The 57671-nt window shown below is 33.7% G+C and carries 47 protein-coding genes and 2 tRNA genes (2 of these 49 running past the window's edge); 30 read left to right on the top strand and 19 right to left on the bottom strand.

Translation table 11 applies throughout. From position 1 onward, the window contains the following. Both KLA_RS02100 and odhB read left to right on the top strand, forming a co-directional pair. Positions 1–2163, top strand: partial view of a 2-oxoglutarate dehydrogenase E1 component gene (locus KLA_RS02100; protein ID WP_034643236.1) — the 3' portion only. 606 nt of this gene lie to the left of the window's left edge; only the last 2163 of its 2769 coding nucleotides appear in the window; its start codon lies off the left edge, out of view; it ends in the stop codon at positions 2161–2163. 27 nt (positions 2164–2190) lie between these two features. Further along, the gene (odhB, locus tag KLA_RS02095) at positions 2191–3411 is read left to right on the top strand and encodes a 2-oxoglutarate dehydrogenase complex dihydrolipoyllysine-residue succinyltransferase (protein ID WP_034643235.1); all 1221 of its coding nucleotides are present in this window, start codon (positions 2191–2193) and stop codon (positions 3409–3411) included. Between the two features lie 66 nt (positions 3412–3477). On the opposite strand, the gene KLA_RS02090 is transcribed toward odhB, so the two are convergent. Both KLA_RS02090 and KLA_RS02085 read right to left on the bottom strand, forming a co-directional pair. Continuing rightward, positions 3478–4821, bottom strand: coding sequence for a cytochrome-c peroxidase (locus KLA_RS02090; protein ID WP_034643233.1), 1344 nt, complete (start codon positions 4819–4821; stop codon positions 3478–3480). Between the two features lie 90 nt (positions 4822–4911). Then, the gene (locus tag KLA_RS02085; RefSeq protein ID WP_013621391.1) at positions 4912–5352 is read right to left on the bottom strand and encodes a retropepsin-like aspartic protease; all 441 of its coding nucleotides are present in this window, start codon (positions 5350–5352) and stop codon (positions 4912–4914) included. Positions 5353–5460: 108 nt separating this feature from the next. Here KLA_RS02085 and KLA_RS02080 point away from each other — a divergent pair, with 108 nt between their 5' ends. The 8 genes from KLA_RS02080 to KLA_RS02045 all read left to right on the top strand — a co-directional run bounded on the left by KLA_RS02080 (position 5461) and on the right by KLA_RS02045 (position 10618). Next, positions 5461–6228 carry a TatD family hydrolase gene (locus KLA_RS02080; protein WP_034643232.1) on the top strand — a complete coding sequence of 256 codons (768 nt, stop codon included), beginning with the start codon at positions 5461–5463 and terminating at the stop codon, positions 6226–6228. A gap of 15 nt (positions 6229–6243) precedes the next feature. Beyond that, the gene (locus KLA_RS02075; protein WP_034643230.1) at positions 6244–7272 is read left to right on the top strand and encodes an asparaginase; all 1029 of its coding nucleotides are present in this window, start codon (positions 6244–6246) and stop codon (positions 7270–7272) included. A gap of 67 nt (positions 7273–7339) precedes the next feature. Continuing rightward, positions 7340–7427 (top strand) — tRNA-Ser (locus KLA_RS02070). Positions 7428–7508: 81 nt separating this feature from the next. Next, on the top strand, positions 7509–8246 hold the full coding sequence (locus KLA_RS02065; protein ID WP_013621394.1) for a MotA/TolQ/ExbB proton channel family protein: 738 nt from the start codon (positions 7509–7511) through the stop codon (positions 8244–8246). Between the two features lie 24 nt (positions 8247–8270). Continuing rightward, complete coding sequence (locus tag KLA_RS02060; RefSeq protein ID WP_034643227.1) at positions 8271–8720, top strand: membrane protein; 450 nt, start codon at positions 8271–8273, stop codon at positions 8718–8720. 12 nt (positions 8721–8732) lie between these two features. Further along, entirely contained in the window at positions 8733–9359 is a 627-nt protein-coding gene (locus KLA_RS02055; RefSeq protein ID WP_013621396.1) for an ExbD/TolR family protein, read from the top strand. A 21-nt stretch (positions 9360–9380) separates the two neighbouring features. Further along, positions 9381–9863, top strand: a complete 483-nt coding sequence (locus tag KLA_RS02050; RefSeq protein ID WP_013621397.1) for an ExbD/TolR family protein — start codon at positions 9381–9383, stop codon at positions 9861–9863. A gap of 86 nt (positions 9864–9949) precedes the next feature. Further along, positions 9950–10618 (top strand): porin family protein, encoded by a 669-nt coding sequence (locus KLA_RS02045; protein ID WP_013621398.1) that lies wholly within the window; start codon positions 9950–9952, stop codon positions 10616–10618. A 599-nt stretch (positions 10619–11217) separates the two neighbouring features. On the opposite strand, the gene rpoN is transcribed toward KLA_RS02045, so the two are convergent. From rpoN to rplM, 10 genes are all read right to left on the bottom strand, one after another. Beyond that, on the bottom strand, positions 11218–12669 hold the full coding sequence (gene rpoN, locus KLA_RS02035; protein WP_034643224.1) for an RNA polymerase factor sigma-54: 1452 nt from the start codon (positions 12667–12669) through the stop codon (positions 11218–11220). A 44-nt stretch (positions 12670–12713) separates the two neighbouring features. Next, positions 12714–14147 carry an asparagine--tRNA ligase gene (asnS, locus tag KLA_RS02030; protein WP_013621401.1) on the bottom strand — a complete coding sequence of 478 codons (1434 nt, stop codon included), beginning with the start codon at positions 14145–14147 and terminating at the stop codon, positions 12714–12716. Positions 14148–14215: 68 nt separating this feature from the next. Continuing rightward, positions 14216–16633 carry an efflux RND transporter permease subunit gene (locus tag KLA_RS02025; protein WP_034643222.1) on the bottom strand — a complete coding sequence of 806 codons (2418 nt, stop codon included), beginning with the start codon at positions 16631–16633 and terminating at the stop codon, positions 14216–14218. Between the two features lie 89 nt (positions 16634–16722). Next, entirely contained in the window at positions 16723–17121 is a 399-nt protein-coding gene (locus tag KLA_RS02020; RefSeq protein ID WP_034643221.1) for a hypothetical protein, read from the bottom strand. Between the two features lie 12 nt (positions 17122–17133). Further along, positions 17134–17691: a ribosome recycling factor gene (gene frr, locus KLA_RS02015; protein ID WP_034643219.1), complete on the bottom strand. Its 558-nt coding sequence runs from the start codon at positions 17689–17691 to the stop codon at positions 17134–17136. A gap of 41 nt (positions 17692–17732) precedes the next feature. Next, positions 17733–18440, bottom strand: coding sequence for a UMP kinase (gene pyrH, locus KLA_RS02010; RefSeq protein WP_013621405.1), 708 nt, complete (start codon positions 18438–18440; stop codon positions 17733–17735). A 171-nt stretch (positions 18441–18611) separates the two neighbouring features. Beyond that, positions 18612–19577 carry a translation elongation factor Ts gene (gene tsf / locus KLA_RS02005; RefSeq protein ID WP_013621406.1) on the bottom strand — a complete coding sequence of 322 codons (966 nt, stop codon included), beginning with the start codon at positions 19575–19577 and terminating at the stop codon, positions 18612–18614. Between the two features lie 99 nt (positions 19578–19676). After that, positions 19677–20699 carry a 30S ribosomal protein S2 gene (rpsB, locus tag KLA_RS02000; protein WP_013621407.1) on the bottom strand — a complete coding sequence of 341 codons (1023 nt, stop codon included), beginning with the start codon at positions 20697–20699 and terminating at the stop codon, positions 19677–19679. Between the two features lie 252 nt (positions 20700–20951). After that, a complete protein-coding gene (gene rpsI, locus KLA_RS01995; protein ID WP_013621408.1) occupies positions 20952–21338 on the bottom strand; it encodes a 30S ribosomal protein S9 in 387 nt (128 codons plus the stop codon). Next, complete coding sequence (gene rplM / locus KLA_RS01990) at positions 21338–21790, bottom strand: 50S ribosomal protein L13 (protein WP_013621409.1); 453 nt, start codon at positions 21788–21790, stop codon at positions 21338–21340. The genes rpsI and rplM overlap by 1 nt, the downstream gene beginning before the upstream one ends. 241 nt (positions 21791–22031) lie before the next feature. Here rplM and KLA_RS01985 point away from each other — a divergent pair, with 241 nt between their 5' ends. Both KLA_RS01985 and KLA_RS01980 read left to right on the top strand, forming a co-directional pair. After that, positions 22032–24656 carry a DUF5916 domain-containing protein gene (locus tag KLA_RS01985; protein WP_034643216.1) on the top strand — a complete coding sequence of 875 codons (2625 nt, stop codon included), beginning with the start codon at positions 22032–22034 and terminating at the stop codon, positions 24654–24656. Positions 24657–24728: 72 nt separating this feature from the next. Then, positions 24729–25214, top strand: coding sequence for a lipocalin family protein (locus KLA_RS01980; protein ID WP_013621411.1), 486 nt, complete (start codon positions 24729–24731; stop codon positions 25212–25214). 72 nt (positions 25215–25286) lie between these two features. Here the strand turns inward: KLA_RS01980 and polA are convergent, their stop codons facing one another. Both polA and KLA_RS01970 read right to left on the bottom strand, forming a co-directional pair. Beyond that, on the bottom strand, positions 25287–28127 hold the full coding sequence (gene polA / locus KLA_RS01975) for a DNA polymerase I (RefSeq protein WP_034643214.1): 2841 nt from the start codon (positions 28125–28127) through the stop codon (positions 25287–25289). A gap of 29 nt (positions 28128–28156) precedes the next feature. Next, entirely contained in the window at positions 28157–29167 is a 1011-nt protein-coding gene (locus KLA_RS01970; RefSeq protein ID WP_013621413.1) for an isoaspartyl peptidase/L-asparaginase family protein, read from the bottom strand. A 41-nt stretch (positions 29168–29208) separates the two neighbouring features. Here KLA_RS01970 and KLA_RS01965 point away from each other — a divergent pair, with 41 nt between their 5' ends. The 3 genes from KLA_RS01965 to KLA_RS01955 all read left to right on the top strand — a co-directional run bounded on the left by KLA_RS01965 (position 29209) and on the right by KLA_RS01955 (position 31601). Continuing rightward, positions 29209–29937, top strand: a complete 729-nt coding sequence (locus KLA_RS01965; protein ID WP_034643210.1) for a copper homeostasis protein CutC — start codon at positions 29209–29211, stop codon at positions 29935–29937. A gap of 49 nt (positions 29938–29986) precedes the next feature. Next, the gene (locus KLA_RS01960) at positions 29987–31213 is read left to right on the top strand and encodes a metallophosphoesterase (protein WP_034643208.1); all 1227 of its coding nucleotides are present in this window, start codon (positions 29987–29989) and stop codon (positions 31211–31213) included. A 91-nt stretch (positions 31214–31304) separates the two neighbouring features. After that, positions 31305–31601: a thioredoxin family protein gene (locus tag KLA_RS01955; protein ID WP_013621416.1), complete on the top strand. Its 297-nt coding sequence runs from the start codon at positions 31305–31307 to the stop codon at positions 31599–31601. Positions 31602–31654: 53 nt separating this feature from the next. Here the strand turns inward: KLA_RS01955 and KLA_RS01950 are convergent, their stop codons facing one another. Next, positions 31655–35008: a DUF2723 domain-containing protein gene (locus KLA_RS01950; protein ID WP_034643205.1), complete on the bottom strand. Its 3354-nt coding sequence runs from the start codon at positions 35006–35008 to the stop codon at positions 31655–31657. A gap of 157 nt (positions 35009–35165) precedes the next feature. Here KLA_RS01950 and KLA_RS01945 point away from each other — a divergent pair. Then, positions 35166–35237 (top strand) — tRNA-Gln (locus KLA_RS01945). A gap of 49 nt (positions 35238–35286) precedes the next feature. Here the strand turns inward: KLA_RS01945 and KLA_RS01940 are convergent. Next, positions 35287–36654, bottom strand: a complete 1368-nt coding sequence (locus KLA_RS01940) for a cation:proton antiporter (protein ID WP_013621418.1) — start codon at positions 36652–36654, stop codon at positions 35287–35289. 201 nt (positions 36655–36855) lie between these two features. On the opposite strand from KLA_RS01940, the gene rimP reads away from it, so the two are divergent. From rimP to infB, 3 genes are read left to right on the top strand one after another with little or no spacing between them, the layout of a single operon-like run. Next, positions 36856–37320 (top strand): ribosome assembly cofactor RimP, encoded by a 465-nt coding sequence (gene rimP / locus KLA_RS01935; protein WP_034643202.1) that lies wholly within the window; start codon positions 36856–36858, stop codon positions 37318–37320. A gap of 13 nt (positions 37321–37333) precedes the next feature. Further along, positions 37334–38566 carry a transcription termination factor NusA gene (nusA, locus tag KLA_RS01930; protein WP_013621420.1) on the top strand — a complete coding sequence of 411 codons (1233 nt, stop codon included), beginning with the start codon at positions 37334–37336 and terminating at the stop codon, positions 38564–38566. Between the two features lie 41 nt (positions 38567–38607). Continuing rightward, the gene (infB, locus tag KLA_RS01925) at positions 38608–41451 is read left to right on the top strand and encodes a translation initiation factor IF-2 (RefSeq protein ID WP_034643198.1); all 2844 of its coding nucleotides are present in this window, start codon (positions 38608–38610) and stop codon (positions 41449–41451) included. 70 nt (positions 41452–41521) lie between these two features. Here infB and KLA_RS01920 read toward each other — a convergent pair whose 3' ends face one another. Both KLA_RS01920 and KLA_RS01915 read right to left on the bottom strand, forming a co-directional pair. After that, positions 41522–41890 (bottom strand): SPOR domain-containing protein, encoded by a 369-nt coding sequence (locus KLA_RS01920; protein ID WP_013621422.1) that lies wholly within the window; start codon positions 41888–41890, stop codon positions 41522–41524. Between the two features lie 134 nt (positions 41891–42024). Beyond that, positions 42025–42396 carry an SPOR domain-containing protein gene (locus KLA_RS01915; RefSeq protein ID WP_013621423.1) on the bottom strand — a complete coding sequence of 124 codons (372 nt, stop codon included), beginning with the start codon at positions 42394–42396 and terminating at the stop codon, positions 42025–42027. Between the two features lie 230 nt (positions 42397–42626). On the opposite strand from KLA_RS01915, the gene KLA_RS01910 reads away from it, so the two are divergent. From KLA_RS01910 to KLA_RS01860, 11 genes are all read left to right on the top strand, one after another. Next, positions 42627–43955, top strand: a complete 1329-nt coding sequence (locus KLA_RS01910) for a cytochrome c3 family protein (RefSeq protein ID WP_034643195.1) — start codon at positions 42627–42629, stop codon at positions 43953–43955. A 35-nt stretch (positions 43956–43990) separates the two neighbouring features. Then, entirely contained in the window at positions 43991–47116 is a 3126-nt protein-coding gene (locus KLA_RS01905; protein ID WP_034643193.1) for a TAT-variant-translocated molybdopterin oxidoreductase, read from the top strand. Positions 47117–47148: 32 nt separating this feature from the next. Continuing rightward, entirely contained in the window at positions 47149–48888 is a 1740-nt protein-coding gene (gene nrfD, locus KLA_RS01900; RefSeq protein WP_013621426.1) for an NrfD/PsrC family molybdoenzyme membrane anchor subunit, read from the top strand. 2 nt (positions 48889–48890) lie between these two features. Next, positions 48891–49412 carry a DUF3341 domain-containing protein gene (locus tag KLA_RS01895; protein WP_013621427.1) on the top strand — a complete coding sequence of 174 codons (522 nt, stop codon included), beginning with the start codon at positions 48891–48893 and terminating at the stop codon, positions 49410–49412. A 14-nt stretch (positions 49413–49426) separates the two neighbouring features. After that, complete coding sequence (locus KLA_RS01890; protein WP_013621428.1) at positions 49427–49987, top strand: c-type cytochrome; 561 nt, start codon at positions 49427–49429, stop codon at positions 49985–49987. 16 nt (positions 49988–50003) lie between these two features. Continuing rightward, complete coding sequence (locus tag KLA_RS01885) at positions 50004–51329, top strand: hypothetical protein (protein WP_034643190.1); 1326 nt, start codon at positions 50004–50006, stop codon at positions 51327–51329. A gap of 36 nt (positions 51330–51365) precedes the next feature. Beyond that, positions 51366–52433 (top strand): cytochrome c oxidase subunit II, encoded by a 1068-nt coding sequence (locus tag KLA_RS01880; RefSeq protein ID WP_013621430.1) that lies wholly within the window; start codon positions 51366–51368, stop codon positions 52431–52433. 46 nt (positions 52434–52479) lie between these two features. Next, positions 52480–54285, top strand: a complete 1806-nt coding sequence (locus tag KLA_RS01875; protein ID WP_013621431.1) for a cbb3-type cytochrome c oxidase subunit I — start codon at positions 52480–52482, stop codon at positions 54283–54285. Positions 54286–54415: 130 nt separating this feature from the next. Next, complete coding sequence (locus tag KLA_RS01870; RefSeq protein WP_034643187.1) at positions 54416–55240, top strand: GIN domain-containing protein; 825 nt, start codon at positions 54416–54418, stop codon at positions 55238–55240. A gap of 62 nt (positions 55241–55302) precedes the next feature. Beyond that, the gene (gene ruvB, locus KLA_RS01865; RefSeq protein ID WP_013621433.1) at positions 55303–56325 is read left to right on the top strand and encodes a Holliday junction branch migration DNA helicase RuvB; all 1023 of its coding nucleotides are present in this window, start codon (positions 55303–55305) and stop codon (positions 56323–56325) included. A gap of 8 nt (positions 56326–56333) precedes the next feature. Further along, positions 56334–57065 carry a hypothetical protein gene (locus tag KLA_RS01860; protein ID WP_034643184.1) on the top strand — a complete coding sequence of 244 codons (732 nt, stop codon included), beginning with the start codon at positions 56334–56336 and terminating at the stop codon, positions 57063–57065. A 5-nt stretch (positions 57066–57070) separates the two neighbouring features. On the opposite strand, the gene thiH is transcribed toward KLA_RS01860, so the two are convergent. Then, positions 57071–57671, bottom strand: the 3' portion of a protein-coding gene (gene thiH, locus KLA_RS01855) for a 2-iminoacetate synthase ThiH (protein ID WP_034643181.1). The gene runs 509 nt beyond the window's last position; only the last 601 of its 1110 coding nucleotides appear in the window; its start codon lies off the right edge, out of view — the gene reads right to left on this strand; the stop codon is at positions 57071–57073.

The raw sequence follows: 57671 nt of genomic DNA, 5'->3' as shown, positions 1-57671 counted from the left end.
GGTCAAAAACGTTTTTCTATAGAGGGTAATGAGTCTTTAATTCCTGCTTTAGATGCCGTTGTAGAGCGTGCAGCAGAAATGGGAGTAGAGCAGTTTGTAATGGGTATGGCTCACCGTGGTAGACTAAACGTGCTTACCAATATTTTTGGTAAAGCAGCTAAGGATATTTTTAGTGAGTTTGATGGTAAAGATTACGAGCAAGAAATTTTTGATGGCGATGTTAAGTATCACTTAGGATGGACATCTGAGCGTAAAGCTAGTAACGGAAATAAAATAAAAATGAATATTGCACCAAATCCATCTCACTTAGAGACTGTTGGTGCGGTAGTAGAAGGTATTGCTAGAGCTAAACAAGATGCTCACTTCCCTGAGGATTTTTCAAAAGTATTACCAATTGTTGTGCACGGAGATGCTGCTATTGCAGGTCAAGGTTTAGTGTATGAGGTTGTACAAATGGCAAACTTAGATGGGTATAAAACAAATGGTACTATACATATTGTAGTAAACAACCAAATTGGTTTTACAACAAACTATTTAGATGCTAGGTCATCTACCTATTGTACAGATGTTGCTAAAGTAACTTTAAGTCCGGTATTACACGTAAATGCAGATGATGCAGAAGCTGTAGTACACGCTTCTTTATTTGCATTGGAGTACAGAATGCGTTTTAATAGAGATGTATTTATAGATTTATTAGGTTATAGAAAATATGGGCATAATGAAGGTGATGAGCCTCGTTTTACACAGCCTAAACTATATAAAGCAATATCTAAACACAATAACTCAAGAGATATTTATGCAGAGCGTTTACTTGCAGAAGGAGTTATAGAAAAAGGATTTGTAAAAGAATTAGAAAATGAATACAAAGCTTCTTTAGAAGAAGAGTTAGAAGATTCTAGAAAAGAAGATAAAACAGTTATTACGCCTTTTATGGCAGATGAGTGGAGTGGTTTTGCATCTGTTAGAGAATGGGAGATGATGGAGGCTGTAGATACTACTTATGATAAAGACAAATTAACAGAAATTGCTAAGGTGATAACAGAATTACCTAGCGATAAAAAGTTTTTGCGTAAAGTTGAAAAGTTAGTTAAGGATCGTAAAAAAATGTTCTTTGAAACTAACAAATTAGACTGGGCAATGGGTGAACTTTTAGCTTACGGTACGTTGTTACAAGAGGGCTTTGGTGTTCGTATGTCTGGGCAAGATGTAGAAAGAGGAACTTTTTCTCACCGTCATGCAGTTATGAAGGTTGAAGAAAGTGAAGAAGAAATAATATTATTAAACCACTTGTCTGAGGAACAAGCCAGATTTCAAATTTACAATTCATTGTTGTCTGAATATGGTGTTGTTGGTTTTGATTATGGTTACGCTATGGCTAGCCCAAAAACACTTACTATTTGGGAAGCTCAATTTGGAGACTTTAGTAATGGAGCTCAAATTATGTTAGATCAGTACATTTCTGCTGCCGAAGATAAATGGAAGCTTCAAAACGGATTGGTGATGTTGTTACCACACGGTTATGAAGGTCAGGGTGCAGAGCATTCTTCTGCACGTATGGAAAGGTACTTGCAATTGTGTGCAAGAGATAATATGTACATTGCAGATGTTTCTACACCTGCACAAATGTTTCATATTCTGCGTAGACAAATGAAAGTTAATTTTAGAAAACCTTTAGTAATATTTACTCCTAAAAGTTTATTAAGACATCCAAAGGCGGTATCTACAATTGATGAGCTTGCTAACGGAACTTTTCAGGAGGTTTTAGATGATACTACAGCAGATGTTAGTAAAGTTAAATCTCTAGTATTCTGTACTGGTAAGTTTTACTATGACTTGCTTGCCGAAAAAGAGGAGCAAAACAGAGAAGATGTTGCTTTGGTAAGAGTAGAACAATTATTTCCGTTGCCAACAGAAAAAATAACAGAAATTATTGGTAGGTATACTAATGCAGATGATATTGTATGGGCACAAGAAGAACCAAGAAATATGGGAGCTTGGAGTCATATCATGATGCATTATAAAGATGCCAATAAATTAAGAGTAGCGTCTAGACGTTTTTATGCCTCACCAGCAGCTGGTAGTGCAGTACGTTCTAAGCGCAGACACCAACAAGTAATAGATTATGTCTTTGATAAAACCAAAGACAATATGACAAAAAGATAAACACAATAACACATCAAATAAAGTAGGATGATTTTAGAAATGAAAGTCCCTTCGCCGGGAGAATCGATAACCGAAGTAGAAATAGCGGAATGGCTAGTGCAAGACGGAGATTATGTAGAGAAAGATCAAGCTATTGCAGAGGTAGATTCAGATAAAGCTACCTTAGAACTTCCAGCAGAAGTAAGCGGAGTAATTACATTAAAAGCAGAAGAAGGTGATGCAGTAGCAGTAGGTGCCGTTGTTTGTTTAATAGATACATCTGCAGCAAAACCAGAAGGAGCTGATGATGCGCCTGCTAAAGAAGAGAAAAAAGAAGAAACTGCACCAAAAGCAGAGGCTCCAAAGCCTGCAGAAACTGCAAAAACATATGCAACAGGGACAGCGTCTCCTGCAGCTAAAAAAATATTAAGTGAAAAAGGGATTGAGGCATCTGCTGTAAAAGGTACAGGTAAGGATGGTAGAGTAACTAAAGATGATGCTGTAAAAGCTGTGCCATCTATGGGGACACCAACTACTGGAGGTAACCGAGGAGAAACTCGTTCTAAATTATCAATGTTGCGTCGTAAAGTGGCAGAGCGTTTGGTTTTAGCTAAAAATGAAACGGCTATGCTTACTACTTTTAACGAGGTAGATATGTCTCCTATTTTTGCATTGCGTAGCCAGTACAAAGATGACTTTAGAGCTAAACACGGTGTTGGTTTAGGTTTTATGTCTTTCTTTACTAAGGCGGTTGTACGTGCATTAGAGATGTACCCATCTGTAAATGCAATGATAGATGGTAAGGAAATGATTTCTTATGATTTTGCAGATATTAGTATTGCTGTATCTGGACCAAAAGGTTTAATGGTTCCTGTAATTAGAAATGCGGAAAACTTAACTTTTAGAGGAGTAGAAGCAGAGGTGAAACGTTTGGCTATTAGAGCTCGTGAAGGAGAAATTACAGTTGATGAAATGACAGGAGGAACATTTACCATTACTAATGGTGGTGTTTTTGGTTCTATGTTATCTACACCAATTATTAATCCTCCGCAAAGTGCTATTTTAGGAATGCACAATATAGTAGAGCGTCCTATAGCTAAAAATGGTGAGGTTGTTATTGCTCCTATTATGTATGTGGCTTTATCTTATGATCATAGAATTATAGATGGTAAAGAATCTGTTGGTTTCTTAGTTGCAGTTAAAGAAGCATTAGAAAATCCAGAAGAATTATTAATGAATAATGATGTTAAGAAGGCGTTAGAAATGTAGTCTTGAATCTAGAGATAAAAAAAGGGCTGAAGTTTAACTTCAGCCCTTTTCTTGTTTAGGAGTGTTTTAGTTGCAACCCATATCAGATTTGGATTTGCTATCTGCGTTAGGAAAACAGTTGCCTGATGGTAAGCTCTCCGGAGTGTACCTTTTTAGGTTATTGTCATACAATCCGTTTTCTATAAAAGCAGTTAAATCATCAATTTCTTCTGTTGTTAAATTTAGCGGAATAAAATCTGATGCTAATTGATTTTTAGGAACATTATTGTTTTCAGGTATGGCGTTGTTTTTGTATTCTATAACTTCTTTTATAGAAGTAAAGCTTCCTCCATGACCAAAATGAGATACATCTTTTAAGTTATATAAAGATGGTATTTTAAACTTGTAATTATCTTCTTCTTTTCCTGTAAAACCGCCTCTACCTTTTTTTGTGGCTTCATCAATATTAATGTGTGAACTGTTTGGGTCCAAGTCGTTCATTCCTAAAGCGTAAAACCCTGTTTTGTTTAAGCCTGGTCCGGTGTGGCATTTATAGCATTCTGCTTTACCAAAAAATAAGTTAGCGCCACTTATTTCTTTAGGGGATAAAGCAGCTTCATTTCCTTTTAAAAACTCTTGAAAAGGAGCTTGGTTTGCAAGCACTGTTCGTTCATAAGCAGCAATTGCTAAACCAGCTGTTATGGTTGTGTATCTATTTTCTTCTGGGGTGTTAGGAAAAGCAGCGTCAAACATACTTTTGTATCCGTTGTTGTTTAGGAAGTTGGTGTCTATTAAAAGCCTGTGAACACCTAGGCCAGCTATGGCTTGTATTTCTACGCCTTCAAAACCTAAGTTATTGCGTTCTTTGGGAGTGCCAACTGTCCAGCTACTTTCGGTTCCTGTATTTTCTGAGGTTCCTCCAAATTGTCCGTTCCATAACATTACTTTTTGGTATGCAGTGTTTAGTATGCTTGGAGATTTTATGGGTTGTACATCTAAGTCTTCTTCTAAATAATCTATAGACATGTGTCTAGATTCTCCTTTTGCACCATAGCCAAAACCACCTTCGCCAATACCTTGTATGTTGCCGCTTTGGAAACCTGCCGCTGCGTGGTGGCAACTTGCACATGAGTAGGTGTTGGCTCCTATTTCTTTTGTTGGGTTTAAGGCTAAGCCTGTTTCGTGAAAAAGTAATTTTCCTAAAGCAACTTTTTCTGGTGTAAGCGGGTTTTTAGGGTCACTAGGAATGTTGTTTAAATTTGTTTCTTCTGGTAGTTGTAGCGTTTCTAGTGAGCCATAAAGAGTTGTAATTTTCTCTTCTAAAATACTTGTTTCTGCTTTTTGGTAGTTGTTGTCGTCATTAGAACAACTGGTTGTAAATAAAATGCCAATTGCTAGTATGCAATATAGATTTATTTTTGATGTAGACATGGTTAGAATGTTTTGCAAACAAAAGTGTGTTTTTGCTAAAACATGACATTAAAAAATCGGTACAATACTAATAAATAAGATATCTGTTATTTACAGCTTAAAATAAACACATTTTTTGTTGTAGTCTATAATGGCTTTTGTCTTTTTTAATATGTCTGCTCCAATAATACCATCTACTGGTAATGCATTATGGTTAATAAGAGCCTGGTTAACGTGTACAAGATCAAACAAAACAATTTTTAATTTTTTGTATTTCCAATCTCCAATTTTTATGGTGTTGTTAGAAGAAATTAATGTTTCCATTTCTGTAGCGCCAGCACCAGCAGCTTTTATTTCTGAATCTTCAGAGGTAAGCTTAAAGTTTTCAATTTTATCTATACCTATACAGGTGTTAGAGGCTCCTGTGTCTAAAATAAATTTTCCGGCTACATTGTTAATCTTAGCTTTAATTTCAAAATGATTAGTAGGAGTTAATGTAAGTTTAATTTTGGTGTAATCTTTTTGAAGTAAGAATTTTTTTAAGCTAGACATATATTCAATTTTAGTGCAAATATATATCAATCTTTATCAGAAAAGATAAAATCAAACTATATCAATTTAAAAACATCAAAATATATAAGATAATTCTATTTTTGCGGTATGATATTTACAGATACACATACACATTTATATAGTGAGGCTTTTGATGAAGACAGGGCTGTTGCAATACAAAATGCAATTGATAAAGGGGTAGAACGATTTTTTATTCCTGCTATAGACTCAACTTACACAAGTTCTATGTTGAGTTTAGAGGAGGCTTACCCAGATAATGTTTTTTTGATGATGGGTTTGCATCCAACACATGTAAAAGATAATTATCATGTAGAGTTGATGCATATTGAAGAAATGCTAGAGCAGCGTAAATTTTATGCTGTGGGAGAGATAGGAATAGATTTATTTTGGGATAAAACCTTTTTAAAAGAACAACAGCAAGCTTTTAAGCATCAAATACAATTGGCAAAAAAATACAAATTACCAATAGTTATACATTGCAGAGATGCTTTTGATGAAGTTTTTGAAATTTTAGAAGAAGAAAAAGGTGATGATTTAAGAGGGATTTTTCATTGCTTTACAGGTACTTTGGAGCAGGCAAAACTTGCAATATCATATAATATGAAATTAGGTATTGGAGGGGTAGTTACTTTTAAGAATGGAAAAATAGATAAGTTTTTAAATGAAATTGATCTTAAACATATTGTTTTAGAAACAGATGCTCCTTATTTGGCGCCAACACCTTTTAGAGGTAAAAGAAATGAAAGTGCATACCTTATTAACGTAGCTGAAAAATTAGCAGACATATATAATAGGGATATAAAAGAAATAGCAGACATAACTACTAAAAACTCTTTAGATGTTTTTGGTGTTTAAAAACAAGTAAGTGATATGGCAAATGCTACAAAAATATTATTGGTGTATACTGGTGGTACAATTGGTATGGTTAAGGATTATAAAACAGGAGCTTTAAAAGCTTTTAATTTTAATAATTTAATGAAAAGTATACCAGAACTAAAGCAGTTGGATTGTTCTGTGGATAGCGTTTCTTTTGATGAGCCAATAGATTCCTCTAATATGAACCCTACACATTGGGTTAAAATTGCTACTATTATTGAAGGCAATTATGCAGATTTTGATGGTTTTGTGGTTTTGCACGGTAGTGATACAATGAGTTATACGGCATCTGCTTTAAGTTATATGTTAGAGCATTTAAGTAAGCCTGTAATTTTAACTGGTTCTCAATTGCCAATTGGAGATTTGCGTACAGACGCAAAAGAGAATTTAATTACATCTATACAAGTAGCTGCATTAAGGGAGAATGATAAAGCAATAATACAAGAGGTATGTTTGTATTTTGAATACAAATTGTATAGAGGTAATAGAACAACAAAAATTAATGCAGAACATTTTGAGGCTTTTGCATCATTAAATTATCCAGAATTAGCGGAATCTGGTGTGCATTTAAAAGTAAATAAGGAATATTTAAGAAAAAAGAAGCATACAAAAGCATTAAAGGTGCATAAAAACCTAGATGATAATGTTGCTGTTTTAAAATTATTTCCTGGTTTAAATAAAAATGTACTAAAAAGTGTGTTAAATATTCCAGATTTAAAGGGGTTGGTTTTGGAGACTTATGGTGCAGGTAATGCTCCAACAGAGAAATGGTTGCTAAACGAAATAAAAAAAGCAATAAAAAACGGATTGTACATTGTTAATGTTACGCAGTGCTCTGGAGGTAGTGTTTTACTTGGTCAGTATGAAACCAGTGAGGAATTACAAAGCTTGCAAATAATTAATGGTAAGGATATTACAACAGAGGCGGCTGTAACTAAGTTAATGTATTTGTTAGGAACAGGAGTGTCTCCAAAGCTATTTAAAACACTTTTTGAAACTCCGTTGCGAGGAGAATTGCAATAAAAATAACATATTATATTTCTTTAACTAATATTTTTTTTGTTATTTGGACGCCGTTAAACTTATGAAGAGAGAGGTGGCCGAGTGGTCGAAGGCGCACGCCTGGAAAGTGTGTATACATCACAAGTGTATCGAGGGTTCGAATCCCTTCCTCTCTGCAGATAAGTTTGCGTTTAATTTTATTATAACATTTTTTTTTTATCTTTAACCCTATTAACTAACTAAATTAAGTTTCGAAAATGAAAAGATTATCATCTATCCTAGCTGTAGCTGGGTTGTTTGTTTTTAGTACAAATACAGTAAATGCAGCTACATTATTACAAGATGCAGCGGAGAAAGAAGCGCCAAAAGGTTTTGTTCAAGTATTAAAAGAACAATTTATTACTGGTGGACCTGCTTTTATGGGTATTGTACTTTTATGTTTAATTCTTGGTCTTGCAGTGGCAATTGAAAGAATTATTTATTTAAACATGGCAAGCACAAACACTACTAAACTAAAACAAAGAGTTGAAGACGCATTAGCATCTGGTGGTGTAGAAGCAGCTAAAGAAGTATGTAGAAATACAAAAGGACCTGTAGCGTCTATTTTCTACCAAGGATTAGATAGAGCTGGTGAGAGTATTGAATCTGCTGAAAAAGCGGTTGTTGCCTACGGAGGTGTACAAATGGGTCAGTTAGAGAAAAACGTTTCTTGGTTGTCTTTATTTATCGCTATTGCTCCTATGCTTGGTTTCATGGGTACAGTAATTGGTATGATTCAGGCCTTCCAAAAGATTGCAGCAGTTGGTAACTTAAGTGCATCTTTAATTGCAGGTGATATTCAGGTTGCATTATTAACAACTGTATTTGGTCTTGTTACTGCCATTATTCTTCAAATTTTTTACAACTACATCATTGCTAAAATTGATAGTATTGTAAATGATATGGAAGATTCGTCAATCTCATTGATTGATATGTTGGTAGATCACAAAAAATAAGTCGGACCTTAATACAAAAGCATTATGCAAAAAATAATAAAAATAGCCTTAATTGTAATAGGCGTTATATCGGCTGTGCTATGGTATTTTTTACCATCAGGGGATTTTACAATTCCTGAGGTAGCAGCAGAGGCAGCAAACAGTAGTGCAATGAACGTAATGTTTATGATTACTTACCTTTTATTAGGTGTAGCAGTTGTAGTAGCATTGGTTTATACACTAAAAAACTTGTTTTCTACACCAGAAAACCTTAAAAAAGCTTTATTTGCTTTAGGTGGATTTGCACTTGTAGTAATTATTTCTTACTTTTTATCAAACGGAGAAGATTTAGATCCTCAGTTTTTAACGGATAATGATACTACAACTAGTACAGTAAAGAACATAGGAACAGGTATTTATACCTTCTTAATTTTAGTAGCAGTAGCTGTTGTTCTTATGGTTATACCAAGTGTAAAAAAACTAATTGGTAAATAAAAAATAATAATTATGGCAAGAAGAGGTGGAGCACCAGAAGTAAATGCCGGTTCTATGGCAGACATTGCTTTCTTACTCCTTATCTTTTTCTTAGTAACTACTACTATAGAAACGGATGCAGGTTTAGATCGTATGTTGCCTCCTAAAGAGCCGCCTACTGATGAGCAAGTTATACTTAAGCAAAAAAATATTTTTACTGTACAAATAGGTAAAGATGGTCAATTGCTAGTAGAAGAAGATCTAATGGATCTTAAAGATTTAAAAGAGGCTGCAATTGCATTTTTAGATAATGGTGGAGCAGTAAAAGGAGATCCTGAGTACTGTAGCTATTGTGAAGGTGCAAGAAGTCCTGAGTCTTCTGATAACCCAATAAAAGCGGTTATATCTTTAAAAAATGATCGTGAAACTAAGTACTCTGTTTATATAACAGTACAGAATGAGTTAGTGGCAGCGTATAATTTTTTACGTAATAGAGCAGCTAAAAAGTTAGGTTATAATATGTCTTTTACAGAAATGGAAGCGGCATACTCTAACCAAGAAACTCCAGATGATGTTAAGGAGCAATTAAAGGTTAAGATTAAGAAAATTCAAGATCTTTATCCTCAAAAATTATCTGAAGCTGAAACTACAACAAACTAATAACATTTAATACAAAGGAATATGTCAAAATTTAAAAAGAAAAAAGACGGAGAATTGCCTCCAGTTTCTACGGCTTCTCTTCCGGATATTGTATTTATGCTTTTGTTTTTCTTTATGACAGTTACAGTAATGAAAGATAGCGAACCTTTGGTAGCAAATGAGTTACCAAACGCAACTGAAATTAAAAAGCTAGAAAAGAAAGACAGAGTAGTTTATATTTTTGTTGGTCAGCCTACAGAAAAATATCAGAGCGCTTTTGGTAAAGAGCCAAAAATACAGTTAAACGATAAGTTTGCTAACGTTTCTGAAGTAGGAGATTACGTTTTAGAAGAAATAGCTAAGAAGCCTCAAGAGGTTCAAAGTTCTATAACAACAGCTTTAAAAATTGATAAGAATGCCAATATGGGTATTGTTATGGATATTAAAGAAGAGTTAAGAAAAGTAAATGCGTTAAAAGTAAACTACACCACTTATGAAGGTGATGCTTTTAAAAATTTACAATAATTTAGATAGTTAAACTATTATATGCGCTTCAAATAGGTAAAACTATTTGAAGCGTTTTTTTATACAGTAACTTTTATACGTACTATATGTTTCGTTTATGTATTTTATTTGGACTTATATGTTTTTCTTTATCTGCTCAAAATACAACCGTAGATAGTCTTTATTTGGAAGATCAGTTTTATATAGGACTTACTTATAATACTTATGGTAATAAGCCTTCTAGCTTTACGCAGCGTAATTTGCCCTATGGTTTACAACTTGGTTTTATAAAAGATTTACCAATTAATAAAAAAAGGAATGTTGGTTTTGGTGTTGGTTTTGGTTACGCAGTAAATAACTACTATTCAAATTTAATTGCAACCAAAGACAGTGAGGGCATAAGTTACACTTTTGCAGATGAAGATTTAGATTATGAACGTAGCAAAATAGTTACGCATATGGTAGAGTTTCCTATAGAGTTTAGATGGCGAAAATCTACACCTACTAAATATAAGTTTCTTAGAATTTATGGAGGTGCTAAATTGGGGTATGTTTTTTCTTCTAAGTCTAAGTTTGTTTCTGATGATTTTAAAGAGGTTTTTAGTAATACTGATATTGTAAACTTTAGATATGGTCTACAATTTAATATAGGTTATAATACCTGGAACATTCATGTGTATTATGGTTTAAATAGTTTGCTAGATGATGCTTTTGTAGACGATGAACAACTACTTATGAAGCCAATACGAGTAGGATTTAATTTCTATATTTTATAGCCAATATTTAATTGTTAGTAGCTGAGAGCTAATTCCAATTAAAAAACCTACTATAATTTCTAAGGTAGTGTTGGTTTTTAAATACAATTTAGAAGTAGACACTAAGCCAGTACAAAAAACGGTGATGGCAATAGCGTAAATAATATTTATCTCAAAATGGACGCTAAGGCTAATTAAAAACATAAGTAGACTTCCCATTCCTGTTGCGTGTAAACTGCTCTTAAAACGTATTAAAAGCAATAGTAAAGAGCAAAAGATAGCGGCAACTAAGCCTAAAAAGTAAAAAAACAGTTCTGAACTATAATTGTTTGGTATTACTTTGTAAACCACTAACAACAGTAAAGCTAAACTTATGTATAGTGGATATTTTCTTTCTTTTATGGTGGGTAGGCTATATGATGTTATTAGTCCTACGCTCCTAAGTATAATATAACATACTATAGGAACAATCACAGTTAGTATTAAAATAGGCAATGTGTTGCCAAAAAAGTGATTTTGAGTGTAATATTGTGGCGTAATTTTAAAATAGCAAATGCAGCCAATTATGGGTATAAATAAAGGGTGAAATATAGAGGATATAATTTTGTGAAACCCTTTCATTAAATCTGCTTTCTTAACCTTGCTACAGGTATATTTAATTGTTCTCTGTACTTTGCAACAGTACGCCTTGCTATTGGGTACCCTTTTTCTTTTAAAATAGCAGCTAGCTTGTCATCAGTTAAAGGTTTTCTCTTTTCTTCTTCACTAATAACGTTTTCTAGTATTTTTTTAATTTCTTTAGTAGATACATCTTCACCTTGCTCATTCTTCATAGATTCAGAAAAATATTCCTTAATCAATTTAGTACCATAAGGTGTGTCTACATATTTGCTATTTGCTACTCTAGATACAGTAGAAACATCCATACCAATAGTGTCTGCAATATCTTTTAAAATCATTGGTCTAAGCTTTCGCTCATCTCCAGTTAAAAAATATTCTTTTTGGTAGTTCATAATAGCGCTCATTGTTACATAAAGCGTTTGTTGCCTTTGTTTAATAGCGTCTATAAACCACTTGGCAGCATCTAGCTTTTGTTTTATAAAAAAAACAGTGTCTTTCTGTGATTTAGATTTTGTTTTAGAATTTTTGTAGCCTTCTAGCATATTATTATACTGTCTAGATACGTGCAATTCAGGAGCATTTCTTCCGTTTAGAGTGAGCTCTAGCTCTCCGTCTGCAATTTTAATTGAAAAATCTGGTACAATATGTTCTATTATTCTAGTATTACCAGCATATGAGCCACCTGGCTTTGGATTTAATTTTTCAATTTCAGAAATAGCTTCTTTTAGTTCATCTTCTGTAATGTTGTGTTTTTGCAGAAGTTTTTTGTAGTGCTTTTTAGTAAACTGATCAAAAGACTTTTCTAGTATTTGAATTGCTAGTTCTATAGCAGGTGTCTGTTCTTTTCTAGAAAGCTGTATAATTAAGCATTCTTCTAAAGATCTTGCAGCCACGCCAGGCGGATCTAACTCTTGTACTAAATTTAGTACTTTAATTATGTCTGCTTCTTCTGCAAATACATTTTGTGTAAAAGCCAAATCATCCATAATGTCTGTAATTGGTCTGCGTATATAACCGCTTTCATCAACACTACCAATTAAAAACTCGGCAATTGCCCAGTCTTTATCATCTAAATAAACGGTATTTAATTGTGTCATTAAATGTTGATGAAAAGAGGTTCCGGCTGCATAAGGAATACTCTTTTCATCATCATCTGCACTATAGTTATTTGCTTGCGTACGGTAATCTGGAATTTCGTCGTCAGAAAGATATTCATCAATATTGATATCTTCAGCTTCAATTTTATCAGTGTCATTATCGTACAAATCGTCATACTCATCCTCAATAGTTTCGGCTTCTTCTTTACCGCTTTCTAATGCAGGATTTTCTTCTAACTCTTGCTTTAGTCGTTGTTCAAAAGCTTGTGTAGGAAGTTGAATTAACTTCATAAGTTGTATCTGTTGTGGAGACAACTTTTGTGATAACTTAAATTGTAGGTGTTGTTTAAGCATTAATGTTAATTCTTTTTATGACTTTTTATATATTGTTATGTATTTTAAAACTCTGCATTTTGTGGTGTTCTAGGGAAAGGTATTACGTCTCTAATGTTACCCATTCCTGTAGCAAAAAGCACCAAACGCTCAAATCCTAATCCAAAACCACTGTGTACTGCGCTTCCGTATTTACGTAAGTCTGTGTACCACCATAGTTCTTTTTCATCTATATCTAATGCTTTCATTTTCTCTAAAAGCACATCTAATCGTTCTTCTCTTTGTGAGCCGCCAACTATTTCTCCAATTCCTGGGAAAAGTATATCCATTGCTCTTACTGTTTTTCCGTCTTCATTTAAACGCATATAAAATGCTTTTATTTTTGCAGGATAATCAAACAATATAACTGGACATTTAAAGTGCTTTTCTACAAGAAAACGTTCGTGTTCGCTTTGTAAATCTGCTCCCCATTCATTAATAATGTATTTAAACTTCTTCTTTTTGTTTGGTTTGCAGTTTCTTAAAATCTCTATAGCTTCAGTGTAACTAACTCTTTTGAAGTTGTTGTCTGTTATAAACTTTAATTTTTCAATTAATGGCATTTCACTACGTTCTGCAGCAGGCTTAGTTTTTTCTTCGTCTAACAAACGTTTTTCTAAAAACTCTAAATCATCTTTACAGTTTTCTAATACGTAAGATAAAACACTTTTTATAAAATCCTCAGCTAAATCCATATTAGCATCTAAATCATAAAAAGCCATTTCTGGTTCAATCATCCAAAACTCTGCTAAGTGTCTAGATGTGTTAGAGTTTTCTGCTCTAAACGTAGGTCCAAATGTATATACTTTACCTAGGCCCATTGCGTAGGTTTCTGCTTCTAATTGGCCAGATACAGTTAGGTTTGTTTCTTTGCCAAAAAAATCTTCACTATAGTCTACAGATCCGTCTTCTTTTAAAGGCGGTTTTTTAGAGTCTAAGGTAGATACTTTAAATATTTCACCAGCTCCTTCTGCATCAGAACCCGTAATAATAGGTGTGTGTACGTGATAAAAACCATTTTGTTGAAAATACTGGTGCACAGCAAAAGATAAAGCTGAGCGCATACGCATTACAGCAGAAAAAGTGTTGGTTCTTACGCGTAAGTGTGCTTTTTCTCTTAAAAACTCTAATGTGTGTTTTTTAGGTTGTATAGGGTAAGTTTCTGGGTCTGCGCCTCCGTGTATTTCTAAAGAAGCTACTTGTATTTCTACAGATTGTCCTTTCCCTTGGCTTTCTACTAGGGTTCCTTTTACTTTTATTGCTGCACCTGTAGATACTTGCTTTAGTAAACTTTCGTCTAATTTTTCAAAATCTACAACACATTGAATGTTTTGTATGGTAGAACCATCATTTAAAGCAATAAATCTGTTGCTTCTAAATGTTTTTACCCAACCACTTACGGTTACTTCTTGTAAAAGATGTTTTCCGGACAATAAATCCTTAATGCTGTTTGTGTTCATTATAAAATATGCTTCTTATTTTAAGTGATAAAGATAACTTTTTTTAAATCGTCTTTAAAATACTCAAATTAGTTTTGATTATTGATTTGATTTTTTTTCTTGATTTTAACCTCTTCTTTAGGTAAAATATCTATTTGTGGTTTTTTAAGCACTTCTTTGTTTGCTATACTGCGTTCTAAAGAAAGTAGTAATGAAGGTAGTAGTATTAAATTAGCTAACATTGCAAATAATAACGTTGCAGATACTAATGCTCCTAATGCTACAGTACCTCCAAAGTTAGAAATTATAAAAACTGAAAAGCCAAAGAATAAAACAATTGAAGTGTAAAACATACTAACTCCTGTTTCCCTTAGTGCAGCATATACAGATTTTTTAATTGCCCATTTATTCACTACAAGCTCTTGTCTGTACTTTGCTAAAAAATGAATGGTATCGTCTACAGAAATTCCAAAGGCAATACTAAATACTAAAATAGTAGAAGGTTTTATTGGTACACCAACAAAGCCCATAACGCCTGCTGTAATTATTAATGGTAGTAAGTTAGGTATTAATGATATTACAATCATTCTAAAAGACCTAAACAAGTAAGCCATAAATAGAGCTATTAGGCCAATAGCTAGTGCTAATGATAAAACCAAATTGTTTACAAGGTATTTAGTTCCTTTTAAAAATAATAAAGCCTTACCAGTTAAAAAGGTGTTGTATCTTTCTTTTGGAAATATCTTGTCTAAATTTTCTTGTAAACGTCCTTCTATATCTTGCATACGCTCAGTATCTACATCTCTCATAAAAGTTGTAATACGAGCAGTTTGTCCAGTAGAATCTACAAAACTCTCTAGTAAGTTTCCGTTACTTTTAGAGTTACGAACCACGTCCATAATAAAATTATTTTCTTGTGTGGTTGGTAATTGGTAATATTTAGGAATTCCGTTGTAAAAGGCCTGTTTAGAGTATTTTACAAGGTTAACTACTGATATTGGGTGAGACAGTTCTGGAATATCTTCAATTACTTCTCCAAACCTATCCATTCTTTTTAATGTAGCAGGTTTTAAAACACCATTTTTTCTTTTAGTATCTATAACAACTTCAACAGGCATTATGCCTTTAAATTCTTTTTCAAAAAAGCGAATGTCCTTAAAAAATTCTGCTTTTTTTGGCATATCTTCAATAGGACTTCCAGAAATATTTATTTGATAAATGCCAATAATGCTAACTGTTAATAGTAAGATAGAAACAATGTAGACGCTAATTCTTTTGTTTCTAACAATGTTTTCCATCCAGCTAACAAAAGTGTCAATCCACTTTGTGTTTAAGTGTTTTAAATGCTTATCTTTAGGCATTGGTAAAAAGCTGTAAACTATTGGTATTATTAAAAGTGATAGTATAAAAATACCAATGATGTTTATAGATGCTACAATACCAAACTCTTTAAGTAATTGACTGTCTGTAATTATAAAAGTTGCAAAGCCAGATGCAGTGGTAATATTTGTCATTAACGTTGCATTACCAATTTTAGATATTACACGTTGTAAGGAAAGTGCTTTGTTACCGTGCTTTTTAACTTCTTGTTGGTATTTGTTTATTAAAAAAATACAGTTTGGAATACCTATTACAATAATAAGTGGAGGTATTAAGGCGGTTAGTACCGTAATTTCATATTGTAATAAGCCTAATATGCCAAAAGCCCACATTACACCAATAATTACAACGCACATAGATATAAATGTGGCTCTAAAGCTTCTAAAAAAGAAAAAGAAAATTAATGAAGTTACGCCAAGGGCTGCAAGTATAAACTTGTTTATTTCATCTATAATATTTTTAGAGTTCATTGTGCGTATATATGGCATTCCAGATATATGCAAATTCATCTCAGTTTCCTTTTCAAACTTTTCTGTAAGATGTTTAAAATCTTTTAAAATAAAATCTTTACGTACAGATGTGTTTACGATGTCCTTATCTAGGTAAACTAAAGTTCTAATTGTACCTGTTTCTTTATTGTATAATAGATTTTCGTAAAACGGCATATTATTAAATAAATGCTGTTTTAAACTATCTATTTCTTTTGTGGTTCTTGGTTTAGACTTTATAAAGTTTTGAAGTAAAAATTTTTGTCCGTCTTCTGTTTTAACCAGTTCTTTAAGGTTGTCTGTAGATAATACAAAATCTACCTCTGGAAACGCATCTAGTTGCTTGCTAAGTTTGTTCCATCTATTAAATTTTTCTGGAGTGTAAAGAGAGTTGTCTTTTGCGGCTATTGCAATTACATTACCTTCTTCTCCAAATAGCTTTAAAAATGATTGGTATTTAATATTAACCGGATGGTGATCTGGTAATAAGTTAGCTTCTGAGTTAGAAAACTTCATGTTTTTCCATTGAAAACCTAGAAAAACGGTAAAAGCTATTATAAGTAGTATAATGAGAATTCTGTTTCTCAGAATTATCCTAGCAGTTTTTGCCCAAAAACCTTGCGTAATCTTTGCAACCATTATATGTAATTAAGGTGCGCAAAGGTAAAGAATGATTGTTAGTGTTCCCAAAAAATGCGGTTTAAATACGTGTTAAACCTAAATAAAACTTAATCTCCTATTTTGATTTTGTGTTGTTTGCAGAAATCTATAAGTGCTGCTAAGGAAGTATGCTGTTCAGAAACCTCTAAGTCTCTATGTTTTTTATTGATAAGCTGAAATCGGTAATGCGTTATGTTTAATATTTTAACTGCTTTAAGACTACTTATTTCATTTAGGTTGTAGGTAGATCTATATGATTTTTGAGTAAGCATATAAATTGCATAACTTATTGATGCAATTAATAGGACTATGGAGAGGTAGAAGAGTAAGTTGCTCTGATTGTTAATAATATTTAAACCAGAGCTTAAAATAATAAGTACAGAGAAGATTTTACCGTTGATTTTTTGACTTTTAATATTATCAATAATCTCAATTTTGCTTAAATCTTCTCTGTAATTTATTTTCATTTTAAAAAAAAATTAAACTTTCATTATTTCTGCTTCTTTGGTAACTAGTAAAGCGTCAATTTTTTTTGTAAACAAGTTAGTTAAATCTTGTACATCTGCTTCTGCATTCTTTTTTAAGTCTTCAGATGCATCATCTAAAGCTCTAATTTCTTTATTTGCTTCTTGTCTTGCGTTTCTAATTCCAATTTTAGCATCATCTGCTTCTCCTTTAGCTTGTTTTGCTAAATCTCTTCTTCTTTCTTCTGTTAATGGTGGTACGTTTATAATAACAAAATCACCATTGTTCATTGGGTTAAAGCCAAGATTAGAGTTCATGATGGCTTTTTCTATTTCTTGAAGCATATTTTTTTCCCATGGTTGAACAGATATTGTTCTGGCATCAGGAGTGTTTACATTAGCTACTTGAGAAAGTGGAGTTGCAGATCCGTAGTAGTCTACCATAACACTAGATAGCATAACTGGGCTAGCTTTACCTGCTCTAATTTTAATAAATGCTTTTTCTAAATGGTCTATTGTGCCATTCATACTCTCTTTAGTACTGTCTAATATAAAATTAATTTCTTCGTTCATTGTGTTACTATTTAATCTTGGTTCAGCATAAACTGTACCACTTATAAATTTACTTCTGTTCCTATATTTTCTCCTGATAGTAGTTTTAATAAATTTCCTTTTGTGTTCATATCAAAAACCACAATAGGTAATTCATTTTCTTGACTTAATGTAAATGCGGTGGTATCCATTACTTTTAAGCCTTTATTAAGTACATCTTGAAAAGATATTTTATCAAACTTAGTTGCATTGGCATCTTTTTCTGGGTCAGATGTGTAAATGCCGTCTACTCTTGTTCCTTTTAATATTACGTCTGCTTCAATTTCAATAGCGCGTAATACAGCTGCAGAATCTGTTGTAAAATATGGATTACCTGTTCCGCCACCAAAAATAACTACTCTTCCTTTTTCAAGGTGTCTCATAGCTTTTCTTCTAATAAATGGTTCTGCTACTTCGTTTATTTTAATTGCAGTTTGTAGTCTTGTTTGTACGCCTGCGTCTTCTAATGCGCTTTGCAAGGCAAGCCCGTTTATTACGGTAGCCAGCATTCCCATATGGTCTCCTTGTACGCGGTCCATACCGTTACTTGCTCCGGCAACACCTCTAAAAATATTTCCTCCACCAATTACTATTGCTACCTGAATACCTTTGTCTATTACTTGTTTTATCTCAGTAGCATATTCTGCAAGTCTTACAGGGTCTATGCCGTATTGTCTAGAGCCCATTAGGGCTTCTCCGCTTAATTTTAAAAGTATTCTTTTGTATTGCATTTTTGGTGATGTTTATGGTTAGCAAAAATAATGAAAAAAATGAACGGTAAAGTATGTCTCATATTTTATTCTATTATTTTGTTGCGTTATAGTTGTTGTAATAAAATAAAAAAGCCGTTTCCTAAAAAAAGGAAACGGCTTTAATTATAACTTTAAAAGTTTTGTCTTTTGTTATCCAAGAGCAACTCTTTTAAAAGATGCTACAGCTACATCGCCGTAAGAAGAAACGTAAGATGCTACGTTAATTTTTTCATCTTTAATAAAGTTTTGGTCTAATAAACATTGCTCTTGATCAAGAGTAGTGTTGTCAGATACAAATCTTTCCATTTTACCTGGTAAAATTTTGTCCCAAATTTGCTCTGGTTTACCTTCTGCTTTAAGTTGTTCTTTTGCACTTTCTTCTGCAGCAGCCATAACTTCTGGAGTTAATTGTGCCATAGAAATGTACTGAGGTACGTTTTTAAGAGTTTTCCCTAAACGCTCTAACTCAATATTGTCTTTTTCAATAACAGCAATTCTTGCTTCAGTTTCAGATGCTATGTAAGCTGGGTCAAAATCTTTGTAAGATAATGTTGTAGCTCCCATAGATGCAATTTGCATTGCAACGTCTTTAGCTAAAGTTTCAATGTTATCTACTTTAGCAGTAAAACCAACTACAGCAGCAATTTTGTTAATGTGTACATAAGAACCAACGTAAGGAGCCTCTACAGTCTCAAAAGCGTTAATTTCTAATTTTTCACCAATAACACCAGTTTGCTCAACTAATTTGTCTGCAACTGTCATACCGTCAAAATCAGCAGCTAAAAACTCATCTTTAGAGTTGTAGTTAAGTGCTAATTCTCCTAATTGGTTAGCAAGTGCTAAAAAGTTTTCGTTTTTACCAACAAAATCAGTTTCACAACCTAATACTATTGCAACACCTTTGTTAGCATCTGCATTTACTTTAGCAACTGCAGCACCTTCGCTAGAGTCACGATCAGCTCTTTTTTCTGCTACTTTCTGACCTTTTTTACGTAATACGTCAATTGCTTTGTCAAAATCACCTTCAGCTTCAACTAAAGCTTTTTTGCAGTCCATCATTCCTGCGCCAGTAGCTTTTCTTAGTTTATTTACTTCTGCAGCTGTAATTTTTGCCATTTTATTTTAAGTTTTAATATTGCTCTAAATAAAGATTAATTTTTTAGAACGATGTTAAATTAATATTTTGTTTTATTTATATAAAAGGTTGTGAATAGATTATTCTATACCACCTTTAGTATTGTCTTGCCATACTTTTAACTCATCCCATTTACCATCAGCAGCCATTTTAGCTTGCTTTGGCCAAGAACCAGGGTTTTTAGATGCAAAACTAGAACCAGCAGCAGTTAATATAGCGCTTAAATCTTCAACAGATTTAGCAGCTAAGTCTGCGTAAGTTTTAATTCCTTCGTTTTGGAAAATCTCAGCAATTTTAGGTCCAATTCCTTCAACTTTAGTTAAATCATCTGTAGCAGTTTTAGCTTCTGCTTTAGGAGCTGCTTTTGCTTTAGGAGTAGAATCTTTTCCTTCTTTTTCAGCTTGTTTGTCAGATTTACGATCAGCTAAACCTTCTATTATAGCTTCAGAAACGTGAGATAATACAGCTTCAATAGATTTAGAAGCATCATCGTTAGATGGTATAATGTAGTCTATTGGTCTAGGGTCAGAGTTTGTATCTACCATTGCAAAAATAGGAATGTTTAATTTTAAAGCTTCCTTAACTGCAATGTGCTCTCTCATTGTATCTACAATAAATAAAGCTCCTGGTAAACGAGTCATATCAGAGATAGAACCTAAGTTTTTCTCTAATTTAGCTCTTAAACGATCTACTTGTAAACGTTCTTTTTTAGATAAAGTTAAAAAAGTACCATCTTTTTTCATTCTATCAATAGAAGCCATTTTTTTAACAGCTTTACGAATAGTAACAAAGTTAGTTAACATACCACCTGGCCATCTTTCAGTGATGTAAGGCATATTTGCTTTTCCTGCTTTGTCTGCAACAATGTCTTTTGCTTGTTTTTTTGTAGCTACAAAAAGTATTTTTCTACCAGATGCTGCTATCTTTTTTAAAGCTTCATTAGCTTCTTCAATTTTTGCAGCTGTTTTGTATAAGTTAATAACGTGTATTCCGTTACGCTCCATATAAATATATGGTGCCATATTCGGGTTCCACTTTCTTGTAAGGTGACCAAAGTGTACACCTGCTTCTAATAAGTCTTTTACTTCAATTTTGTTTGCCATTTTTTTTGTAATAGTTTACGTTCCGTTTTACTTAGCAATGCTAAAGTAGTGCGTATGCAGTCTCTAACATTTAGATGCTAAACTAGTGTTTCCTGTATGGTAGCAGAAAACAACGACAACTTGTTTTAATTTATGCTTTAGAATTTTTTCTAAAGGCTTCTCAATGAACTTGTTTTTGTTGGCATTACCAACGGTATAAAATCAGAAAAAATCTGATGTAAAAAAACCGGAACAATGTTCCGGAATATATTCTTAACGCTTAGAGAATTGAAATTTCTTACGGGCTTTTTTCTGACCGAATTTCTTACGTTCTACCATTCTTGGATCTCTAGTTAAAAGACCTTCTGGCTTTAAAATCAATCTGTTTTCAGCATCTACTTCGCACATTGCTCTAGAAAGAGCTAGTCTAATAGCTTCTGCTTGTCCAGTAATACCTCCTCCGTAAACATTTACTTTTACGTCAAAGTTTTCATCATTGCTGGTTAAAGCAAATGGTTGTTTTACTTTGTACTGTAAAGTAGCAGTAGGGAAATATTCATTTAAATCTTTTTTGTTGATTGTAATGTTACCTTTTCCTTCAGAAACATATACACGTGCAACAGCAGTTTTACGTCTGCCTATTTTATGAATTACCTCCATTATAAATCCTTTAAGTTTATTGCTTTTGGTTTTTGTGCCTCTTGGTTGTGCTCAGGACCTACGTAAACTTTTAAATTACGAAAAAGTTCTGCTCCTAATCTGTTCTTAGGTAGCATTCCTTTTATTGATTTTTCCACTACACGTGCTGGGTTCTTCTCCAACATTTCAATAGCTGTCTGAGACCTTTGTCCACCAGGGTAACCTGTGTGTCTTATATAAGTCTTAGTTTGCCATTTGTTACCGCTAAGAGTAACTTTCTCTGCATTGATAACAATTACGTTATCCCCACAGTCCACATGTGGTGTAAAATTAGGTTTGTTCTTTCCTCTTAAGATTTTTGCAACCTTAGAAGCAAGACGACCCAACGTTTCTCCTTCAGCATCAACCAATAACCACTCCTTAGAAACGGTTGCTTTATTGGCTGAAATTGTCTTGTAGCTTAATGTATCCACACTAATATATTTTTATTATTTACTTAATCCCGATAAACGGGGTGCAAATGTACAATTATTTACTTGAAATACAAATGCTTATTTCCGTTTATTTTTATTGTTTTTTTCAAATGCTATTGTTTTCTTGATTTTCCAAGCTTTATTTTTTTCGATTTTAACAAAATTTTGTCTTTTTTAGCTACAATTATATAATAGGAGTGCTATTTTTACGCCTTATATTAAAAAATAACCAGAATAACCAATGTTAAAGTTTAGTCTAACAAGTGCTTTAGTATTTTTAACTACAGCGCTTTTTTCTCAAGAAAGTGCAAATATACAAGTTCCTAAGAGGGTGTACACTACAAATAGTGTAGAAAATAAAAAATCTCCTGTTATAGATGGTTATTTAACAGATGCTGCTTGGAATAATGTAGAGTGGCAAGGAGATTTTGTAGAGTGGAGGCCAGATGAAAATACTAGTCCAACCCAACCTACCAAGTTTAAAATAGTGTATGATGATAAGTTTTTATATGTTGCTTTTAAATGTTACGACGCTGATTTAGATAAAATTGAAAAACGTTTGTCTAGGCGAGATGGTTTTCAAGGAGATTGGGTAGAAATTAATATTGATAGTTATAATGATAAAAGAACAGCTTTCTCTTTTACATTTACAGTAGCAGGTGTTAAGGGTGATGAGTTTATATCTGAAAACGGTAGTAGTTGGGACAGTAGCTGGAATCCTATTTGGTATGGTAGCTCTAAATTAGATGATGAAGGTTGGACGGCAGAACTTAAAATACCTTTTAGTCAGCTTAAATTTGGCGATGCTAAAGAGCAGGTTTGGGGATTACAAGTTAAACGTAGAATTTTTAGAGCCGAGGAGCGCTCCATTTGGCAACGTATTCCTTTAGAGTCTTCTGGTTATGTTAGTGAGTTTGGTGAGTTACGTGGGTTGTTAAATATTAAGCCTCAAAAACAATTAGAAATTCAACCTTTTGTGGTCAATCAATATGATAGTTATCCAAAAGAAGTTGGCAATCCTTATAGAGATGGGTCTGATTATAAGTTTAATGGTGGTTTAGATGCTAAAATTGGTATAACAAACGATTTAACTTTAGATTTAACAGTTAATCCAGACTTTGGTCAAGTAGAAGCAGACCCAGGAGCAATAGCGTTAGATGGTTTTCAGATATTTTTTAGGGAGCAACGTCCATTTTTTATAGAAAATAAAAACATTTTTGACTATGAATTTGGTAGTGGTCAAGATAATTTATTTTACAGTAGACGTATTGGGCGAAACCCTCACGGAAGACCTTCCTTGGAGGATGGTGAGTATGCAGATGTGCCTAAAAATACAACAATTCTTGGAGCAGCAAAATTCTCTGGTAAAACTAAAAGTGGTTGGTCTTTAGGGCTTTTAGAGAGTGTTACTGGTAAAATGTATGCAGAAATAGATGCTAACGGAGAAAAAAGAGATGAACTTGTAGAGCCGCTTACTAATTATTTAGTTGCTAGAGCTCAAAAAGATTTTAATAATAGGAACTCTTATGTTGGTGCAATTTTTACATCAACAAATAGGCGATTAGAAGATGACTTAGACTTTTTACGTAAATCTGCTGTTTCTGCCGGTGTAGATTTTAAGCATAATTGGAAAAATAGAGAATATTATGTAGAGGGTAACTTTGTTGCAAGTTCTGTTCGTGGTTCTAAAGAGGCTATAACTAATACTCAAAAATCTATTACGCATTTGTTTAACAGGGTAGATGCTGGTCACGTTAGGTTAGATACGTCTAGGACATCTTTGTCTGGTACTGGTGGTAAGTTAGAATTTGGTAAGGCTGGTGGCGGTAATTGGCGTTATGAGGGTGGTGTACTTTGGTATTCTCCAGAGTTAGAATTAAATGATATAGGTTTTTTGCGTCAGGCAGATAAAATTACTCAGTTTGCAGAAGTTCAGCGTTTATTTTTAAAGCCTACAGATTTTTACCGAAATATACGTTTGCAGTTGGGGCAATATTCTACTTTTGACTTTGATGGAAACTATAATATTATGTCATACCAGTTTAATGGTAATATAAGTTATAAAAATAATTGGTGGACAGAAGTAGAGGCAACATATAACCCTGTTTTTTATAGTAATGCTAATTTGCGTGGTGGACCACGTTGGCGTTATGCAAAAGAAGGTGGTTTGGCGTTATTTGCAGGGTCAGATAACAGAAAAAAGTTTTACTCTACTGTAGGTTATGTTGGTAACAGAGGTGCAGAGGATACATTTAGTTACAATAGATATGTGTTTAGGTTCACCTATCAACCAGTAGATGCGTTTAGTTTGTCTATGGATAATGAGTTTTCTACAGAGAAAAGTAAAACTCAATATGTAACCCAGCGTACAGCTAATAATATAACAAGGTATATTTTAGGTGAAATTGATCAAAATACATTTAGTAGTTCTATACGCTTAAACTATAATTTAAATCCTAATTTAAGTCTTCAGTATTATGGACAACCTTTTATTTCTAGAGGTACTTACACTAATTTTAATTATGTAAATAATCCTATTGCAAGTAGTATTGATGATAGAATTACACTGTATGGAGCTAACCAGATAGCATTAGAAAATGGGATGTATATTGTAGATGAAGATGCTAATGGAATTGCAGATTATGAGTTTGGTGATCCAGACTTTTCTTTTGTGCAATTTAGATCTAATTTAGTTTTGCGATGGGAATATATTCCTGGTTCGGAAATTTTCTTGGTTTGGTCACAAGGTTTAACGGGTAACGCCAATCCAGATGATGCACTTGGAAGGAGTTTAAACAGGCAAATTTTAGACCGCAAAAAAGATAATACTATTTTGTTAAAGGCAACATACAGGTTTATATTATAGGTAAAATTAGTGCTATTATACTATAATAAAGTATTTTGCGTTTTTTAAAGTAAAAATAATCAACTAAATAAAATGATAAAAAAAGGCATATTATTAATAGCGTCTATCTGTTTGTTAAATTTTTCTTGCTCTACAGATAGTGAAAAAGAACTATTTTCTGAAAATAGTTTAGTAGGTACTTGGGTGATTTCTGATGTTACAAGGGAAGAATCTTCAGAGGTGAATTTTCCTCAAGAAATAGCAAAGAATCTTATAGATCAAGGTTGTAAAATAATTACATATACTTTTAATGCAGATGATACATTTGTAGGTAAGGATAAATTAAATTATTTTGTAATTGAATCTAATGGCGCAGGTATAGAGGTTGATTGTCCTGAAGAGACAGATACTTTAGTTGGTACTTGGGATTTAAATGATGACCAATTAACAATTACAGATCCTACAGGAGGAGAAACTGTTATTACGGTTGACTTAAACGGTAGTACCTTGATTATTGCAGGTGAAGATATTGATGAAGATAATTATGATGGTTTAGATATTGTTTTTACAAAAAACTAAAACCATTTTACTAATAAATAAAAAAGGACATTAGGTTTTTCTAATGTCCTTTTTTATTTATTGTGTATTTAGTTAATGGGCAACTAGCCAGTTGTCTCCTGTTCCTATTTCTACATCTAAAGGAACTGCAAGTGAGTATGCATTTTCCATTTCTGTTTTAATAAGTGCTCTTACTTCTTCTAGTTCTGTTTTGTGAGCATCAAAAACAAGTTCATCATGTACTTGTAAAAGCATTTTTGTTTTAAAATTGCCTTCAGTAAGTTTTTTGTGAATGTTTATCATTGCAATTTTTATAATATCTGCAGCGCTACCTTGTATTGGGGCGTTAACGGCATTACGTTCTGCTGCGCTACGTACTACGGCATTTCTAGAGTTAATATCTTTTAAATACCTACGTCTTCCTAAAACTGTTTGTACGTAACCGTTGTCTCTTGCAAAATCTACCAACTCACTCATATATTTTTTAAGTTTAGGGTAGGTTTCATAATAAGCATCTATAAGCTCTTTAGATTCTCCTCTGCTTAAATCTGTCTGGTTGCTTAGTCCAAAAGCAGAAACACCGTAAATAATTCCAAAGTTTACTGTCTTTGCGTTGCTACGTTGCTCTCTTGTAACTTGGTCTAAAGGAACGTTAAATACTTTTGAAGCTGTAGAGGCATGAATGTCTTCTCCGTTTTTAAATGCTTCAATCATTGTTGTTTCATCACTTAAAGCTGCAATAATACGCAGTTCTATTTGTGAGTAATCTGCTGCAAGTAGTGTGTAGTTTTCATCTCTAGGAACAAACGCTTTGCGTACTTGTCTTCCGCGTTCTGTGCGTATAGGTATGTTTTGTAAATTAGGGTTGTTACTACTTAGCCTTCCTGTAGCGGCAACTGTTTGCATATAATCTGTGTGTACGCGTCCAGTACTTTCTTCTACTTGGTCTGGTAATGCGTCAATGTATGTGCTTTTAAGCTTAGCAAGTCCTCTGTATTCTAAAATGTTTTTAATTATCTCATGGTCTTGTGCAAGGTATGATAGTACATCTTCTGCTGTGGAATACTGACCTGTTTTTGTTTTTTTAGGCTTGTCTACAAGTTTTAGTTTTCCAAAAAGTATTTCTCCTAATTGTTTTGGTGATGCAATATTAAATTCTTCCCCAGCGGCTTCATAAATGCTAGTTTCTAGATTTTTAATATCTGTATTTAGCTCTTCAGATAGTGAGTTTAAAAAATTAACATCTAGGTTTATACCTTCTAACTCCATATCTGCTAAAACACTTAGTAGTGGAATTTCAATGTCATTAAATAACTCTTCTGTTTTAGCATCTTTTAACTCTGGTTTAAAATGACTAGCTAATTGGTAAGTAATGTCTGCATCTTCAACTGCATACTCTGTTTGTTTTTCTATTGGAACTTGGCGCATAGATAATTGATTTTTACCTTTTTTACCAATTAATTCTGTAATAGAAATAGGGGTGTAGTTTAAGTATGTTTCTGCTAATACATCCATATTGTGTCTCATATCAGGGTTTATTAGATAGTGAGCTAACATAGTGTCAAAATATGCTCCTTTAATAATAAGGTTGTATTTACGTAAAACTTTTATATCATATTTTAAATTCTGACCAATTTTTTCAATTTTTTCATCTTCAAAAAACGGACGTAATTGCTCTATTAGTTCCTGGGCTTGGTCTTGGTCTTCAGGAAAAGGGATGTAAAAACCTTTACTTGCTTCCCATGAAAAAGCAATTCCTACTAATTCTGCTGTTAGCGGATTTAATCCTGTTGTTTCTGTGTCAAAACAAACGGATGTTTGTTTCATTATATTCTGTAAAAACAATTTCATAGCCATTCCTGGAACAACACTTTGGTATATGTGCGGAATGTCTTTACTTGTTTTTCTACTAGAAAGCTCTTGTTGTACTTGTGTTGCAGAAGCACTACCGCCACCGCCAAACAATGAAAACTGGCCTGCTCCTGCAGTACTTGTTTTTGCTGTTTTTTTAGATGATTTTTCAGTATTGGTTTCGGAGTTGGTTGTAGTTTCTGTAGCAAATGTTTTAATAAGGTTATCTGCAAGTCTTCTGAACTCTAATTCTTCAAAAATTTCAGTAACTTTTGGAAGGTCTGGTTGGTCTAGTTCATATTCTTTTTCATTAAAATCTACAGGAACATCTAGCATAATACGAGCTAGCTTTTTAGATAGTAAGCCTAATTCTTTATTGGCTTCTATCTTTTCTTTCATTTTTCCTTTTAGTTCGTGGGTATTGTCTAGTAAGTTTTCCATGCTTCCGTAGGCAGCAAGAAACTTTTTAGCTGTTTTTTCTCCAACACCTGGTAGTCCTGGGATGTTGTCTACAGAGTCTCCCATCATCCCTAAGTAGTCTATAACCTGTTCTGGTCTTTCAATTTCAAACTTTTTTAATACTTCTGGTATTCCCCAAGTTTCATATCCGCCACCAAACATTGGTCTGTACATAAAAATATTTTCAGAAACCAATTGCGCAAAGTCTTTATCTGGTGTAACCATAAACACTTTGTAGTTTTCTTTTTCTGCTTTTTTGGCAAGTGTGCCTATAATATCATCTGCCTCATACCCTTCTTTTACAACAACAGGTATGTGCATTGCTTTTAAGATATTTTCTATATAGGGAATGGCAAGTTTTATGGCTTCTGGTGTGGCATCGCGGTTGGCTTTGTATGCTTCAAACATTTCTACACGGTCTACGCTGCCGCCACGATCAAAACATACAGCTAAATGGTCTGGTCTTTCTCTTTTTATTACGTCTAATAAAGAGTTTGTAAAACCTAATATTGCTGATGTGTCTAGTCCTTTAGAGTTTATTCTTGGGTTTTTTATAAATGCATAATATCCTCTAAAAATAAGTGCATATGCATCTAGTAAAAAAAGTCTTTTTTGATCTGCCATTTTATAATCTTAATTAAGTGTCAAAACTACTAATTGTTGTTTTGTATTTCATCTTTCTTGTAAAAAGAATTTACTTGTTCATTGGTATTGCTGTCTTTTGTTGTTTTACGGTATGTAAAACCAGGGTGTACGCAATAACCACCTGTTTCTCCTTTTTTATTCATTGCTAAAAAGCCAATCTGAAAATCTTCACGGTTTTTATTTTTAGCCATTATTCTTTTTACACCTTCTTCACAGGCTTCTTGAGGAGATTTACCTTGTCTCATTAACTCTACAATTAAAAAGCTACCTACGGTTTTAATAACTTCTTCTCCAACACCGGTAGCAGTTGCACCACCAACCTCATTATCTACAAATAAGCCAGCGCCTATTATTGGAGAATCTCCAATGCGTCCACCAACTTTGTATGCCATGCCGCTAGTGGTGCAAGCTCCAGAAATGTCGCCATTTTTATCCATAGCTAACATGCCAATAGTGTCGTGGTTTTCTATGTTAATTATAGTTTCGTATTTAGAAGTTTTCTTCCATTCCAGCCAATCCTTTTTAGATTTTTCTGTAAGTAAGTTTTCTTTTTTAAATCCTTGTTCATAAGCAAATTGTTCTGCTCCTTTACCAGCTAAAATTATATGAGGTGTTTCTTCCATAACCTTACGTGCTACAGATACCGGGTGTACAATGTTTTGTAAATAAACTACAGAGCCGCAATTGCCATCTTTATCCATAATGCAGGCGTCTAATGTTACATTGCCGTCTCGGTCTGGTCTGCCACCTAAACCTACTGTATTGTTGTTAGCGTCTGCTTCTTCAACCATTACACCTTGCTCAACAGCATCTAAAGAGTTTCCGCCTTTGGCTAAAACTTCCCAGGCTTTATCATTTGCATTTTTAAAATTCCATGTACAAATAGCAATAGGCTTTACCGTTGCTGCTTCAGTATTAGATGTAATTGTTTTTTTCTGGTCACAAGATGCTAATAATGGAGCAGAAATGATACCGGCTGTACTTAAAGATGAATTTTTTAAAAACTTTCTTCGTTTCATAATAGTAGGTTAACTAATTTTAGGCTTTAAATATAATGAATATGATTTTAGAAGTGTGCGCAAATTCATTGGAATCTGCTATAAATGCAGAAAAAGCAGGTGCTACCAGAATAGAGTTGTGTGCAGAACTTGGTGTTGGTGGTGTAACGCCTTCATATGGTCTTATTAAAGCTGTGCTAAATGCGGTGAATATACCTGTGCACGTATTGATTAGGCCTAGAAGTGGAGATTTTACATATTCAGATTCTGAATTTGAAGTAATGAAACAAGATATTGCTTTATGTGTACAGTTGGGTTGTGCGGGTATTGTTACAGGTGTTTTGCTTAAAAATTTTCTATTAGATGAAGAAAGAACTCAAATTTTAATTAATGAGGCAAAGACTTTGCAATTTACTTTTCATAGAGCTTTTGATTGGCTTAAGAATCCAGAAGAAGCATTTTTAACATTGCAAAGTATGGGTGTTAATTATGTGTTGTCATCCGGGCAAAAAGCTTCGGCTTTATTGGGTATTCCTTTGCTCTCTAAATTAAACAAAAAAGGATCAACCTGTGTGATAATGCCAGGGGGCGGATTAAGAGTAGATAATATTATCAATTTTAAAAATGAAGGGTTTAAAGCATTGCATATGTCAGGTACTATTTTTTGTAAAACCTTAGATGAAGATGTGCCTTTACCTATGATTTCTAATTCTTTTTTGGTAGAAAATCAAATTGCAACATCTAGTGTAGAGGTTATAAAACAAGTGGTTGCTTTGTTAAATAACTCTTAAATAGGTATTTCTCTTTAACAAACAAATACCTTTGCAAAAAAAATAGATTATGCTTCGTTGGATTATTTTTGTCCTAATTTATTCGGTTTTGGGGTTTTATGCTTTTCAGGCATTAAAAACAGCAACTAAAGTTAATTGGCTGCATTACCTTTATATTGGGGTGTCACTTTTGGCTGTTATCAATTTTATTTACCAATTTAGTGTGGGTAATGAAGGTAGGGTTATTAGTATTTCTATGAGCTATGCTTTTGGCTTTTTATTAAGTGTAATGGCATTTAATTTAGTGCTTATTATTTTTCTTTTTTCTGAAGATATTATTCGTTTTTTAGCAGGGCTTTATACTAAATTTTTTGGAACATCTAAAGAGTTTGTGTTGCCTAGTCGAAGACGTTTTTTAAGTTTAATAGGTTTAGGCTTGGCTTCTTTGCCGTTTGGAGCTTTGCTTTATGGTATGGCTAAAGGGAAATATAATTTTAAGGTTTTAAAGTATGAATTGGCTTTTGATGATTTGCCAGATGCTTTTAATGGATATCAAATTACACAAATATCAGACGTACATAGTGGTAGTTTTGATGATGAAGAGAAAATAAAATATGCTATTAATTTAATTAATGAGCAAAAGAGTGATGTTTTATTATTTACTGGTGATATGGTGAATAATACAGCAGATGAAATGGAGCCTTGGAAAGATATTTTTTCTAAGCTTGAAGCAAAAGATGGTAAGTACTCTGTATTGGGTAATCATGATTATGGTGATTATGTTAACTGGGATTCTGATGAGCTAAAAGAAGCTAATTTAGATAAGTTAAAAGAGATACAGAAAGAGATTGGTTTTGATTTACTTTTAAATGATAGTAGATTTCTGCAAAAAGGGAGTGATAAAATAGCCTTGGTTGGAGTAGAAAACTGGGGTGTTGGTGGATTTAAAAAAGCAGGAGATTTAAAAAAGGCTACTGCAAATGTAGGTAAAGATGATTTTAAAATATTGATGAGTCATGATCCTTCTCACTGGGAGCATGAGGTTATTAATGATGATTACCATTATCACTTAACGTTAAGTGGACATACGCACGGAATGCAGTTTGGAATTGAAATTCCTGGCTGGATAAAATGGAGTCCCATTAAATGGAGATACCGCTATTGGGCGGGTATATACAAAGAAATGGGGCAGTATATAAATGTTAATCGTGGTTTTGGCTTTTTGGGCTATCCGGGTAGGGTAGGTATATGGCCAGAGATTACGGTAATTACACTTAAAAAGAAAGAGTTGGCTTAGTTTTGCGACTGTATTAGTGGTAAAAAAATGGCTTAAACTGTATAATTTAACAATTTTTCTTACTTTTGATTAACAACCCAAAGATTTATTTATGTCTAAATTTGGAGAACTAATAGATTTACAAGTACCTGTATTGCTAGATTTCTATGCGGAATGGAATGAGCAATCATCACAAATGCACCCTGTTTTAAGGGATGTAGCTGCGGCATTAGGTGATAAAGGTAAAATTATTAAAATTGATGTAGATAAAAATAAAGAGCTTGCGCAGGCATTGCGTGTAAAAGGCTTACCTACATTAATGATCTACAAAAATGGCGAAATGGTTTGGCGCCAAAGCGGAGAGCAAGATGCAAATACACTTATTGCGTTGCTTAAAGAATACCTATAAAAAATAGTAATTATATTTTATTGTGATATAAACTAACACAAGTTATTCTTGTGTTAGTTTATGCTATCTTGTAGTACAGTAGCACTTGTGTCTACTGTACTAGAGTCTGGTAAATCTGGATCTGACATTGGCAGTTCTTCAGGGGTTTCTTCCTGTATTAGTCTTCTGGATCTGTTAAAATGAGAAAACTTGTTTAAGAACTCAGTAGCAATCAATTCTTCTTGCTCGGCTAACTTGGTCTCATTATTAGATTTAAGTATATCTATAAGTCTAAAATAGCTTTCAAGGTCTCCTAAGATATCATTTTCTCTAACGTATTGTTGACTTAGATCTAATGTGTTGTAGTATGCTAAGTTTTCTTGATACTTAGTTTTTAGCTGAGCAAATAAATCTTTTGCTTTTTGTGTTTCGCCAACTTTAAAATATCCATCTACAAAAGGCTCTACAAAGGCGTAGTACCCAAAATAGTCTACAGGCATATTGGTAACAGCAATGTCTATAATGTCTTTTGCTTTTTCTATTTTGTTTTCTTCAATAAGTTGTTCTGCAAGTCTTGCAAGGTTACCTCTAAAGCTAATAGATTGCGATCTTGTTTGAGGGTCGTGGTAAATATCAGAACTTCCAGAATTACCCCATTCCCATTTTTTAACAATGCTATACATTAACTCGCTATCTATGCGCCCCATATCATAAGGGTTTGCATTTTTAGTTTTAATTGGCACCAATTTGTATGCTAAGCCATCTAGTTGTAAGTAATCTTTCATCCAAATGTATTCGCCGTTATCAAAACTACCACCAGAGAAATATATAGGTCTTTTCCAGTCGTTGTTAGCTAGTAAGTCTAGCATTAGTAAACGGTTTTTACTTAATGAACCTGGTAAGTCAATATCTATATAATCTACAATTAAATCTTCGTCTTCAGGTTTTACCAATCCGCTTTCTAAAACATTTTTCTTGTTTACTGGTACGCGTATTTTATTGGTAGGGTAATAAATTAAATCTAAAAGATTATCTGGATACTGACTAAGGTCTGCGCCTTGCCTTTGGTAAAGATATCTAAGTTTATTCTGTGGTTTGTCACTGGCAATCCAGTTCATAAAATCTTTAATATCTAACCTTTTGTCTTTAAATTGCTCTAGTGGGTTTCCGTAGATAACATCTCTAGAGCCAAATCTGTATTTTTCATGTGTTAGCTGAGATGGTATAGGGTCACTTGTGTAGGCTTTCTTTTTCATTTGGTCTATGTACCAATCTGTAGCAAATAAACTAGTGTTAATAATACGTACATCTGTACGGTAACCTTCAATTTCTTGTAGGTACCATAGCGGAAAAGTGTCATTGTCCCCAATAGTAAATAAAATTGCTCCTGCATCTTCTTGCGTAGAGTCTAAGTAAGACCTTGCAGTACTGTTTGCGGTAAACCTGTTAGATCTATCATGATCATCCCAGTTTTGAAAGGCCATAAGTGTTGGTACAGCTAATAGGCAGACAATAGTAATTATTGGAGCAATAATTTTTGCAGAGGTTATTTTTTTTAGTTCGTCATACAAACCAGCAACTCCTATGCCAATCCAAATTGCAAATACGTAAAAAGACCCAACTAAAGAGTAGTCTCTTTCTCTAGGTTGAAATATAGCAGGATTAGTGTAAAATTGAATGGCTAAACCAGTGAATAAAAAGAATACTAATAGGGCCCAAAATTGTTTAGGGTCTTTTTTTATTTGAAAAAGAATACCAATAATTCCTAATATAAGAGGTAGGAAGAAGTATGTGTTTCTTCCTTTGTTGTTTAAAATATCACTTGGCAAATTATCTTGGCTGCCTACTAGGTGGTTATCTATAAAACTTATACCGCTAATCCAGTTACCATGGTTGTTGTATCTTCCTTGTACGTCATCTTGTTTACCAACAAAATTCCACATAAAGTAACGCCAGTACATATATCCAAACTGAAAATCCATCATATATTTAATGTTGTCCCATATGCTTGGTGGTATAACCTCTATGTAGCCTTCGCTATTAGCTTCTCTTAAAAATCCAATATATTGCTCTGTTCCTATTTCACCTGTAGCGTGACCGTCTTTTAGTTGTCTAGAGATGTCTCTTAAGTCTTGATTGCCTAAATATTTAGGTTTTATTTTAAAATCTAATGCGCCATAGTATTTCATATAGTTTTCTGCATTTTCTCTAGACCACATTCTAGGTAAAAAACCTGTGTGATTTTTATCTGCTCCTTGGTCTGCATCTTTGTAGTTGTTTACAATTATGTACTTGCCAAGTTTTAGATCTTTTTCGTATTTTGGTTTACCATCTTTAGGTTCTCCTCCAGAAGAAAAAGCATCAGAATAATATGCGCCATATATAGGACTGTCTACACCAGGGTATTGTTCTCTGTTATAGTATGCTAGTAATGATCTTGCGTCAGATGGATCGTTTTCATTAATAACTACATTTGCATTTGCACGTATTGGAAGCATTAGCCAGGTAGAGAATCCTAGAAATAAAAACATTAAACACAAAACAATAGTGTTTGCAGTTTTAAAGTTATTTTTCCTGGTGTAATTTAAGCCAAAAGCAAATGCGCAAATAAAAATTATACCCATTATAATAGAACCAGAGTTAAATGGTAGGCCTATGTTATTAATAAAGAAAACTTCACTCCAACCAAAAAGCTTTAAAACGTATGTTAGAGAAAATTTGTAGACTAACATTAAAACGGCAATTACTGCAATGTTGGCAATTAAAAAGTTTTTAATTGTAGTCTCTTTGTATTTTTTAAAGTAAAATAATAGTCCTACTGTAGGTATAGCTAAAAAACCCATAAACTGTATACCAAATGTAAGTCCTACAACAAAAGAGATCATAATAATCCATCTGTTTCCTCTAGGTTGGTCTAGTTCATCAACCCACTTAAGGCCCAGCCATAAAAGTAAGGCCATTATAAAGCTGGCCATAGCGTAAACTTCTGTCTCTACAGCGTTAAACCAAAAACTATCAGAAAAAGTAAAAGCTAAAGAGCCAACTAAGCCGCTACCTAATATTGCAATGGCTTTACTGTTTGTTAAAACACTATTAGCTTCTTTAAGTATAAGTTTCTTTGCTAAATTGGTTATAGACCAAAACATAAACAAAATTGTAAAGGCGCTAGATGCTCCTGAAACAAAATTAACCATACTAGCAATTTGTGTTTTGTCTGTTGCAAACATTGCAAAAAATGCGCCTATTATTTGTAGTAATGGAGCTCCAGGAGGGTGTCCTACCTGTAGTTTTGCAGAAGTAGCAATGTATTCCCCAGCATCCCAAAAGCTACTTGTAGGTTCTACAGTTATTAGATAAGTAATAAATGCAATTAAAAAGGCTACCCAGCCAAGGATGGTATCCCATTTTTTAAAATTGTTAGAGAACATACGGTTTTTTTTGTTTATGAATTAAGGCGAATTTAGTAATAAATTGAGATATGAGAGATAAAATTTTATAAAGGTTTAACAAAGTTTAAAAATTTTTTTAAAAAATGTTTTGTGTAAACGAAAGTTTATTATAAATTTGCACCCTCAAAACAAGCATTGGCCCATGGTGTAATTGGCAACACTCCGGTTTTTGGTACCGTCATTCAAGGTTCGAGTCCTTGTGGGCCAACTAATGTTAAGTAAAAACCCGATATCAATTTGATATCGGGTTTTTTGTTTTAGTCATTTATGTGTTCATTGTCTTCTGTGTTGTGTGTGTTGCCTGTGTTATCTTTTTTAGGTAGTTCTGTGTCTGTGTTGTTGGTTGTGGCTTCATAACTGTCGTCAGAGGCATTTTCATCATGTAGTTTATCTATTTCATCTATGTCTTCATCAATCTCATCTAAAATAGTATTCATTTTACGTTTGTCTTTAATCATAGCGGCTGTCATAATTAAACTTGTGCCAATAATTACAAAAAGTAAAATACCAGAATCAAAAGTTTCAATTTGTGCTTCTTGTGGTATTGCGTAGAATAATAAAACGGTAATAAGTCCTCTAGGTGCAATAAAAAGTTGTGGAAAAATATCTCCGCCTACAAAAACGCGTAGAATAATAAACCTGATAATATATATAGATACAATTATTAAAATGCTTGTAATTGCTACGTTTATGCTAAATAAAGAAGATATAACAATGGTGATACCAAAAATAACAAAGAAGAATGTACGCACTACAAAGGCTGTTTCTAGTGTAATAATATGTAGTTCGTGGTAAATTTGCTCGGCTCGCTCTTTGTTTAGGTATTTAGATAAAAACCCGCCAAAAAATAAATTCATATTGGCAATTATTAATCCAAATATTAAAATGATTATTAAAGAAGATAGGTGTAGCTTTTTGCCTAACGCATATAAGAGCAGTAATACTGCAATTAATAAAAACTGTTTTGCTTGTGATTTAATTTGTTGAAAAACTAATATAATTGCGTAACTGGCAATGATAGATATTACTATGGTTAGTCCAATATTGCCTGCAAAACTTGCAGCTCCGTTGCCTGCATCTTCTGTAGGGTTTAGGTTTCCTGTTAAAAAGTAAAACATCATAATTCCCATAATGTCAGAAAAGGTACTTTCGTAAATGTGAAATTCTTTTTTGTTTTCGGGAAGGCCACTTACGCTAGGAATAATGATTGCGCTAGACAAAATAGATAGTGGTGTTGCATAAAGCCAAGCAGATTGCATTGTCATTCCGTCTATAAATTGATTTAAAATTAGTGCGGCAACGTATGCAGATGCAAGAAGACCAACTAAAGCAATTGCCATGGATTTTAAAATAGGGATTAATTTTTCTCGCTTCAGCTTTAGTTCAAGTGCGGCTTCTAAAACAATCATTATTAAACCTACAATGCCAAGTAGTTCTAAGGACGGAAAAAAGTTTATGCTGTCTTCTCCAATAAACTCTAAAACATACTTTAGTATCACGCCTAAAACAATAAGCATTAGAACGGATGGTATGTTTGTTTTTTTAGAAATTCCGTTAAAAAGGAAAGAAATAATAATAATGACCGATGCGGCGATAATAAGATTGTATGAGGATAATATTTCCATTTTTGGATGTTAGTTTGTGTTTAGTTTTTAAAAATATACATAATTACCTAAACTACAGTTAGGATCACTTTAATTTGTGAAAAATAATATGTATCTTTGCATCGCTGAAAGAATATAATGTATTCATGAGGGGACTTAAATAGTCCCCTCTTTTATTAACTATACTTTTTTTGGTTTAATAAAATTTCTGTAAAAAGAGTTATGTTTAAGGAGCAAGTTACATCTTTGTTGGAAGGGGCTTTAAAAGAAAACCCTTCACTATTCTTAATAGATTTTACTATAACACCAGACTTTAAAATTAATATAGTTTTAGATGGTGATAATGGTGTTACACTTAAGGATTGTGTTGCGGTTAGCAGGGCTATAGATCACAACTTAGATAGGGAAGAGCAAGACTTCTCTGTGGAAGTTGCTTCGGCAGGAGCATCTTCTCCATTGGTTTTACCTAGGCAGTATGCAAAAAATATTGGTAGAAAATTAGAGGTAAAAACAATAGAAGGTCGTAATTTTGAAGGGCAATTAACTGCCGCTACGGAAGAAACTATTACACTGGAGTGGAAAGCTAGAGAGCAAAAGCCCATTGGAAAAGGAAAAGTTACCGTTCAGAAAAAAGAAGAAATTTTATTTTCTGATATTAAGGAAGCAAAAGTTGTATTAAAATTTTAATAAATAAATCAATATGGAAAATATTGCGCTAATAGAATCTTTCTCAGAATTTAAAGATGATAAATTCATAGATAGGGTAACGTTAATGGCAATTTTGGAAGAAGTATTTCGTAATGCTTTGAAAAAGAAATTTGGTTCTGATGATAACTTTGATATCATTATAAATCCAGATAAAGGGGATTTAGAAATATGGAGAAACCGTATTGTAGTTGAAGATGGAGAGGTAGAAGAACCTAATGAAGAAATTTCATTAACAGATGCGCGCAAGATTGAACCAGATTTTGAAGTTGGAGAAGATGTATCTGAAGAGGTTAAGCTTATAGATTTAGGAAGGCGTGCAATTTTAGCATTGCGTCAAAACCTAATAGCTAAAATTCATGAGCATGATAATACTACAATTTATAAGCAATTTAAAGATTTAGAAGGTGAAATATACACGGCAGAGGTGCATCATATAAGGCACAGAGCTGTAATTTTAGTGGATGATGAAGGTAATGAAATAGTAATGCCAAAAGACAGGCAAATACCTTCAGATTTCTTTAGAAAAGGAGATAATGTACGTGGTATTATAGAAAGCGTAGAATTAAAAGGTAATAAGCCTTCTATTATAATGTCTAGAACATCTCCTAAATTTTTAGAGCAACTGTTTTTTCAGGAGATACCAGAGGTTTTTGATGGTTTAATTACTATTAAAAAGGCGGTGCGTATCCCAGGAGAAAAAGCAAAAGTTGCAGTAGATTCTTATGACGATCGTATAGATCCTGTAGGTGCCTGTGTTGGTGTTAAGGGTTCTAGAATACATGGTATTGTTAGAGAATTAGGTAATGAGAATATTGATGTTGTTAACTGGACTAGCAATCCACAGTTGTTAGTTACAAGAGCATTAAGTCCTGCAAAAATATCATCTGTAAAATTAGATGATGAAAAAATGACGGCTCAAGTTTATTTAAAGCCAGATGAGGTTTCAAGAGCAATAGGTAGAGGTGGTCATAATATTAGATTGGCAGGTCAATTAACTGGTTATGAGATTGATGTATTCCGTGAAGGGGTAGAAGAGGATGTTGAGTTAACAGAGTTCTCTGATGAAATTGATAACTGGATTATAGAGGAATTTAAGAAGATTGGTTTAGATACGGCAAGAAGCGTATTGGAGCAAGATTCTGAAGATTTAGCAAAGCGTACAGATTTAGAAGTTGAAACTATTTTAGAAGTTGTACGCATACTTAAAGAAGAATTAGAAGATTAAGCTATATATTAGCAAAAATTTAAGAATACGAATACTTGTTTATGGCAGAGAATGCAACAATAAGGCTCAATAAGGTCCTCAGGGAATTAAATATTTCTTTAGATAGGGCTATAGACCACCTTTCGTCCAAAGGACATGAGGTGGAGGCAAGGCCTACTACTAAGATTTCCAATGAGGTATACCAAGTTCTTTTGGATGAATTCCAAACTGACATGAGTAAAAAAGTTGCTTCTAAGGAAGTTGGCGAGGAAAAACGTAAAGAAAAAGAAGCGCTTAGATTGCAATTGGAACAAGAGCAAGAGGAAAAGCGTTTGGCAAGAGAAAAAAGAGCAGCTGCGCAAGAAGTTGTTAGGGCTAAGGCTGAATTGTCTGGACCAAAGACTGTTGGTAAAATAGATCTTGATTCGGCTAAAAATAAGCCAGCTCCTGCAGAAGAAAAAGCAGCTCCTGAGGAAGAAAAACCTGTTCAGGCAGAAAAGCCTGTTGCTAAAGAACAGCCTAAGCCGGTTGAAAAACCAGTGGCTAAGGAGTCTTCGGTTAAAACTGGTAAGGTAGAATTGCCTGGTCCTAAAACTGTTGGTAAAATAGATTTAGATGCGGGTAAAAAGAAACCAGCTCCTAAAAAGCCTGCTCCTGTTAAAAAGGAAGAGCCTAAGCCAAAAGTAGCGGCAGAGAAAAAGCCTGAAGAAACTAAAGAGCCAGAAACAAAAGAAAATACGGTTATAACTACGCAATATCAAAAATTATCTGGACCTAAGCTTACGGGTGCAAAAATTGATTTGTCTAAGTTTAATAAACCTAAAAAGAAAGAGGCTCCTAAAAATACTGGTGCTGGTGCAGATAAGAAAAAACGTCGTAAAAGAATTGTTAGTAATAACAAGCCAGGAGGTAATAACAGACAAGGTGGTCAAGGCGGAAACAGAGGTAAAGGCGGACAAGGCAAAGGTAGATTTAATGCTCCTGTTGTTAAAGTTGAGCCTACTGAAGAAGAAGTGCAAAAGCAGGTTAGAGAAACTTTGGAGAAACTTCAAGGTAAATCTAAAAAAGGTAAAGGAGCTAAATATAGAAGAGATAAAAGAGATCAGCACCGTCAGCAGACTGAAAAAGATCTAGAGAAGCAAGAAGCAGAAAGTAAAATCTTAAAAGTAACAGAGTTTGTTACTGTTGGAGAGGTTGCTACTATGATGGAGGTTTCTAGTACACAAATTATATCTGCCTGTATGTCTCTTGGAATTATGGTTACTATGAATCAGCGTTTAGATGCTGAAACATTGTCTATAGTTGCAGAGGAGTTTGGTTATGAGGTAGAATTTATTGCTGCTGAGATTGAAGAATCTATAGTAGAGGAAGAAGATGCTCCAGAAGATTTAAAAGAAAGAGCCCCTATTGTAACTGTAATGGGTCACGTAGATCATGGTAAAACTTCTTTGTTGGATTATATTCGTAAAGAAAATGTAATTGCCGGTGAAAGTGGTGGTATTACACAGCATATTGGTGCTTACGGTGTTCAGTTGGATAACGGACAAAAAATAGCGTTCTTAGATACTCCGGGTCACGAGGCCTTTACGGCTATGCGTGCACGTGGTGCTCAGGTGACGGATATTGCTATTATTGTTATTGCGGCAGATGATGACATTATGCCACAAACAAAAGAGGCAATTAGTCATGCTCAAGCAGCTGGTGTGCCAATTGTTTTTGCAATAAATAAGATTGATAGGCCAACGGCTAACCCAGATAAAATTAAAGAAGGTTTAGCACAAATGAATTTATTGGTTGAAGATTGGGGAGGTAAAATACAATCTCAAGATATCTCAGCTAAAAAAGGAACAGGTGTTAAAGAGCTTTTAGAAAAAGTATTGTTAGAGGCAGAGTTATTGGAGTTAAAAGCTAACCCTAAAAAACTAGCTTCTGGTACTGTTGTTGAGGCTTTCTTAGATAAAGGTAGAGGTTATGTTTCTACAATTTTGGTACAAGCTGGTACGCTTAAGATAGGAGATTATGTTTTAGCAGGTACTTGTAGTGGTAAAATTAAGGCAATGCAAGATGAACGTGGTAATAATGTTCAAAAGGTAGGTCCTTCAACACCAATATCTATATTAGGTTTAGATGGTGCTCCGCAAGCTGGAGATAAATTTAATGTTTTAGAAGATGAACGTGAGGCTAAGCAAATAGCTTCTAAGCGTTCTCAGTTGCAAAGAGAACAATCTGTTCGTACGCAACGCCATATTACATTAGATGAGATTGGAAGACGTATTGCATTAGGAGACTTTAAGGAGCTTAACATAATACTTAAGGGTGATGTTGATGGCTCTGTTGAGGCGTTAACAGATTCGTTCCAGAAACTATCTACAGAGGAAATACAAGTAAATATTATACATAAAGCGGTTGGTCCTATTACCGAATCTGATGTGTTGTTAGCTTCGGCTTCTGATGCAATTATTATCGGATTTAATGTTAGGCCAATGGGTAATGCAAGAGCAATTGCAGAAAAAGAAGAAATAGATATTAGAATGTATTCTATTATTTATGCTGCAATTAATGATCTTAAGGATGCAATGGAGGGAATGCTTTCTCCAGAGATGAAGGAAGAAATTCTTGGTACTGCAGAAATACGTGAGACCTTTAAAATATCTAAGGTTGGTACAATTGCCGGTTGTATGGTTTTAACAGGTAAATTAGTTAGAAATGCAGGTATACGTTTAATACGTGACGGTGTAGTAATATATACTGGTGAACTTGCTTCTTTAAAACGATTTAAGGATGATGCTAAAGAAGTTGCTAAAGGATATGATTGTGGTCTTCAGGTTAAGAATTACAATGATATTAAAGAAGGTGATATTGTAGAGGCTTTCCAAGAGGTAGCTGTTAAAAAGAAGTTGAAATAATAGCTTTAGTTTAGATATAAAAAAAGCGACTCACTAATGAGTCGCTTTTTTGTTTTTAAATGCTTTTCGTTTATTCTTTTTGATTGGATAATAGAACGGCTTGAGGGTATTTTCTTTTAATTGTTTTTAGTCTTTCTTGGGCTTCGTTAAGGGTTTTAAACTTTCCTAAGGTTATGCTGTATGTGTTGTTATCGTTTTTTAAATATGAGGTAATTCCAGGGAAATCTCTTCTTGCTTTAGATTTTATATTGTTTGCATCTTTAAGGGTTTCGCTTTGGTGTATTTGAATAGAGAATGGAGGGGAAATTAGCTTACTATTTGTAGTTTGTATAGTGGTTGATTCACTTTGTTTTGTTAGTGTTTCTCCTTCTTGAGCAGTGCATATTGTGAAGCATAATGTTAGTGTAAATATGCTTAAGTAGATTTTTTTATTTTTCATTTATTTAGGGTTTTGTTTCTTATAAAATTAAAAATTTATTTTAACACATAAAAACTTTACTTTTTCTTGTGGGTATAAAAAAAGAGCAACTTATGATTAAGTTGCTCTTTAGTGTGCTTGTTGTTCTTTTTATTTTATTTCTCCTTTTGGTCTGCTATTAGGAATGCATTTGGGTATTTTTTTTGAACCTCTATAAGTTTTTGTTGAGCTTCAAATTTTGTGTTGAATTTCCCAATTCTAACTTTGTAGTTTGGTTCGTAAAAACTAATTTCAGAGTACCAATTTTTAAAATTTTGTTCTGCTTCATTTTTTTCACTGTTAGCCTTACTTGGGCTTTGGCTAGAGTGTATTTGTATGGTGTAGTATTTAGATGTTTTGTTGTTTTCGGCGTATAGGTTTAAGAGCTTTTCTAGTCCTTCATCTTGCTTAATTGTTATTTGTCCTTCTTGTGCAAAGCAAAAAGCACTAAAACTTAAGCATAGTAAGGTTGTGTAAAGTGTTTTCATGAGTAGTGTAAGTTAATATTAATAAGCGCTTACAAATGTAAAATATTATAAATCAAACATAAGGCATAATTATTATTTAGAACAATTATAAATTATAAATTATCAATCCCTTAACATTTCCAAATTTAAGTCTATGTCGTATTTTTGCCTTCAATTTAAGAAGCGATATAGGGCGTGTGCCTGTTATATAGTAATTATCGTGCCAGGATTTCGATAGAAATATTTTAAATATGAAAAAGGTTTTATACCGTAATCAACTTTCTAAATTTTTGGGTGTCAATCTGATAGCTGCAATGCTATTTTCAGTGTCCCTATTTTCTCAATCAGAAAATGCTGATCCTGCAAAGGGGAAACAGATCTTTAATCAGAATTGTGCATCGTGTCACTCTTTAGATAGGAAGGGTACTGGTCCTGCTTTAAGGAATGTGGAGTCTCGTTTAGAGGAAGAAGGTTTGGATCGTGAGTGGATTTATGCGTGGGTTAAAAATAGTTCAGGTGTTATTAAGTCTGGAGATTCTTATGCTAATAAGATTTTTGCAGAGTATAATAATACTGCAATGACTGCTTTCCCTACATTGAGTAATGAGGATATTGATAATATATTAGCTTATACTTCTGCAGTAGAAGAGAAGCCTGCTAGTGCGGCGTCTGTTCCTGTTACAGGTGGTGGAGAAGCTGGGTCTAATAGTGGGGTTTCTAATGAGATTATATTAGGTGCTTTGGCTTTAGTCTTTGCTTTATTAGTTGCAATGTTGTTTATGGTAAACAAAACGTTGCGTAACATTGCTAAGGCAAACGGTATTGATGTAGAAAGAGAAAGAGCTGAAAAGCGTATTCCTATTTGGAAGGCGTTTGTTCAAAATCAGTTTTTGGTTTTGGTGTCTGTTGTATTCTTGTTGCTTACTAGTGCTTATTTTGTGTATGGGTATTTTATGCAGGTTGGTATAGATCAGGGTTACGAGCCTGTTCAGCCAATTCATTTTTCTCATAAAGTGCATGCAGGTGATAATAAGGTAGATTGTAAGTATTGTCACTCTTCAGCTAGAGTTTCTAAAACTTCTGGTATTCCGTCACTAAATATTTGTATGAACTGTCATAAGTCAATTTATGAATACAAAGGTAATCCGGAGGGGCCTTCTCAGTCTGATATTGAAAATGGCTACACCAATGAATTTTATACAAAAGAGATAAAAAAACTTTATGCTGCTGTTGGTTGGGATGAAGAAAATCAAAAATATACTGGTGAATCTAAGCCTGTAGAGTGGGTTAGAATACATAACTTGCCAGATTTTGTATATTTTAATCACTCACAGCATGTTAGTGTTGCAGGTGTAGAATGTCAAACATGTCATGGTCCTATTGAGGAAATGGAAGTTGTTAGTCAGCATGCTCCTTTAACTATGGGTTGGTGTATTAATTGTCACAGAGAAACAAATGTGAAAATGGAAGGTAATGCTTATTATGATAAAATTCATGAAGAGCTTTCTAAGAAATATGGTGTAGAAAAGCTTACAGCTGCTATGCAAGGTGGTTTAGAATGTGGTAAGTGTCACTATTAATTGATTGTAAAAGAAGATAATTTCAGATATATCGTATGTCATCAAACAAAAAATATTGGAAAAGCGAAGCGGAGTTAAATCCTAACGATTCCATTGTTGAGGCGCTAAAACAGAACGAATTTGTTCAGGAGATTCCTGTTGAAGATTTCTTAGGTGATAAGGAAGGTTTAGCGAGTAGTTCTACTAATAGGAGGGATTTCTTAAAGTATGTAGGTTTTAGTACTGCTGCTGCAACAATGGCTGCTTGTGAAGGGCCTGTTGTAAAATCAATACCTTATGTTGTTCAGCCAGATCAAATTATTCCTGGTGTTGCTAATTATTATGCAACAACAATAGCAGATGGTTTTGACTTTGCAAGTGTTTTGGTAAAAACTCGTGAGGGTAGGCCAATAAAAATTGAAAATAATACAGATGCTAAGGTAAACGGGTCTGCAAATGCTCGTGTGCAAGCTTCTGTTTTGTCATTATATGATAGTAAAAGATTGCAAGGTCCTTTGGCTAAAGGAGAGGCTGTAGAGTGGTCTGCTTTAGATGCTGCGGTAAAATCAAAACTTACTGCGTTAAAAGGTTCTGGTAAACAAATAGCATTGTTAACGCAAACTTACGCTAGTCCGTCTACTTCTAGGTTGATTGCTGAGTTTAAGGGTGTTTACGGTGAAAATGTAAATCATGTTACTTATGATGCTATTTCTGCTGATGCTGCTTTAAATGCTTTTGAAGAAAAGTATGGTGAAAGAGCGTTGGCTGATTATGACTTTGAAAAAGCTGAGTTAATTGTTTCTTTTGGAGCAGATTTTCTTGGTGATTGGCAAGGTGGTGGATATGACAGTGGATATTCTGCTGGTCGTGTTCCAAAAAATGGTAAAATGTCAAGGCACATCCAGTTTGAGGCAAATATGTCATTAACTGGTGCTAATGCAGATAAAAGAGTTTTGTTAACTCCTACGCAACAAAAAATTGCTTTAGCTAAATTTTATGCTAAAGTGATGAATGTGTCTGTAGGAGGTGAGTTACCTGCTGCTGCAGAAAAGGCTGTTTTGGCTGCTGCAGAAGAGTTTGAAAAGGCTAAAGGTAAGGCTGTTGTTGTTACGGGGCTAGATGATAAAGATGCGCAAGCAGTTGTTTTAGCAATTAATGAGAAGCAAGCAAGTGTTGCTTTTGATGCTAAGGCTCCAAAATATGTAAGACAAGGTAATGCTAAAGCTGTTGCTAAATTAGTAGCAGATATGAAAGCTGGTAAAGTAGGTGCGCTTATTATGGATGGTGTAAACCCTGCTTATACAATGCCAAATGCAGCTGAGTTTACAGATGCGTTGTCTAAGGTAGATTTATCTGTTGCTTTTTCGCAAAGTAATAATGAGACTGTAGCTGTTTCTTCTTATGCTGCTGCTGCTCCTAATTACTTAGAATCTTGGGGTGATGTTCAAATTAAAAAAGGACATTACGCATTAATGCAGCCAACAATTAAAGAAATTTTTGATACGCGTCAGTTCCAATCATCATTATTAGTGTGGATGGGTTCTGATAAAACGTATTATGATTATATTAAGGAAACTTGGAGTTCTTCTATATTAGGAGAAGGGAAGTGGAACCAGGCATTGCATGATGGTGTTTATAAAGCTCCTTCAACTATTATAGATGTTGTAGAGGAAACTGTAGCTTCAATTGTTTCTGAAGAAGAGCCAATAGTATCGTCTCTTGTAGACTTATCTATGGCGGCTTCAAAATTATCTAAAGCATCTTCATCTGGTATGGAGTTAGCTTTGTACTCTAAAGTAGGTATGGGTGATGGTCAGCAGGCTAATAATCCATGGTTGCAAGAGTTTCCAGATCCAATTACAAGAGTTTCTTGGGATAATTACGTTACTGTATCTAAAGCTGATGCTGAAAAGTTAGGTCTTGTTAATGATCATGTTGCTAACGGAGGTTTAGATGGTAGTAAAGTAAATCTTAAAGTAGGAGATGTTGAGTTAAAAGAAGTTCCAGTAATTATTCAGCCTGGTCAGGCTCCTGGTTCTGTAGGACTTTCTTTTGGCTATGGAAGAAAAGCTGGTTTACAAGCAGAAATGCAAACTGGTGTTAATGCGTATGCATTATATCAAGGAGGTGTTTCTAATCAATCTGTATCCGTGTCTAAAGCAGAAGGTATGCATGAGTTTGCTTGTGTACAGCTTCATAAGACATTAATGGGTAGAGGTGATATAATCAAAGAAACTACATTAGAAATTTTTAATACTAAAGATCATGCAGAATGGAATCCTGTTCCTAAAGTATCTTTAGATCATAACGAAGTGGACGCTGTTTCAGTTAGTCTTTGGGATGATTTTGATCGTTCTGTTGGTCATCACTTTAACTTGTCAATAGATTTAAATGCATGTACTGGTTGTGGAGCTTGTGTTATAGCTTGTCACGCAGAAAATAACGTGCCTGTTGTTGGTAAGGATGAAGTGCGTAAGTCTAGAGATATGCACTGGTTGCGTATAGATAGATATTATTCTTCTGAAGATACGTTTGAAGGAGATAATGTTAAGAAAGATGAATTTGATGGTTTAACTGGAGATAAGGGTTCTTTAGGTGGATTTGGTGAGTTGGAAGATCCTTCTGCTAATCCTCAAGTAGCTTTTCAGCCAGTAATGTGTCAGCACTGTAATCACGCTCCATGTGAAACAGTTTGTCCTGTTGCTGCAACGTCTCACAGTAGACAAGGTCAAAACCATATGGCGTATAACAGATGTGTTGGTACAAGATATTGTGCAAATAACTGTCCGTATAAAGTACGTCGTTTTAACTGGTTCTTGTATAATAACAATGACGAGTTTAATTACCATATGAATAACGATTTAGGTAAAATGGTAATTAACCCAGATGTAAATGTTCGTTCTCGTGGAGTAATGGAGAAATGCTCTATGTGTATTCAAATGACTCAAAAGTCTATTTTAGATGCTAAGAGAGACGGACGCACAGTAAAAGATAGTGAATTCCAAACAGCTTGTTCTGCTGCATGTAGTAGTGGTGCAATGGTATTTGGAGATGTAAATGATAAAGAAAGTGAAGTTGCTGAGTTAAAAGAAAGCAACCGTATGTATCATTTATTAGAGCACATTGGTACAAAGCCAAATGTTTTCTATCATGTTAAAGTGAGAAATACACAAGAATCATAATTAATTAACGGAACGTAACTAGAACATAAATTATGGCGTCGCATTACGAAGCACCTATACGAAAACCCCTAGTAATTGGAGATAAAGGATACCACGATGTAACTGTGGATATTGCTGCTCCTGTAGAAGGGAAAGCAAATAAGCAGTGGTGGATTGTTTTCTCTATTGCATTAATAGCATTCCTTTGGGGAGTTGGTTGTATAATTTACACAGTATCTACAGGTATTGGTACTTGGGGATTAAATAAAACAGTAGGCTGGGCCTGGGATATTACCAACTTTGTATGGTGGGTAGGTATTGGGCACGCAGGAACATTAATTTCTGCAGTACTATTGCTTTTTAGACAAAAATGGAGAATGGCAATTAACCGTTCTGCAGAAGCAATGACAATTTTTTCTGTAGTACAAGCAGGTTTATTTCCAATAATACATATGGGTCGTCCTTGGTTGGCGTACTGGGTATTACCTATTCCAAACCAATTTGGTTCATTATGGGTAAACTTTAACTCACCTTTATTATGGGATGTATTTGCAATTTCTACATACTTATCTGTATCATTAGTCTTCTGGTGGACGGGTCTTTTACCAGATTTTGCAATGTTGCGTGATAGAGCAATTAAGCCATTTCAGAAAAAAATATATAGTTTATTAAGTTTTGGGTGGACAGGTAGAGCTAAAGATTGGCAACGTTTTGAAGAGGTTTCTCTTGTTTTAGCTGGTTTGGCAACTCCACTTGTACTTTCTGTACATACAATTGTATCTTTTGATTTTGCTACATCTGTAATTCCGGGTTGGCATACAACAATATTCCCTCCTTACTTTGTGGCGGGTGCAATTTTCTCTGGGTTTGCAATGGTAAACACATTGCTTATAATTATGAGAAAAGTATGTAGTTTAGAAGCTTACATTACAATTCAGCATATAGAATTAATGAACATTGTAATTATGATTACTGGTTCTATAGTTGGTTGTGCATACATTACAGAGCTGTTTATGGCTTGGTATTCTGGAGTAGAGTATGAGCAGTATGCATTTTTAAACAGAGCAACAGGTCCTTACGCTTGGGCATATTGGGCAATGATGTCTTGTAACGTTTTCTCTCCACAGTTTATGTGGTCTAAAAAATTACGTACTAGTATTATGTTCTCTTTTGCTATATCTATTGTAGTAAACATAGGAATGTGGTTTGAGCGTTTTGTGATTATTGTAACATCACTACACAGAGATTATTTACCATCTTCATGGACAATGTTCTCTCCTACATTTGTAGATATAGGTATTTTTATTGGTACAATAGGTTTCTTCTTTGTATTGTTCTTGTTGTATTCTAGAACATTCCCTGTAATAGCTCAGGCAGAAGTTAAATCAATTCTTAAGTCTTCTGGTAGTAAATACAAGAAATTAAGAGATGCTGGTAAACCATTATATACTATGCCAGAAAAAACAATATATACAAATACGGTTGCTGCAACAGCAGTTCCTGCTGAAGAGGTAGTTGTTAATAATGATGAAGAAAAGGTTTCAGACTTATTAAGTTCTATAGGTAAGTTTGATGTGGCAACAGATACGCCAGATGACCTTAAGCAGGTTAAAGGTATTGGTCCACAGATGGAACAGACACTAAATCAGATTGGGATATATAGCTTTGCTCAGGTTAGTAAAATGACTCAGAAAGAGTATGATTTGTTAGATTCTATAACAGGATCTTTCCCAGGAAGAGCACAGAGAGATGATTGGGCTGGACAAGCCAAGAACTTAAATAACAATAAATAATTATGGCATCTAAAGTTATTCACGCATTTTATAATGATGATGATATATTGATGCTCGCTGTTAAGAAAGTAAAAGCAGCTAAGCATCATATAGAAGAGGTATATTGTCCTTTTCCTGTTCACGGATTAGACAAAGCTATGGGGCTTGCTCCTACCAGAATAGCCATAACTGCTTTTATTTATGGGTGTATAGGTATCACAATAGCAACTCTTATGATGAATTACATCATGATAGAGGACTGGCCTCAGGATATAGGTGGTAAACCTAGTTTTAGTTACCTAGAAAATATGCCAGCATTTGTTCCTATTATGTTTGAGCTTACTGTATTCTTTGCAGCACACTTAATGGTTATTACTTTTTATATGAGAAGTAAATTATGGCCTTTTAAACAAGCTGAGAATCCAGACGTAAGAACTACTGATGATCTATTTTTAATGGAAATAGAAATTCATGATAATGAAGAAGAGTTAAAATCTTTATTAGCAGATACAGGAGCAGTAGAAATTAATATTTCAGAAAAATAGTCTTAATAATAGTTATGAAGATATTTAAAAATATAGGTTTGGTTTTAGGAGTTGCTCTTCTTATGGCATCTTGTGCAGATAAGAATAGCCCTAATTACCAGTATATGCCTAATATGTACGAAGCAGTAGGTTATGAAACATACCAACAAGTAGATTTTTTACCTAGTGGTATGGAGGCTGCACTGCCAGTAGAGAACACTATTTCTAGAGGTCATATGCCTTACGAGTTTGCAAATGATATAGAAGGTAAAGAGTTGGCACGTTTACAAGGTAGCCCATTAGATTCTTTAAAAACTGAAGCTAACCTTGCTAAAGGAAAAGAACTATACGCTATTAACTGTGCAATTTGTCACGGAAATAAAGGTGATGGTCAAGGGAACTTGGTGAAGAGAGAAAAAATATTAGGTGTTCCTAGCTATGCAGATGCAGGAAGAAATATTACTGTAGGTAGCACTTACCATACTATTTATTACGGATTAAATTCGATGGGTTCTTACGCTAATCAACTTAATCACGATGAACGTTGGCAAGTTGCAGAATACGTAATGCAATTGAAACAAGACTTAACTAAATAATACATAGATTAAGAATATGTACACTTTTTCAAACAGACTAAAAATAGCTTCTTTTATATTAATGGCTGTTGGTGCTATAGGTATCGCTATAGGTTTTATTACAATGCCTAGTACAGTAGAAGACGCTAAAGAAATTGTAGCAAGTCATAGTGATGGTCATGGCGATCACCAAGCTGCTGCAGAAACACATAACACTAATGCTCATGGAGAAACTGCTCACGCAGAAGGACATGATAGTAAACATGATGAGCATTTATTACATCAATTGCAAAATAAGCCTTGGTCTGCATTGTATGTAGCAGCTTTCTTTTTCTTTATGATAGCATTAGGTGTTTTAGCATTTTATGCAATACAAAGAGCGGCTCAAGCGGGTTGGTCTCCTTTGTTATTTAGAGTTATGGAAGGTATAACATCTTATATAGTTCCAGGAGGTATAATTGTATTTGTTATTCTTGCAGCTTCTGTTGCACACATGAACCATTTATTTGTTTGGATGGATGCAGATGTTGTAGCTGAAGATAAATTATTACAAGGAAAAGCAGGATATTTAAACGGAACTTTCTTTTTAATTAGAGCTGCTATTTTCTTAGGAGGATGGATTGCTTACAGAACTATATCTCGTAAATTATCTTTAGCGCAAGATGAAGCTGATGATAATACCAACTTTGTTAAAAACTTTAGATGGTCTGCAGGTTTCTTAGTATTCTATCTTGTATCAGAATCTATGATGTCTTGGGATTGGATAATGAGCGTAGATCCACACTGGTTTAGTACTTTGTTTGGCTGGTATGTATTTGCTAGTATGTTTGTTTCTGGTATAACAGTTATAGCTATGGTAACAATTTACTTAAAGTCTAAAGGATTGTTAGAAGATGTTAATGATAGCCATATTCATGATTTAGCTAAGTTTATGTTTGGTATCAGTATTTTTTGGACATACTTATGGTTTGCTCAGTTTATGCTTATTTGGTATGCTAATATTCCAGAAGAGGTTACATATTACGTAACAAGAATACAAGATTATAACTTACCGTTCTTTGGAATGATAGCTATGAACTTCTTGTTCCCATTATTATTGTTAATGAATAGTGATTATAAAAGAGTTAACTGGTTTGTTATTATGGCAGGTGTAGTTATACTTGCAGGTCACTACTTAGATATATTTAATATGATTATGCCTGCAACTGTAGGAGATCAATGGTCAATAGGATTATCAGAAATATGTTCTGTATTGTTCTTTGCTGGTTTATTTATCTTTGTTGTATTTAGAGCCTTGTCAACTGCTCCATTGCAACCAAAAAGGAACCCATTTATTGGCGAAAGCAAGCATTTTCATTATTAATAAGGAAGTTTACAACAGCATAAAATAAATCATACAATGATTACAGTTTTAACTATAACGGTTTTAGTCTTAATAGCCATAGCAATTTGGCAAATGACCAAAATTTTTGAATTGTCGCAACTTAGAGCGGCTAAAAATGAAACAGCAACGGATAACGATAACAAAGTTAACGGTTACCTAATGTTTGCTTTCTTAGTATTTATATATGGTATAACAATATTTAGTTTCTACAAGTATACTAAAGTATTGTTGCCAGAGTCTGCTTCTGCTCATGGTGCAGAATATGATAGTTTGATGTTTGTATCAATGCTTATTATTTTCTTTGTACAGACTATTACGCAGTTCCTATTACACTATTTTGCATACAAATACCGTGGGGAAAAAGGAAAGAAAGCGTTGTTTTATGCAGACAATCATAAGTTAGAGTTTATTTGGACAATTATTCCAGTAATTGTTTTGGCAGGTTTAATCCTTTGGGGGTTATATACTTGGACAAACATTATGGATATTAATGACGAAGATGATCCTTTAGTAGTAGAATTATATGCACAACAGTTTAATTGGACTGCTAGGTATGCAGGAGATGATAATGTACTAGGTGAAGCTAATGTTAGAATGATTGACATTGATAATGCAAATATTTTAGGTTTAGATGAGTCTGATCCTAACGGCGCAGATGATATTATTGTTAAAGAATTGCATTTGCCAGTAGGTAGAAAAGTTAATTTTCATATGCGTTCTCAAGATGTATTGCACTCAGCATATATGCCTCATTTTAGAGCACAAATGAACTGTGTTCCAGGTATGATTACACAATTTTCATTTACACCAATTAAGACTACAGCAGAAATGCGTCAAGATCCAGATGTAATTGATAAGGTAAAAAGAGCAAATAAAATTAGAGCTGCTAAAGCTGCGGCCGGAGAGCCAAATAGCGATCCTTGGGAGTATGATTATATTTTACTTTGTAATAAAATTTGTGGTAAATCTCACTACAATATGCAAATGAAAATAATTGTTGAGACTCAGGAAGAGTATGACAAGTGGATAGCTTCTCAAAAAACTTTTGGTGGCGAAGCTGCAACAGGAGTAGCTGTAAAATAATTGATTTAAGAAACTAAGTTAACTAACAAAAATAGAATATCTGATTATGTCAGGAACACACGAACACGACGACGATCACGGACATCATCACAAAGAAACCTTCATTACTAAATACATATTTAGTATGGATCACAAGATGATTGCAAAGCAGTATTTAATTACTGGTTTAATAATGGGTTTCATTGGTATAGCAATGTCATTGTTATTTAGAATGCAATTGGCTTGGCCAGGTGAATCTTTTCCTTTATTTGAAGCTGTATTGGGTAAATGGGCACCAGGTGGTGTTATGGATGCCGATGTATATTTAGCATTGGTAACTATGCACGGTACTATTATGGTATTCTTTGTACTTACAGCTGGTTTAAGTGGTACTTTTAGTAACTTACTTATTCCTCTACAAATTGGAGCTAGAGATATGGCTTCAGGATTGTTAAACATGATATCATACTGGTTATTTTTTACTTCTGCAGTTATTATGGTTTGTTCTCTTTTTGTGGAGTCTGGACCAGCAGCAGCAGGTTGGACAATCTACCCACCACTTTCTGCATTACCAATGGCACAATCTGGTTCTGGTGCAGGTATGACATTGTGGTTGGTTTCTATGGCTATATTTATTGCATCATCATTATTAGGTTCATTAAACTATATTGTAACAGTAATTAACTTAAGAACAAAAGGTATGTCTATGACAAGATTACCTTTAACTACTTGGGCACTATTTGTTACAGCTATTATAGGTGTTGTTTCTTTCCCTGTATTATTTTCAGCAGCATTGTTGTTAATAATGGATAGAAGTTTTGGAACATCATTCTTCTTGTCTGATATATTTATACAAGGCGAGGTGTTACATTACCAAGGTGGATCTCCTGTATTGTATGAGCACTTATTCTGGTTCTTAGGACACCCAGAAGTATATATTGTTATATTACCTGCAATGGGTATTGTATCAGATGTTATGGCAACTAATGCTCGTAAACCAATATTTGGTTATAGAGCTATGATTATGTCTATCATTGCTATTGCTTTCTTATCTACAATTGTATGGGGTCACCATATGTTTATATCAGGTATGAATCCTTTCTTGGGATCTGTGTTTACATTTACAACATTATTAATTGCTATACCTTCTGCAGTAAAAGCTTTTAACTGGATTACTACAATCTGGAAAGGTAACTTACAAATGAATGTTGCAATGTTATTCTCGATTGGTTTTGTATCAACGTTTATTACTGGTGGTTTAACTGGTATTATTTTAGGAGATAGTACATTAGATATTAATGTTCATGATACTTATTTTGTAGTAGCTCACTTCCACTTAGTAATGGGTATATCTGCATTATATGGTTTACTTGCTGGTGTGTACCACTGGTTCCCTAAAATGTTTGGTAGAATGATGAATAAAAACTTAGGTTATGTTCATTTCTGGATAACTGCAATTTGTGCTTATGGTGTTTTCTTTCCAATGCACTTTGTAGGTATGGCTGGTGTACCAAGACGTTATTATGAAAACACTGCATTCCCTATGTTTGATGAGCTTACAGATGTTAATATTTTAATTACTGTTTTTGCTTTAATAGCTGGTGCAACACAATTGGTATTTGTTGGTAATTTCATCTACAGTATTTTCTACGGTAAAAAAGCTGAGCAAAACCCATGGAATGCAACTACGTTAGAGTGGACAACTCCTGTAGAGCACATTCACGGAAACTGGCCTGGTGCAATACCAGAAGTTCACAGATGGGCATATGATTATAGTAAAACTAATGAAAACGGAGATTACGTATTACCTGGGCAAGATTTTGTACCTCAGATAGTACCGCTTCAAGCTGGTGAAGAAGAATTAACTCACTAGATTTTATATAAAATTATAAAGGCCTTTTAAATTTATTTAAAAGGCTTTTTTTTTGCTATCAATTTTATTCTTTATAACTAGTATTTTAGTATATTGTTTACAAACACAAACTAACCATTAAATTCACAATATGTTTAAGCAATTTATTCTAAGTGTGTTCTTGCTTGCTATGGCAACAGGTATTGCACAAAAAAAACCAAAAATTAAGGGCAGTAAAACTGTTATTGAAGTTACCAATGAGTTGACCCCTTTTAATGCTATTAAAGTAGCAGATAATTTACGCCTAGAATTAAAAAAAGCAAGAGAAAACAGTTACACTTTTATAGGTGATGACAATCTATTAGATGTACTTAAGTTTGAAGTTATTGATAGCGTTTTGGAAATTAGTTCTTTCTATAGAATTGTATCTAAAAAAAAGTTAGAGCTTACAGTTAATTATGTTAATTTAAACGGTATTACAATGCTTAATGGTCGTTTAGATATGAAAGATATTGTTACTACAGACTATTTAGATATAAACCTGCAAGGAGGTGCAAAACTAAATTTAAATACCTTGGCTAACAGTGTAGGTATTTCTATGTCTGGTGCAAGTAATGCAGAGTTAAATGTAGACTGCGATGATGTGTCTGTTACTTTAGATCAAAAAAGCAACTTGGGACTTTATATGGTTGCTAAAGCGGCTAAAATTACAATGCATGGTAACGCAGATGCAAAGTTGCAAGGAGCCGTTACAGATTTTAATATAGACCTTTTTGGAAATTCACAATTAAGAGCAGAAGCCTTAAAAGGTACAAATGTGTCTTTAAATTTAGATGAATCTCCAGATGCGAAAATATTTGTATCAGAAAACTTAGAACTTTCCTCTAAAGGTGGTTCTAGAACATATTTGTACGGTACACCTAAAATTACAATAGTTGATTTCCTAAATGCATCACAATTAATAAAAAAGGAATAGACTATTTTAGATTGATGTTTTCTATTATGAAAGCCTATAATTTCTAGTATCTTTGTTAGACTATGAATGAAAACCTAGACCCAACATCAGAAAATTTTTCTTCTGAAGAGTTTGATATAGAAAGAGCATTAAGACCCTTAAGTTTTGATGATTTTGCTGGTCAAGATCAAGTTTTAGAAAACTTAAAAGTTTTTGTTGAAGCAGCAAACCAAAGGGGAGAAGCTTTAGATCACACCCTTTTTCATGGGCCTCCTGGTCTTGGAAAAACTACATTGGCGCATATTTTGGCTAATGAGTTAGGTGTTGGTATAAAGGTTACATCTGGTCCTGTTTTAGATAAGCCGGGAGATTTGGCAGGATTGCTTACCAATTTAGAGGAAAGAGATGTTCTTTTTATTGATGAAATACATAGACTTAGTCCTATTGTAGAAGAATATTTATATTCTGCTATGGAAGACTATAAAATTGATATAATGATAGAGTCAGGGCCAAATGCGCGCTCTGTACAGATAAATCTTAATCCTTTTACCCTAATTGGTGCAACAACACGTTCTGGGCTTTTAACAGCTCCTATGCGTGCTCGTTTTGGCATACAAAGTAGGTTACAATATTATACTACAGAGTTGCTGTCTACTATAGCTGAACGTAGCGCAGATATTTTAAATGTGCCTATAGATTTAGAAGCTGCAATAGAAATAGCGGGTAGAAGCAGAGGTACACCCAGAATTTGTAATGCTTTGTTGAGAAGAGTTAGAGATTTTGCACAGATAAAAGGTAATGGTAAAATTGATATAGAAATTTCTAGGTTTGGATTAAATGCGTTAAATGTAGATGCACACGGTTTAGACGAAATGGACAATAAAATATTAACTACTATTATAGATAAATTTAAAGGTGGCCCAGTTGGTATAACTACTTTGGCAACAGCAGTGTCTGAAAGTGCAGAAACTATAGAAGAAGTGTATGAGCCTTTTTTAATACAACAAGGCTTTATTATGCGTACTCCTCGTGGTAGAGAAGTAACAGAGTTAGCATACAAACATTTGGGAAGAATAAAAGGAAGCGTACAAGGAGGGTTGTTTTAAAAAAAATTATGGAAGTAAATACTTATACTTTTTCTAAATCTGCAGTTAAAAAGCTTGCTTTAAAAAAAGTTTTAGGAATACAACCGTTAATTTTGGGAGCCTTAATTGCTGCGTTTTTAATTGCAAATAAGATTGAAAATAATGCATTTAACGAAGACAAAAACCTTCTTCTTATTTCAATTGGTATTTTTCTTATAATCTATATTGGAGGCCTTTTTTCTGCAAAAAAGTCTGTTAGGCAGGTTTTAGAACAAACTTCAATTAAAATTACAGATGATTCTGTGGAATACTGTATTCCTAATGGAGAAAACACCAGATTAGCTTTTAAAGAAATTAAAAATCAAAAACTTTCTAAGTATGGTTTAAAGCTTTATGGTATTAATAAGCAGGTGTTTATATCTAATAGAGTAACTGGTTTTAATGAAATTCTAGAGTCTTTAAAGACAAATACACAAACAAGATTAATACAATACGCAACCAAATATAAAATAAATCAATTAGTACTTAATAATTTAGTAGGGTTGTTTTTTATGATAATGGTTACAAGTCTATTTATTGTTGATGCTAAAAATTTAAAATTAATTTTAGGTATACCTATATTTCTTGTTTTAGTATATTCTGTTATTACAGTTAAAGCTGATAAAAATATACCAAGCGAGTTTAATTTTATTGTAAGAAAAACTGCTTTTTACGGTGTGGTTTTACTAGTTTATTTAATATATGTTTATTTTTTTACCTAATATCTTTACCAAGCACTTTCCCAGTCTTTCCAAACAACTTCAAAACCTTTGCTTTGTAGCATCTCTGCAATAGTTTCTGTACTGCGTTCATCAGAAATTTCAAATTGTTCTAAAGACTGTGGTTCTACAACATAACCACCAGGATTGGTTTTAGACTCTGCACTTATAGATGTTATTCCTAGGTTAATAATATTATTTCTAAATTTTTCGCTTTCTCGGGTAGACATAGAGAGCTCTACATCTTCGTCTAACAAACGGTAAGCGCATATAAGCTGCGCTAAATCTGCATCTTCCATAACTACTTTTGGTTCTAAACCACCTGTGTGTGGTCTAAGCCTAGGAAACGAGATAGAGTATTTAGTTTGCCAATAGGTTTTTTGTAAATACTGTAAATGTAGTGCAGTAAAAAAACTATCTGCTCGCCAATCTTCTAATCCAAATAAAGCGCCTACGCCAATTTTATGTACGCCAGCTTTTCCTAAACGGTCTGGTGTCTCTAGTCTATAATCAAAATTAGATTTTTTACCTTTTGGGTGGTGTTTTTTATACTCGTTTCTGTGGTAGGTTTCTTGGTACACTAAAACAGCATACAAGCCATTTTTAACA

Source organism: Cellulophaga geojensis KL-A, from assembly GCF_000568425.1.
Taxonomy (GTDB): Bacteria; Bacteroidota; Bacteroidia; order Flavobacteriales; family Flavobacteriaceae; genus Cellulophaga; species Cellulophaga lytica.
The sequence above is the reverse complement of the archived record's forward strand: the minus strand, read 5'-3'. Positions and strand labels throughout refer to the sequence as shown.

Bases quoted from the DNA above. Each gene is read 5' to 3' on its own strand.
- odhB (WP_034643235.1), top strand. From the start codon at position 2,191: ATGATTTTAGAAATGAAAGTCCCTTCGCCGGGAGAATCGATAACCGAA.
- KLA_RS02090 (WP_034643233.1), bottom strand. From the start codon at position 4,821: ATGTCTACATCAAAAATAAATCTATATTGCATACTAGCAATTGGCATT.
- KLA_RS02085 (WP_013621391.1), bottom strand. From the start codon at position 5,352: ATGTCTAGCTTAAAAAAATTCTTACTTCAAAAAGATTACACCAAAATT.
- KLA_RS02080 (WP_034643232.1), top strand. From the start codon at position 5,461: ATGATATTTACAGATACACATACACATTTATATAGTGAGGCTTTTGAT.
- KLA_RS02075 (WP_034643230.1), top strand. From the start codon at position 6,244: ATGGCAAATGCTACAAAAATATTATTGGTGTATACTGGTGGTACAATT.
- KLA_RS02065 (WP_013621394.1), top strand. From the start codon at position 7,509: ATGAAAAGATTATCATCTATCCTAGCTGTAGCTGGGTTGTTTGTTTTT.
- KLA_RS02060 (WP_034643227.1), top strand. From the start codon at position 8,271: ATGCAAAAAATAATAAAAATAGCCTTAATTGTAATAGGCGTTATATCG.
- KLA_RS02055 (WP_013621396.1), top strand. From the start codon at position 8,733: ATGGCAAGAAGAGGTGGAGCACCAGAAGTAAATGCCGGTTCTATGGCA.
- KLA_RS02050 (WP_013621397.1), top strand. From the start codon at position 9,381: ATGTCAAAATTTAAAAAGAAAAAAGACGGAGAATTGCCTCCAGTTTCT.
- KLA_RS02045 (WP_013621398.1), top strand. From the start codon at position 9,950: ATGTTTCGTTTATGTATTTTATTTGGACTTATATGTTTTTCTTTATCT.
- rpoN (WP_034643224.1), bottom strand. From the start codon at position 12,669: ATGCTTAAACAACACCTACAATTTAAGTTATCACAAAAGTTGTCTCCA.
- asnS (WP_013621401.1), bottom strand. From the start codon at position 14,147: ATGAACACAAACAGCATTAAGGATTTATTGTCCGGAAAACATCTTTTA.
- KLA_RS02025 (WP_034643222.1), bottom strand. From the start codon at position 16,633: ATGGTTGCAAAGATTACGCAAGGTTTTTGGGCAAAAACTGCTAGGATA.
- KLA_RS02020 (WP_034643221.1), bottom strand. From the start codon at position 17,121: ATGAAAATAAATTACAGAGAAGATTTAAGCAAAATTGAGATTATTGAT.
- frr (WP_034643219.1), bottom strand. From the start codon at position 17,691: ATGAACGAAGAAATTAATTTTATATTAGACAGTACTAAAGAGAGTATG.
- pyrH (WP_013621405.1), bottom strand. From the start codon at position 18,440: ATGCAATACAAAAGAATACTTTTAAAATTAAGCGGAGAAGCCCTAATG.
- tsf (WP_013621406.1), bottom strand. From the start codon at position 19,577: ATGGCAAAAATTACAGCTGCAGAAGTAAATAAACTAAGAAAAGCTACT.
- rpsB (WP_013621407.1), bottom strand. From the start codon at position 20,699: ATGGCAAACAAAATTGAAGTAAAAGACTTATTAGAAGCAGGTGTACAC.
- rpsI (WP_013621408.1), bottom strand. From the start codon at position 21,338: ATGGAGGTAATTCATAAAATAGGCAGACGTAAAACTGCTGTTGCACGT.
- KLA_RS01985 (WP_034643216.1), top strand. From the start codon at position 22,032: ATGTTAAAGTTTAGTCTAACAAGTGCTTTAGTATTTTTAACTACAGCG.
- KLA_RS01980 (WP_013621411.1), top strand. From the start codon at position 24,729: ATGATAAAAAAAGGCATATTATTAATAGCGTCTATCTGTTTGTTAAAT.
- polA (WP_034643214.1), bottom strand. From the start codon at position 28,127: ATGGCAGATCAAAAAAGACTTTTTTTACTAGATGCATATGCACTTATT.
- KLA_RS01970 (WP_013621413.1), bottom strand. From the start codon at position 29,167: ATGAAACGAAGAAAGTTTTTAAAAAATTCATCTTTAAGTACAGCCGGT.
- KLA_RS01965 (WP_034643210.1), top strand. From the start codon at position 29,209: ATGATTTTAGAAGTGTGCGCAAATTCATTGGAATCTGCTATAAATGCA.
- KLA_RS01960 (WP_034643208.1), top strand. From the start codon at position 29,987: ATGCTTCGTTGGATTATTTTTGTCCTAATTTATTCGGTTTTGGGGTTT.
- KLA_RS01955 (WP_013621416.1), top strand. From the start codon at position 31,305: ATGTCTAAATTTGGAGAACTAATAGATTTACAAGTACCTGTATTGCTA.
- KLA_RS01950 (WP_034643205.1), bottom strand. From the start codon at position 35,008: ATGTTCTCTAACAATTTTAAAAAATGGGATACCATCCTTGGCTGGGTA.
- KLA_RS01940 (WP_013621418.1), bottom strand. From the start codon at position 36,654: ATGGAAATATTATCCTCATACAATCTTATTATCGCCGCATCGGTCATT.
- rimP (WP_034643202.1), top strand. From the start codon at position 36,856: ATGTTTAAGGAGCAAGTTACATCTTTGTTGGAAGGGGCTTTAAAAGAA.
- nusA (WP_013621420.1), top strand. From the start codon at position 37,334: ATGGAAAATATTGCGCTAATAGAATCTTTCTCAGAATTTAAAGATGAT.
- infB (WP_034643198.1), top strand. From the start codon at position 38,608: ATGGCAGAGAATGCAACAATAAGGCTCAATAAGGTCCTCAGGGAATTA.
- KLA_RS01920 (WP_013621422.1), bottom strand. From the start codon at position 41,890: ATGAAAAATAAAAAAATCTACTTAAGCATATTTACACTAACATTATGC.
- KLA_RS01915 (WP_013621423.1), bottom strand. From the start codon at position 42,396: ATGAAAACACTTTACACAACCTTACTATGCTTAAGTTTTAGTGCTTTT.
- KLA_RS01910 (WP_034643195.1), top strand. From the start codon at position 42,627: ATGAAAAAGGTTTTATACCGTAATCAACTTTCTAAATTTTTGGGTGTC.
- KLA_RS01905 (WP_034643193.1), top strand. From the start codon at position 43,991: ATGTCATCAAACAAAAAATATTGGAAAAGCGAAGCGGAGTTAAATCCT.
- nrfD (WP_013621426.1), top strand. From the start codon at position 47,149: ATGGCGTCGCATTACGAAGCACCTATACGAAAACCCCTAGTAATTGGA.
- KLA_RS01895 (WP_013621427.1), top strand. From the start codon at position 48,891: ATGGCATCTAAAGTTATTCACGCATTTTATAATGATGATGATATATTG.
- KLA_RS01890 (WP_013621428.1), top strand. From the start codon at position 49,427: ATGAAGATATTTAAAAATATAGGTTTGGTTTTAGGAGTTGCTCTTCTT.
- KLA_RS01885 (WP_034643190.1), top strand. From the start codon at position 50,004: ATGTACACTTTTTCAAACAGACTAAAAATAGCTTCTTTTATATTAATG.
- KLA_RS01880 (WP_013621430.1), top strand. From the start codon at position 51,366: ATGATTACAGTTTTAACTATAACGGTTTTAGTCTTAATAGCCATAGCA.
- KLA_RS01875 (WP_013621431.1), top strand. From the start codon at position 52,480: ATGTCAGGAACACACGAACACGACGACGATCACGGACATCATCACAAA.
- KLA_RS01870 (WP_034643187.1), top strand. From the start codon at position 54,416: ATGTTTAAGCAATTTATTCTAAGTGTGTTCTTGCTTGCTATGGCAACA.
- ruvB (WP_013621433.1), top strand. From the start codon at position 55,303: ATGAATGAAAACCTAGACCCAACATCAGAAAATTTTTCTTCTGAAGAG.
- KLA_RS01860 (WP_034643184.1), top strand. From the start codon at position 56,334: ATGGAAGTAAATACTTATACTTTTTCTAAATCTGCAGTTAAAAAGCTT.